Source organism: Thiomicrorhabdus chilensis DSM 12352, from assembly GCF_000483485.1.
GTDB lineage: Bacteria > Pseudomonadota > Gammaproteobacteria > Thiomicrospirales > Thiomicrospiraceae > Thiomicrorhabdus > Thiomicrorhabdus chilensis.
On sequence record NZ_KI519609.1, the window covers coordinates 57,672 to 115,342 of the forward strand.

Here is a 57,671-nt window from a genome sequence, read left to right on the forward strand (position 1 = left end):
GAAAAACAGGTATTGCACCCTCTGGATGACGGTACGGCCGTCATTCTGGCGATGTTACCGCTATTGGCACTGGCTTTCCGCCGTGGCTGGCTATTCAGTCTGGCCATGATCGGATTGCTGCCACTGGGCGGCCTCTATGCTCCGCCAAGTTATGCCGAAGCCAAATTCTCCGACTTTGCAGACGTCTTCCAGACCCCTGACCAGCAAGCCTATAAAGCCTGGGAAAAACAGGATTATAATGCCGCCGAAGCCCTGTTTGAATCGCCGCAATGGAAAGGCAGCGCGCTCTATCGAAACGGCAAATACAAAGAAGCCGCACAACAATTCAAACAGGATCAAACACCCCAGGGCTTCTATAACTTGGGCAATGCCCTGGCCAAACAAGGCCAGCTCGAAGAGGCCAAACAAGCCTATGAAGAAGCCCTGAAAAAACAACCCGACCTGGAGGATGCGCGCAACAACCTGCAACTGATCAACGACCTGCTGGATCGGCAACAGCAAAGTGCCGAAGAATCCATGCAATCGCAGTCAAAGAACCAAACGCCTTCAGAATCGGCTTCACAAGATCAGAAAAACGGACAAACCTCCGAATCGGAGTCGTCGGAAAAGTCTGAGCCATCAAATGCAGATTCAGAAACCCGCCAAGCTGATCAAACCGAAACCGATGATTCGGAAAGCGACAAAGCCAGCAATGAGAACGCTAAAACCGAATCAGAAGCGGAACAGCAAGCGAATGGTGAAGAAGAACCTAAAACACCTCAATCCGAAGATTCCGATGACACTTCTGAGGCCGATTCCAAACAAACAGACTCCCTCGACGACCAAGATTCCAACGGTCAAAGCACCTATAGCGAGTCGGACACGCCCCCATCGGAGCAGGAACAGGCCACCAAAAACTGGCTCAAACAGATTCCGGATCAACCGGGATTGTTTTTAAAACGTAAATTCGAGTATCAATTCCAGAACCAGTCTCCGAGTTTGCCCCGTGCGGACTCGGAGACAGAACAGGCGACGAAAAAAATATGGTAAAGCGCACCCTGACCCAAACACTTAATGCCTTCAAACTTCCCAGAAGAATCACAATGCTGGGAACCCTGTTTTTTGCCGTGCTGATGACCCTATCATGCAGCAGCTGGGCCAAGACCCTGAGTGTGGAAACCGAACGCCAAACCGTGGAGTTTGGGGACATCATCAACCTCTATGTGACGGCCGATTTCCAAAGCACGGCCTCCCAACTCAATCTGGACAAACTCAAAGATCAATTTGAAGTGCTGGGCTCGCAACGCAGTAATAACATCCAGATCGTCAACGGAGACTTTCAATCCAGTACACGCTGGTTGATCCAACTGCTGCCCAAGCAGGTCGGTGAGTTGATGATACCGCCTTTCAATCTCGGTAATGTCAGCAGTGAGTCCTATAAAATAACGGTTTTGCCTTTACAGAAATCCCTGCAAAGCGGTGACTTGAAACCCTATTTCCTGGAAGCCACCGTCACGGAACCCGAGCCTTATGTGCAAGCTCAGGTCATCTACACCTTACGCTTTCTCTATCAGGGGCGATACATCTCCGGCAACATCCGTCCCCCCGAATTCGGCGACGCCCAGGTGGAACTGCTGAAAGACGGCGCGGTCTTCAATAAACAGCTTCAAGGCAAATCCTACACCGTGCATGAATGGGTCTATGCGCTTTACCCGCAAAGCAGCGGACAACTCAGCATCAGCAGCCCGGCTTTCAATGGCCGCATCCAGCTGAGCGGTCGTCTCAAACAGGTCACTGAAAAGGCCGAGAGTGTGACCCTGAATGTGCTGCCCGAGGCGGAAAGTTTTAAACAGCAAGCGCATAACGCTTGGCTGCCGGCACAAAAAGTAACCCTTTCCCAAGAGTGGAACCTGCCGCAACAGACGGTGCATGTCGGTGACAGCTTGACGCAGACCGTGACGCTGAGCGTGGACGGCTTGATGGCCAATCAATTGCCCGATCTCGACCTGCCAGCGCAAGCGGATTTCAAGGTCTATGCCGATCAGCCGGTGAGCCAACAAAACAAACTGCAAAACGGCATCCAAAGTATCAAACAATTCAAACGCGCCATCATTCCCACCACAGCCGGCACGCTGACCATTCCACAACAGACACTTTACTGGTGGGACACGCAGAGCAACCGCCTGCAAAGTAGCGTGATTGAAGGCAAAACCTTAAAGGTGCTGCCAGCTACACAAAGCCCATCCAGTGAACAGGCCGATCAGGCTCCACTGCAAGCCCACGATTTAAAGGCCGTCACACCCTCCATAATGCCTAACACGGGTCAAGGCACGCCAAGCAGTCTTTGGATGTTTTTAAGTGGCTTCCTGGCGGTTTTATGGCTATTCACTTCGGTGTTGTGGTATCGAGCACAAAGGCAACTCAAGACACTGAAACTTCAAAACACCCGCCAAGTCGACACAACCCAACCGCAAAATGAACAGGCCTGGTCGGATTTGGAAAATCTTTGCGCCCTACCGGCCGGCCAACTCTATCCGGGAATCCTGGCCTGGTTGAAACAGGCTCACCAAATTGAACACCTCGCCGATCTGCCCGACGGCGATCTGAAAAACGGGATTCAACAGCTTGAAGCCAGCCTGTTCCACGAGGGCGAATTTACCGATACACAACGGCAAACCTTGTGTGCCCAGCTCAAATCCTTCTCACATACTGACAGGCCTGCTGAAAACGTTTCCAAGTTGCAAAACCTATACCCAGCATAAACAAAATAACGTGAGCAAGATTTCTATTCCCTTGACCTTGATGCGTAATTTTATGTATTATCCTAGATGGAAATTAAATAACACTATCTGAGGTTTTTATGCATCAATCTACATTCAAAATGACACTTGCTACCGTTTTAACCGTTAGCCTGAATGCTTGTGGAGGAGGGGGTGGGTCAGGCTCATCTGAAAGCGCCATCAGCTATGACGGAGTGACCTCCGCAGCCACACTCTCCTCTACCGACCAAGCGAATGATTACGTCAATACCTATGACGATTTCAGCGATACATTAACCGAAAGCAGTGTGAGCCAGACACGCAGTACCACAACCCGCAGCAGCCTTAAAACCGTGCACAGCCTTAACGAGAGTGAATCGGGACAATGCGGCGGTTCGATAAAGTTATCAGGTACCTATGATGACGTCCGCGAATACATCGACATCGATTACATTGCCGACCAGTATTGCAATTATGATAGCGTGATTGACGGAACCATGAGCATGGTGGGAACTGATAATGATTTTACGCTGGTGTTTAACCGACTTCACGTCGACTACCCTGATGCGAACCTTAACGCCTTAATTCACGGCGATATTGATTACCTTGAAGGTTCAGCTTCAACTACCGCCAGAACCAATATCATCTTGAAAGACTACACTCAAAATAAAAGTTTCAAACTGGAAAACTGGGTTGAAAACATCAATACCACTACTTACCCACAAGAGTTATCAATTTCAGGAAAGCTCTATAACCCAACTCATGGCTATGTAACGGTAAGTACTCTGCAACCGATTATTCAAGGGAGCAGCCACCCAGAATCCGGTGAGATAAAACTGATCGGAAACAACTCAACTGCCTATGTGACATTTTACAGTGCCAGTTATGAAGTAGAGTTAGACGCGGACAATAATGCATCAATTGACGATTCACAAGTTTACTACTACAACTGATTTCGTTTTATTCCACTCTCAAAAAAAACCGCAATTTAAAACACTGCGGTTTTTTTATGCAAAGCCATCGCCAGGCTTCAGGAGCTGAAATGACGCTCGGCGATTTTCTGCACTTCCGGATAGTTAGTTTTTCCGGTTCCCAACACCGGCACGGCTTCCACCAGAATCACGGTTTTGGGCACCATCAAATCCGAGACCTGCTGGGCTTTAGCGGCTTCGGTGACGGTACTTCGGCTTAAGTTCTGATCATCGGTCACCAGTACCAATTGCTCTCCTTTTCGAGGATCGGGCACCGCCACCACAACATGATGCCCTTCCGGACTGGCCTGGTTGATGTAGTTCTCAACCGCAGTCAAAGAGACCATCTCACCACCTATTTTGGCAAAACGTTTGGCGCGACCCTTGATCCACACGAAATCATCCTCATCCACTTCGACTATATCACCAGTGTCATGCCAACCATCTTGCGGGGGCAACAGTACGCCTGGGTTGTCCGGCATCAGATAACCCAACATGATATTAGGGCCCCTGACATGCAAACGTCCGCCTTGGTCGATTCCGGACACCGGCTCAATGCGGTATTCAACCGCCGGAACCAACTGCCCGACGGAACCGTTCTTGAACGAGGTGGGGATGTTGACTGATAACACCGGCGTGGTTTCGGTCACGCCATAGCCTTCGAAAATCGGAGTATGGAATTTTTCGGCGTACAACTGGCGGGTTTCCGGACGCAGTCGCTCCGCACCGGCCACCATCGCCTTGATGCTGTAAAAATCGTAAGGGTTGGCTTTGCGGGCGTAACCGCTGAAAAAAGTATCGGTTCCGAAAATCAGACGCGCATTGGTCTGGTAAACCATCTCCGGAACAATCGCATAGTGCAACGGCGAAGGGTACAGAAACACTCGGGCCCCTTTCAGAATCGGCCATAAAAGCCCGGCGGTCAGACCAAAGCTGTGAAAGGTCGGCAAGGCGTTGAATAGGCGCTCACCCGGCAAAAGCGTCAACATGGCGCTGATCTGTTCGATGTTGCTGACCACGTTCTGATGCGACAGAACCACCCCTTTAGGCACCCCTTCCGAACCGGAGGTGAATAACACCACCGCTTCACTGTGCGGATCCTGACGATAACCCGGCAAAGCGCTTTTGGATTTGAGCAGGCCTGCCAGTTTTTGCGGCAAGCCGATTCGGGTACGGATTTCCTCCAAAAAGAGGAAACGCAGCCCATGATCCTGCAGCTCCTCAATGACGTTGTGCAAGTCGAATGCGTCAACAAACTTCTGCGAGGTGATAATCGTCTTCAGTTCGGCGGTGCGACAAGCCGATTTCATTGCGTTCAAGCCAGCGGTGAAGTTGATCATCGCCGGCACATGACCATAAGCCTGCAAAGCAAAAAAGGTCGCAGACAAACCGGCCACATTAGGCAACATCAGCCCAACACGCTTTTCATCTTGTAAAAGTGCATGCAGCGGCTTTCCAAGGATGGCCGAAGCGGCCACCAGTTTTTTAAGCGACAAGCTCTGGTCATTGATGTCTTCCACGCACACTGCTTTGGGGTGGTAAGTCTGTTTTGCTTTGACCAAAGCCTGAAACAGGCTCTTTTCCTCAATAGAGCCGTGGTAAGCCATGTCGCGCATCAGGGTGAAAATCTGGTGTTTCAAGGAGTGGTGTTTGGCATGGCCTTTCAACCCGGGCGGCGGCGTCATGTTTTTGGCCGGCAGAATGGTCAGGGTAATTTTAGGAAACCAGAACTGCTTGATGTAGGCGAAAAACTGACCGTTCAGGTAAGACAGGGTACTGCGTTCTGCTCCCTTGATGAAAACGGGGAGAATCGCGGCATGGGTTTTGTCGGCGACCATCGCGGTGCCTTCGTACACTTTCATCAGGCCGCCGGTGGTGCTGATGCGCCCTTCCGGAAAAATCATGCACTGTTTACCTCGCTTGAGCTCGGAAATCATGTGCTTGGCGGCGTAAGGGCTATGAAGGTCGACCGTAAAGAATTTGCCAAAATAGAGCACAAACTTGCCATACCACTTCTTGGCGTGATTCATGCCGACCATAAAGGTGGTTTCACCGGGTACGAACAGGTCGATTAAGGGCCCGTCTAACAAAGAGACATGGTTGGCGACAATCAATAGCGGTTGTTTGGATTGGTCAACGGCATGGTAATGCTCCAACCCCTTGACTTCGACCCGATAGAAAACCCGAAACAACAACCTGACAAACGCTTTAACCAACCACTTCATTGCGACTCCTTATGGGCACCTCGAATAACCCCAGCTGTCTTCTGGCAACGCCAAATTATTCAGATCAAGGCGTGAAGTTGCAGGAATGTCTAGACCTTGCAAAACTTCACAACGCAGAGCTGGATAATTTGGCTAAGCCCCTTCGGGCGGGGCTTAAAGCAGCCTTCTTCGTTGTTGCGACTCTTGGCCTTAGAATGACTAAGACCGGCGAGCCGCGCCTAGAATAAGGCTGCTTTAAGTCCCGCAGAAGTCAACCTGGGGTTATTCGAGGTGCCCTTATTTTAACTCAACCCACTCTTTACGGGTGCACTGACTGCCTCTACCGGGAATTATAGCCTAATTCAATCGACTGGCTATTCATGCTCAGGCCTTTTCAGGTAAAACCAGATCGCCACAACAAGGTTAAACAGAGCTAAAATCAGCAACATAGTCGATAATTTCAGTTCAAACAGGTAACCCAGCATCACCAACAGCGAAGACAGCACCATCAAAAAGGCATTGAGTATGTTATTGACCGCCACCATTCTGGCGCGCTGGTTTTGAGGAGTGGTGATTTGCAGTTGTGTATACAAAGGCACGATATAGGCACCGCCCACAACCGCCAGCGAAAACAGGAAAAGCAGGGACAGGTTTTCAGGGAACTGTCCCAAAAACTCGGCCAAGCCCATCAATTCGGCAACGCTAAGGTCAACAATTCTTAAAGAAGAGCCTATTGAATCGGCTACCCAAACGCTCAATACCAGCAGTAACGACATCAGCAGCAGCAGAATCGGGTGATAAAGCAGTTTCACCCCTTGACCAAACAATCTACCCGCCAGGCCCGCTCCTAGTGCGATGCCGATCGAAAACAGCGTGAGAAAGGCCACCACCACGTCTTCGTTGGCTTGCAGCGTGTATTTGACAAAGGCGGGAATCTGGCTCAATAAAATCGCGCCGATAAACCAAAACCAAGAGATGGCCAAGACCGCAAAAAACGCCTGATGATGCCCGCGACTCGAACGGACCACCAGCCAAGTACTGCGCAGGATATTCCGGTCAATTTGCACCGCCGAGTCCTCAAAGACCGTGTAAGGAACCTTTAAACTCAAAAGATAACCTGCCAGCGCCACCAAAATGACCCCGGCGGAAACCCACTGCGGACCATTCTCCAGAGTCACCGTGAGCCCTCCCACCAGCGTGCCCAATAAAATGGCGATGAAAGTGGAACCGCTGAACCAGGCATTGCCCAACAACAGCTGTGAATCCGCCAGCACCTCTGGCAAAACGGAATACTTGATTGGGCCAAAAAAAGCGGATTGCACGCCCATCAGAAACAATGAGGCGTACAACCATTCCAACTGCATCGACAGCAAACCGATGGCGCCGGTGAACATGATCAGGATTTCGGCCAGTTTGATTTTGCGAATCAGTACCGATTTTGGATAATGATCGGCGATCTGTCCGGCTAGTGTGGAAAACAAAAAGAACGGTAAAATAAATATTCCGGCGGCAAGCGTAATGTACAACCCGGTCTGTTCATCGGTTTGACTGAGTTGAAACGCAATCAGCATCACCATTGCATTTTTGAAAAGGTTGTCGTTAAACGCCCCAAGAAACTGCACCGCAAACAGCGGAAAAAAAGATCTGGAAAAAAACAAAGCGCGTTTAGAAACGGGGCGATTATCAGGCATACCAACCATTGGATTTTGAGTTTAAATTGCCGGTTAGTATACCTTTATCCATTGAAATCCCTAAGCTTTTGCAAACTTGAAAGCCTCTCGGCGAATCCCTTCAGATCTTGATATATTTCCAACCCTTGTTCAGCCGCTCCGCCACGGCATCGATTGCAGGCTTGTCATGCTGAACCTGGGGAATCACCTCAAAGGCCTCGCCTCGATCGAACACTCTCTGCAGGGCACGTTTACAAGCATACAAAGTCAAATTGTCATAACGCTCCAGCAGCGCTTCAAGCTGGGGTCGGTTCGGGTTTTTGACATCAAACATCCTCACCCCTTCGGCATTGGAAATGAAATCCACTTGAAGCTGTGAGCCACCTTGTGCCAATAAACGCTCAATTTCCTGTAGCGCTCTGGCCTGTTTTTTAAAATCTTCGGAATCCAGGTGCACAATGTACTTGTTCTGCTGAGTAACGCCAGGTGCAAAATTTCCCGCCATCTGCATATTTGAATGAGAGTTGAAATTAGCATAGCCGCCCAACATCCCGGCACCCAACACAACCCCCAACAACAGGGAGGCGGCCGCCGTTTTAGGCACCGACCAGACCCGCTTGAGTGGTTTTTGAGAATCAACTCTCTCAGGAACCGGAATCGCCTGATAGGCTTCCTTAACTTGCGATTTCAAGGTACGCAGATGACAGACCTGATCCTGAAGGTCAGGATCCAGCATCATCTCCGCTTCGATTTCCAGACACTCTTCCCTGGAAAGCTGACCGTCCACATAAGCCTGTATTTGATAGGTTTCGATTGGTTTGCCCATTATTTTCTCCGCAATGGCACCACTTTATGCTGTTGCAGCTCATGGCTTTGCAGCAGCTGTTTCAATTTTTCTCGCCCTCTGGAAAGACGGCTCATCACCGTTCCGATTGGAGTGGAGGTGATGTCCGAAATTTCCTGATAACTGAACCCCTGCAAATCCGACAAGCTGATGGCTTGCCTTTGTTCCAGGGAAAGCTTGGCCATGGCCTGATAAAAAGCCTGATTGGTCTGGCTCTTAATCAACTGGGTTTCAGTGCATTCCACCGTGTAATGCAAATCGATTTCACTCTCTTCGGCAAACTCCCAACGGCGTTTATGGCGCATATTGTCTAAAAACAGGTTATGCATGATCTTGGTCAACCAAGCGTCCAAATGCTCCAAACTGTCGAGTTTTTTGCGCTTTTCTATAGCCTTAAGCATGGTTTCCTGAACCAAATCCTGTGCCAAAGCGGGTTGATGGCTCCAAGCATAAGCCAAGCGATACAATCGTTCGTATTTGCTTTCCAATTGGGCATTAAACAGCCTGCGCTCTTTGGATTCGCAAAACAGATCCGCAACTTTGCTTGTTAATTTCATTTTGATATCACTTGTTTAAGTATCCTCACAGACGTTCTTTTAAAAAGCTCTTTACCTGCTTTGGAAAAGCTTCATTGAGTCTGGAACGCCCTCTTTTTTCGATAGTAATGTAATTCACTTTCTATTTGCAACAAAAATAAATTTAAAAAACCACCTGTAAATTTCTAAATATATTAACAACTTATGAAATAAGAAATTCTATGCCTTTGATAAGAAAATCTGGTTGAAGAAAATGGAATAAAAGCCTAAGCCCATACGTTAACCCGATAAGCGCGCTAAAACTTGAATCGTAAAAATGACCATAAACAGGACAGCCATATGAAACAAAAACTCAATCAATCCATTCTGACACTTTTGCTCAGTTTGGTTTTTACCCTTCCGGTTATGGCGGCACAACAGGAAGCCCCGTTACCCGAGACCTTTGCAGAACATAAGGTGGTGCTGCAAATCAGCGACAGCGACCCCTTCAAGCAGACACTGGTTCTTAATGTTGCCGCCAACCTGCAACGTTATTACGGAGCCAGTAATGTCGATATTGAAATCGTGGCCTTTGGCCCGGGGGTTAGACTGATGTTGCAAGACAATGTCAACCAACCCCGTATACAGTCGATGATAGAAGGTGGCATTCGCTTCAGCGCCTGCTCCAATACACTGAAAAATTTTGCTAAAAAACTGGGCGAAGACCCTCTTGTGATGCCGGGCGTGAATCGAGTACCGGCTGGAGCTGGACGCATCCTGCAACTCAACGCAGCCGGATGGCAACTGCTCAAACCATAACGACTTAAAAACCATAATCAAGGGGTGAAATCATGAAAACAATACCAACCACATTAATAAGTCTTTTGCTAATTGGCCTGGGGGTTTTTACATCCGCCTTTGCCGATACCTCGGACCGTTACGGCAACCAAAAAGTGGTTTATCACATTAATTACGACGACGCCAAGAAGCAGTCTTCAACCCTGAGAAACATTCAGAACCACATCAATGCGGTGGGATCTGATAATCTCGACATCAAAGTGGTGATGCACGGCAACGGTTTGTCTCTGTTGATCAAACCCGAAGCCCTGAAAAATGTGCCGAAATTCAAAACGGCCAATGCCACCCAGGAGATGGTTCAAAAAATAGACCAACTTAAAATGCAGGGCGTCGATTTCAATGTCTGTGCCAATACAATCAAAGGCCGCGGAGTTGATGTCGCACGTGATTTATACGATTCCAAACCAGATGATGTGGTTCCGAGCGGTGTCGCCGAACTCGCCTACCTGCAATCACAAGGTTATCTCTATCTCAGACCTTAACGCTTCCTACTCTTAAATAAAATCAATTAAAAAAGGCTCTGAATAAAGAGCAGAGGATACTTATGCTTAACAAAACGTCACAACTCAAAAAAACGGCTTTACTGATTGCTTTGGCAGGCGCTATGACAAGCCAATCCGTTCACGCCGCCAACTGGCTGATGGTTCAAGGAACCGAGAAGGACCATCAAGCTCCACGTGCCAAGGTATGGGGGTTTGTGCAGGCAGAATACCAACAAACCGATGACACCAAGCTCAAAGCGGGCCCCTATGCCGGAAAAGCGGCCGCTTTCAACCAGATGGCCCCGCAATTGGATACCTCCCAAGGATTCAACGTACGTCGTGCTCGTATTGGGGTCAGGGGCAACAACTTCCCTCTGGACAATAAGATCAATTACTTCATATTGGCAGAATTCGGCAATAACGGCATCACCACCGGTGGTGATGCCTCACAAGGACAGTTGACCGATGCCAGCGTCACCCTCAACCACATTCCGGGCGCACGCATTCGAGCAGGCCTGTTCAAAACCCCGGGGGCCGAAGAAGGCTTGCAGGCCATACCGGTTTTCAATTATGTCAATTTCACCAATGTAACCGACCGGTTATTGCTGGAACGCCATTTTGACAACTCGACCAATAACACGGGAAGAAGCCAATCGGTTGGCGCTTTCCGCGATACCGGGGTGCAGGTATTCGATGCCTTCAGAGTCGGCGACTGGGAACACAGTTATGCGGTGATGCTCGGCAACGGCAATGGTCTGGCGATGACGGATAAGGATAAACATCAGGATCTCTATCTGTATGCCTCCACTGAGAAGATTCTGGACAATAGCAAGGGACCGAGACGAGCTGGTCTGAAGTTTTTTGCCTGGATGCAAGACGGCAAACGTACATTGGATGATGTTGGAACAGTGGATCGTAAGCGATCCGGCTTGGGTACCACTTATTGGGATGGAAAATACCGTTTGGCGGCCGAATACATCACTGCAGACGGCATGATTTACGGCGGAACAAAAGGCGCGGGCACTCCCGATGACGGAGCTACTTTCAGTGTTCTCACTGATGAAAAAGCCAGTGGTTACTACCTCGATTTGGGCTATCGCGTGCTGCCCAAACTAGAACTGAACGTGCGTTATGACATGCTCGATAGTGGAACCGAAGAAGATGCCAACCATCGTGAATTTCAAACCACAACACTGGGGGCGCAATACTTTTTCAATAAAAAAACATCGGTACGCTTGAACTATGAAATGCGTTCCATTGATGCGCCAGACCTTCCAGCCGCCTCACCGGTTCACGACATTCTGGACAGCATCGACGACCGCCTATCGGCTCAGGTCAGTCTGGTTTTCTAGAAAAACAGATAAAGGGCGAAACACCCGTTTTATAACCTGTTTGTACCACTCTTTTTGTTGTGAGTGAACGGTTGGGATTTCACATTCAACCACCTTGCCCGGCCAGTTGGTCCGGGCTTTTTTATAGGTGATGGTTTTAGGAAAGATACCTAAGCCGCAATGCCGCTATGGCGCAACAACGCATCGATTTTTGGTTCACGTCCCCTGAAGGATTTAAACAGCACCATCGGATCGATTGAACCGCCTGCCGCCAAAATCGTGTTCTTGAAGCGTACCCCGGTCTCTGAATTTAGAATGCCAGTCTCTTCGAACAGACTGAAGGCATCGGCCGACAAGACTTCCGCCCACTTGTAACTGAAATACCCTGCGGCATAGCCCCCAGCGAAAATATGGCTGAAACTGTGCAGCATGCGCGAATACTCTGGAGGTTGCACCACCGCCACTTCCTCACGGATACGTTGGGCAAGATCCAGAATATCCTCGGCTTCCTGAGGATCGTAGAAACTATGAAGCTCAAAATCCATCAAGGCAAATTCGATCTGGCGCACCATCATCATAGCCGACTGGAAACCGCGACTGGCTTTCAAGGAATCGAACAAAGCCTCTGGTAACACCTCCCCTGTTTCGATATGGCTGGAAATCAAATCCAGGCCTTCACGCTCCCAGCAGAAGTTCTCCATAAACTGCGACGGCAATTCCACCGCATCCCAAGGCACGCCACTGATTCCTGAAATGTCCAGGTGTTCCATCTGCGTCATCAGGTGATGAATACCATGTCCGAATTCGTGGAACAGCGTCGTGACCTCATCATGTGTCAGACAGGCCGGTTTGTCGCCAACCGGAGGAGTGAAGTTGCACACCAGATAAGCCACCGGCTTTTGCAGGTCGCCGCCACTGTGTTTCCAACGGCTCACAGCCGAGTCCATCCAGGCACCGCCACGCTTGTTTTCACGGGCATACAGATCCAAATAAAACTGTCCGACTACTTCATCGGCCGCATCCACCAGTTCAAAAAAGCGCACGGCCTTATGCCATACCGGCACGCCTTGTTTTTCACGAATGCGTACCCCAAACAAGGTTTCGGTGATATTGAACAGGCCTGTCAAAACCGTATTCACAGGGAAATAGGGACGCAAAGTCTCTTGGGAAAGAGACAAGGTCGCGCTTTTGAGTTTTTCGGAAACAAAAGAAACATCCCACGGCTCGAAATCTTCGATGCCCAATTCAGTTTTAGCAAAGGCCTTTAAGGTCTGTAGCTCTTTCTCGGCCTGGGGTTTGGAACGCGTCGCCAGATCGCGCAAAAAGCCCAACACCTGATCACGATTCTCGGCCATCTTGGTCGCCAACGAATAATCGGCATACTGTTCAAAACCAAGCAGGCCTGCTAGTTGGTGGCGCAACAGGCGTATTTTCTCGATAATTTTTGAATTGTCATACTCAACATTCACCGCCTGATCGGATGCCCGTGTACCAAACGCGCGATAAACCTCGGCGCGCAAATCGCGATTTTCGGCATGAGTCATGATGGCGATATAAGACGGGAAATCCAGCGTCACCAACCACCCTTGCTGATCTTTTTGCTCGGCAAGCTGTTGCAATAATCCCATGGCATTTTCCGGCAGGCCTGCCAATTCTTCAGGGTCTTTTATCAATTTGCTCCAAGCCTGGGTCGACTTCAAGACATTGTTTCCAAACTGGCTGCTCAACTGCGACAGTTGCTGCTTGATCTGCTGATACTCTTGTTGCTTCACCTCCGGTAAATCAATACCCGACAAGCGGAAATTTCGAAGGGCGTTTTCAATCACTTTTTTCTGCGCCAAAGAGTAATCGGAAAATTCAACACTTTCAGCCAGTGCGGTAAACTTGTCGAACAAACCCTTATTTTGCCCCATTTCACTGTGATAGGCGGTGACCTTCTCCAAACAGGCCGTATAGGCGGCGTGCCACTCATCACTGTTTTTCACGGAATCCAAATGTCCTATCGGCCCCCATACGCGTTCAAACCGATTGTCCAGAGACTCCAAAGGCTCAATAAAGTTGTCCCAGCTCGGCTTCTCAGACGACTGAACCAGTCGTTCAATCTGAACCCGATTTTCGGCTAATAATTGATCGATTGCCAGCTCTACATGTTCCACGTGAAACAGGTCAAATTTCGGCAAATCGGTAATATTAAGAAGAGGGTTAGGATATTCGGTATTTGTCATGAATTCGTTCTTTTGTGGCTTGAAAAGGCTTGCATTATAACTGATGGCGACTCGAGCTTACCAATCTGCAGGGATTTAAGTTGGGTTTTAATGTGCCTGCAAAACGGTATAATGCCAAAAATCCACCATAACAGGCCTGCTTAAAATGAAACCTTGGCTGCAAACACTGGTCACTGAATCCATCTCCAGAATCATCGAAATGGCATGGGAAGATCGCACCCCTTTCGAGGCGATTGAAATCAATTATGGCTTAAATGAAAGTCAGGTCATCACACTGATGAGACGTGAACTGAAAAGCGGTTCTTTTAAGGTGTGGCGTCAAAGGGTCAGCGGCAGAAAAACCAAACACCTGGCCCTGCGCTCAAACGCAGTCGGGCGTGGCTATTGTCCAACCCAGTACAAACACCGGGCTCGCAGCTGATTATCAAAATCAAACATAGGTGAAAGCTAAAATGAAAACCCATCAAACAGAATTGAATTTTAGCAGCCCGCATCGCGGCACTTATAATATCACCGACGCTATCCAGAAAGCATTGCTCGAGGCCGATATTCAAACCGGACTATGTCATATTTTCATCCAACATACTTCGGCTTCGTTGATTATCACCGAAAATGCAGACCCGAGCGTACGTGAAGACATCGAATACTGGATGGGGAAAACCGTTAAAGACGGTGATCCCCATTATCGACACAATTATGAAGGCGATGACGATATGAGCGCCCACATTCGCTGTATGATTACCGACACCAGCCAAACCATACCGATTACTGCTGGAAGACTCAACCTGGGAACCTGGCAGGGAATATTTTTATACGAACACAGAACAGGACGATTCGATAGAAAATTGGTTGTCACCTTTCAAGGAAGCTGAAAACCGTTTGACTAAACATTACTTTATTTCATAACCCAAGTTGCGCATGCATTCATCGTAAGGAATCAAACGTTCACCTTCAGGCCGCGATTCACTCTGTCCCGTCGCCAAACCCTGACAATAGGCTTTATCCTGAATGAACTGTTTATCACTTTGACCGGTTTTATTCACAAAATGGTGGGACGTGCACCCAGCCAAAACTCCAATCAAAACCGAACCCGTTAAAATCCATTTCATACCCTATTGCTCCAAAAGTGCTGATTAAACATTAAACATCAAAATTCAGCATAACACATCCCAAACCGAGTCTTATAAAGCAAACAAATTATAAAAATCCTTAAATAAAGCCTATTCACGGCCTGATTTTTGATTTTGTAAGCCTTTGCATTACCCTGTCTTAGAAATCGTCACCAAGAGGGCTTTACAAGGGCTTTTTTATAGCCGTTCTACAAAAAAATTTCAGTCGCGACTCAACTGACCACTTTGCCTGGCGCATTGTCATCCGATGTCTGTACCGTTGCGAGATGCAGTCTTGCGATACGTTTTGACAAAGTGTGCAACTGCTTCAAACCATCAACAAGTTGCATTTCATAACGGAAAATTCGCAGGCGTTCTTCATTGGGTTGAAATCGTTTTATTTGATGAGCCAGCGCTTCCTGAATCAGATGGTCAATGGTCGGCTTAATTGCAATCACCGCCAAAGCAGCCTCGGAATCACGTTTGTAAATACTCTGCATGGCATTCTCCATCGCCTTACCCACTTCCGAAGTAAGCTGACCCACCAGATTAAGCATGGTTTCACTTGGCTTGATGTTCTCCTGAACCATCTCATGCATCATATTCATCATGTTTGACTGTAAGGCCTCCAACATAGACTCCAGAATATTGAGCACATTCATAAGTTTCATGTACTCCTTTTGTTCATCAGCAGACATGGCAGATTGCCCCACACGACCCAGATAACTCAGGATTTGGCTTTGATAGGAACGTAACCGCCGAATGGTCAAGTCTTCACGAGACAGCTTGTCTATACTGGGGGAGGCAATCATGCCGATCACACGTTTATAAAAAAGACCTTGTTGACGCTGATAATGCTCTAATTCAAGATTGACGGCATTTAACGCCAAGGAAGGCGTCATGATAATGGCCTCGTCGAGAAATTCGGGTTTGAATTCCCCTAATGTCTTTTCCTCAGGAATCACCGGAACCAATTTATTGACAACCCATAGAAACACCGGAATCAACGGCAGGAAGATCAACAGGCTGATAAGATTGAACAGGGTATTGGCATTGGCAATCTCCCTTGGTGTATTCTCCGCCAACAGCATCATGGTCTCGTTATCCAAATAGTCGTGAGCGGAAATCATCACCGCCATATTGGCCAATTCGGGTATAAACGGCAACCAGATCAACACCCCCATGATATTGAACTGCACATGTATCAAAGCGGTACGCAACGCCTCACGGGACTTACCAAGCGTGGCCAACATCGCGGTAAAGGTGGTGCCGATATTGGCTCCCATCGCCAATGCAATGCCTGCCGGCAGGGTTAAAAACCCATTGCTGGCCATCACGATGACAATTGCAATGGTAGCCGAGGAGGATTGCACCAAGGCCGTGAACACCATTCCCACCAAAATCCCATAAAACGGGTTTTGCATTTCGCGCATCAGAGCCAAAAAAGGTTCGTAACTTCGCAAAGGCGCCATGCCATCGCCCATCAAGTTCATGCCAAAAAACAACAAACCCAAACCCATGATGAATTCACCAATTGCCACTTTTTTTCTTAATTGTGCTAAAAATTGGATCACAAACCCCACTGCCACCATTAAAAGTGCAAAATGGGTGATCTTAAACGCCACAATTTGAGCAGTAACCGTTGTCCCTAAATTTGCTCCCATAACCACACCGGCAGCCTGTGCAGCCGTCATCAGGCCGGCAGAAACGAAGCCGACCGTCAATACACTAGTCACGGATGAAGATTGGATAACGGCGGTGATTCCGGCACCGGTAAGCGCCCCCATAAATCGATTGACGGTGAGTTTGGCCAGCATATTTTTCATCTGCTCGCCCGCCAGAACCAACAATCCCTTTATCATCTTTTCCAGACCGTACAAAAAAATCGCCAAGCCCCCGAACAGGCTCATCAACATGCTAAACCAATCCAATTTTGACTCGGCCATACCCGTTTCAGCGAAAACACTCCATGGAGTCATTAAAATCACTAAAGAGAAAGCGAACAAAGACAACAGAACCGCATTTCGGGATTGGAAAAACATTAAAAAAGGGAATTTGGACATAACAAATCAACCAAAAATGAATGATGAGTTTCATCATACTCGCAATTAAACAAATGTCATACGCCGGACGCTATTGATTCCATTTAGCATTCAATAAAATTGATGTAAGCAATTAATAAATAGATAAATTTTTGATATAGAGATCCATCAAATAACTTTATTATGCTATTGGTTTTTTATATTATCATTAACTAATATATTCGTATAAATTACACTTGCTTATTTTTACTTATCGGAGAAAAAAATGAAAAAGCAGCTTATTGGCACATTAGTGGCCGTCACTTTTGCATTCACTTCATTCAACACTTGGGCATCACCTGAACCGAGTGATCCAAAAAAACGCACTCCGCAAGGGTTGTATGTGGATGCTAAAGAAACCTATGAGATGATGCAGAAAGACCCAGAAGTCATTTTGGTTGACGTCCGTACCCCGGCTGAGTGGCAGTTTGTCGGTTATACCGATATGGCTCAGATCATGATTCCATCGGTTTTCTTCAAATACGACGGTTTGGATGAGAAAAAACCGCGTTACCGTTCTGTTTTAAACGATCGATTCATTACTGAATTTGAAGAGAAACTATTTGATTTGGGAGCCGATAAAGAAACCAAATTTGTTTTGATGTGTCGTTCGGGTGCCACACGCGCTCAACCGGCAGCCAAAATGCTTGACCAGTATGGCTATAAAAACGTCTACATCATGACCGACGGTTTTGAGGGTGGAAAACTTAAAGAGGGCGAGCACAAAGGTTACCGTCTTAAAAATGGTTGGAAATACAACGGTTACCCTTGGACTTACAAAATCAACAAAGAGAAAGCGTATTTAGAAAAATAATCGATTTTCTTTAGATAAAAAAACCGCCGAAGCTCAGCAACGGCGGTTTTTTTTGTTTCACGTGAAACTTATTATGACTTGCCGTCCTTCAGGATTGGTCTTTCCAAAGAGAATAGCGATTCGGTTGAGCAATAGTCATTGCCTCCCATCTTACCAATCACATCCAATGCAGCTGAATCGATACGATTGTTTACAAAAACCGAATCCGAGACCTGAACGGCGATGACATCCAGAAGAATTAGAGTTCCGCCCACTGGTTGGTCTGAAACCTCAATAACCTCCCTTAAACGGCATTCATAGCGTACTTTTGAAGATTTAACCCCTTTGGCAGTGACCAAAAGGCTTTCGACTGATTCCACACCGACAGCCTCAAACTCGCTGATATCCGCCGAATAATCGGCACAACTGGCATTCATATTTTCTGCATGATCGGCGCTGACGATATTGACCACACACTCCCCAGTTTGTTGGATATTGGCCAAAGTATCTTTCGTACGGCCATCCCCCGGAGTGACATGGGTGATGCTCAAGACTGGTGGCTGACAACTGGCTACAGTGAAAAAAGAGTAAGGCGCCAAATTGTCGATTCCCTGTGCATCATAGGTGCTTACCCACGCGATTGGTCGCGGGAGCACCCCTCCAACCAATAGTTGATATAAACTTCCAGCATCTAACTCTTCAGTTTTGAACACCATTGCACGGTCCTTCTTTAGGAGGATCAGGTCTTTAAACCTTTCAATAAAGACAACAGCATCGCTGTCACCGAATCTTTTGCCGTCGCCACGCCTACGACTTTTCTCTCTTTGTGCTGCAAATAAACATAGGCGATCGCCTGGGCATTTTTTCCCTCCGAAACATGGTCAACCAAATGCAAGGCGTGCTCGGCATAGTCGATAACGTCCACAGGATGGCCGTTACGTTTCTGCCAAGCGTCACACAGAGCGCTGATGGTGCCGTTTCCGATTCCCTGCCACTGTTCACCCTCTATCTCAATGCTTAAACGCTCCTTGCCATCCACACGATCCAACTGGTAATGATCCAATCGAATAGGAGAGTTCGCCAATCCATAGTGATTCTCAAAAGCATGATATAGCTCCTTGTGACTGACCACTCCGCCCTGCTTTTCCGCCAAGGCTTGAGCCACTGGGGCAAAATCCAACTGAACCCATTTCGGAAGATTCAAACCATACTCCTGCGCCAAAACAAACGCCGATCCCGCTTTACCGGACTGGCTGTTAACACGAATGATCGCCTCATAATCGCGTCCCACATCCTTGGGATCGATTGGCAAGTAAGCCACATTCCAAGGCGCATCGGCCTGCTGTTTCAACAGACATTTACGGATTGCATCCTGGTGGCTTCCGGAATAGGCGGTATACACTACTTCGCCCACCCACGGGTGGCGTGGATGGGTTTTAATCTGCGTGACCTCTTCCACAACTGGTATCCACTCATTGGGCTGTGAAAATTCCAATTGTGGATCGATGCCTTCACTGAAAAGATTCATCGCCAAAGTAACAATGTCCATATTGCCGGTACGTTCACCATTGCCCAGCAAGGTGCCTTCAATACGATCCGCACCGGCCAATAAAGCCAGTTCGGCCGCCGCCACCGCACATCCCCTATCGTTGTGCGTATGAATCGAAATAATCGCCGATTCGCGGTTTTGTAGGTGGCTAATAAAATACTCGACTTGATCCGCAAAGCGGTTGGGTGATGTGCTCTCAACCGTAGCAGGCAGATTCAAAATACAGCGGTTTTCCGGCGTGGGTTGCCAAACCTCCATCACCGCTTGGCACACCTCCACCGCATAATCGGTTTCGGTTTGGGAAAAGCTTTCCGGAGAGTACTGGAATACAAACTTAGATTGCGGGCTATGTTGCTCGGCTTTGCAAGCATACTCCTGAACCCATTTGGCACCCTGCACCGCCATGGCCTTAATTTCGTCTTTGGATTTCTCAAAAACATTGTCACGTTGTACAATCGAAGTGGTGTTATATACATGCACCACCGCTTGCTTGACACCCTTAAGCGCCTCATAGGTGCGTTCAATCAAATGTTCTCGAGCCTGCACCAATACCTGGATACTCACATCGCCGGGAATCAAATCCTCTTCAATCAAACGGCGGGTAAAATCAAACTCCACCTGACTGGCCGAAGGAAAGCCCACCTCAATGGTTTTGAACCCCATCTTGACCAGTTGATCCCATAAAGCCAATTTTTGTTCAACCGTCATCGGATTGGCCAATGCCTGATTTCCGTCCCGCAGATCGACACTTGCCCACATTGGCGCTTTGCTCAGAAAATTGTTTGGCCATTGACGATTGGGCAACTCAGGGGTAGGCGTGCGGCGGTATTTTAGGGCGTTCATAATGATTTCTCTTGATTGCGTCATTGCATTGGATTAATTAAAGATTATTGTAAACGTGATACCCCCGAATTTTATTGCAACCTATTCTATTTATTACACACAAACAACAACTTTATGCTTAAATAATACAAAACATAACAATAATATTTTTATATAAAAGACTATGACAACAAATCATTCATCCCAACTAGATTCCTACGACAAAGCCATATTGAACGCCTTGCAAAACAACGGAAGGCTCAGCAACCAGGAGATGGCGGACCAGATCGGTCTCTCTCCTTCAGCCTGCTTGCGGCGTTTCAAGGCTTTGGAAGAGTCTGGAGTGATTATCGGGTATCGTGCCCTGCTCGATGCCAAAAAACTGGGATTGGACCTGATGGCCTTGATCCACATCTCCATGGACAAACACACCAAAGAGCGATTTCAGGAATTTGAATCCAAAGTTCAATCCCTGCCTAACGTGTTGGAGTGTTTGTTATTGACCGGGCAAACCGCTGATTATCAGCTCAAGGTTGTGGTCAAGGACTTGGAAGCCTATCAAGACCTATTATTGAACCACGTTACCCAAATTGAAGGCGTAAGCGGCGTTCACACCAGCTTTGTATTGCGCAAAGTGGTAGACAAAACCGCGATTCCAATCTGATTTTGGAAATCGGCAGGCCTGGTCATGAGACAGCGCCAACATTGCCAATGAGTGCAAATAAGAGTATAAAAAATAAACATCTTTTAATTTACTCAAACAGGCACATCAAGAGGGATTCAGCATGGTGAAGTCTAAAAATTGCGCCAAAGCAGTCATCATCCAAAATGACAAGGTGTTGCTGATAAAAAAACAATACGAAAATGGTGTGGTCGTTTACACACTACCCGGAGGCACTCAAGAGGCGGGTGAAAGTTTGCAAAATACCGTCAAGCGCGAGGCCCTGGAAGAGGTGGCCGCCACAGTAGAAGTAAAAGGCTTGTTAAGTCTCTATGAACATACCCGCCCTTCAAAAACACAACCAAATGAACTAAAACATAAAATCGAATTTGCCTTTTTGTGTGAAATTATGGGCGACTATTCCCCTCAAAACGGCTTTCATCCCGACCCTCATCAGCATTCAGTGGAATGGATCGCCTTAAATGCACTTGAACAACTGACGCTTGATCCGCCTGTTTTGTCTGGCATATTGCAAAGCCGCACCCTGCCAGACAGACCGGTCTATTTAGGTTTATTCGAATAACCAAGTCTTGTATGAGCCGAGACAGGCCTGTTCATTTTCAAAAATTAGAACGAATTCCGAAAATTTCATCTAGTTGCAATGCCGCAAGATTAGTCTGAAGTCATTCTTTTGAATATAGAGACGAATCCATGCCGTTAATAGAAATCACTCTGCCAAACAGTCAGTTTTCGAACGAAGAGGAACAAGAGTTGGCAAACAAGGCAACCGATATATTACTGGAACTGGAAGGCATGCAAGACAACCCAGGAGCCAGAAAACTTACTTGGGTCTACTTGAAACACGCTAATCAAAACGATTTTTTTATGGGGGGAAGCCCCACCACAAAAGCGCACTACCGATTTGATGTCACGGTTTTTGCCGACACCTTGCAGGATCATCATAAAGAGACCCTGACCCACCGATTCACCACGCTGATATTAGATCTGGAAAGCACCGCTTTCAACACTCTGAATGCGGCCAGAATCTGGGTAATGTTTCACGAGGTTGAAGATGGCAACTGGGGCGGAGCGGGTCAAATTTACCGTCGCAATGACCTTCTAAAGATGCTACAAAGCTAAACAAAAAAGCCGAACCCTATTTGGATTCGGCCTGACTGACGCCTTCTAACACAGCTAAAAGGCAAACTCATTACAACTTAAACATCCGTTTAGGATTCTTGGTAGGATTCATCGATCTCCACCAGATCGGTAAACGCATGCCAGCTGGCAAAGCCCAACAGTGGCATCACAACCACCATGGCGACTCCAAGGGTCAGCAAGCCCACAGTTACCAAAGCGGCGATGGTAAAAGCCCAAACCGCCATGACCAGTTTATTTTCCATGACCACTTTCCAACTGATGACCATACTGGAAATAAAGCCGATTTTATCGTCTTTGAGCAACAATGGAATGGTCACCACACTGATTGCAAAGGCAAAGGCCGCCACAATGGCTCCAATAACCATGAAAGCTACCAGAAACTGCAAACCAGCATCAGAGCTCAAAAAGCCCATCAACCCAAGGTCAGGGTTCACGATCAACAGGGATTGAGACTTGACGATCCCCGCAATCAGCGGAGTAATCCGTGACCAGATCGCAATAATCACCCCCAACGTCACCGCAAACAATGCAAATTCGGTGGCGTTGTGCCGCCAAGCATACAAGGATTTAATCAGATTAGGAGACTCGCCTTTTTCCAATTGATTGGCGATAAAATATAGACCCGTCGCCAAAAACGGTGCGATCATCACAAACGATGTCGCCACGGTAAACATCAGGATCGGCGTTTCTTTAAAAAACAGATAGACCGTCATCACAAATAAGGTCATGAGCAAACCATAAAACAGCGAGGCCAAAGGTGCATGGGCCATATCCAGCCAACCGCGTTTGAGCCAGCTTCCTATATCGCTGATTTTGGCCTCACTGGAGATGAGATGTTCACCTTTTTCGGTGTAATGATGATGTGTGTGAAGTGGATCTTGAATTGCATGTGCCATACCTTCCTCCCTGTCAAAAGACAAAGTTTAAAGTCGGTGAATGATTGGAAACATCAAATTCATCGGCTAGATAAAAAAATATTCATCAAAGCGAAATCTAAGGGTACTTTTGTAGATAATTTGTACAACCTTGATTCACATTATAATAACCTAGCCGTTTACTAGGAAATAAATTTTATCTATAAAAAGTTTTATATTCATAGAGTTAATATATATTAACGATATCTTATTTAATTAAATACGCTAAATTTCAATGCAACTGAACTTAAAAGCATTCACAAAAGTAACCCCGTTCTCATCGGCTGTACCGGTAGCTTCATGGATGTGACCGAAGACATGTAACTTTAACTGTCTTAACTGCTGAATGCGTACAGCCAGATGTTCACAACCTGCATGAAATCCTGAACGGGTCTGATCCAACATACCGGATGGCGGGGTATGTGTGAGCAAAACCTGTGTATCCGAAGGAATTTTTGACCAGGCCTGCTCTAACTCAAAACCGCTTCTCGGTAAATTAAAGGCCATGTCACAAAATTCGGGCTGCCAGGGAGAACCGTAAAACTTGATGCCGTCCAACACCACGGAATCATCCATAAGATAATGGATGCCCTCCAAATCAAAAGGCAGCTTCTTGTTTTCACCCGCCTGGGAAAACTGCCAGTTTTGATAAAATTCAATATCATGATTGCCGGCAATCAACACCTTATGCCGAATCGGCAAACTGCGGAACCAATCCAAAAAATCTTCAGTGTGCCAAACATTGCCAAGGTGGCTGAAATCGCCACTATGCACGACCACGTCGGCTTCTGGTAACGGTTCAAGTTTACGGTGATAACCGTGGGTGTCACTCAAACAAAGAATTTTCATAAACACCTTCTTTTATTCGACCTTAACCGGTGTGACAAATCCTTTGGGTTTAATCGCCAGCACGGAGCAGTTTACCTGCTGCAGAATTTCCTCTGCGGTGTTGCCTATAAACCAGCCTGCCACGCCGACTCGCGCTACGGTTCCCATCACCAGAAGATCGCATGGGTTGTCTTCCAACCAGTTCAGAATCGCCTTTTGCGGCACACCTTTTGGCAAGAAGGTCTGCATTTTGGGATCATTATGGCGAAAAGACTCCACTTCCAAATCCATGGCTTTTTGGTGCAATTCACGCTCTTTTTCATTAAATTTCAACATATCCAGTTCCGTCCAGTCGGTATTCCAGTGATACACCAATTCCTCCGCTTCAGACTGCCAAGCATGAATCACCTTAAGCCCCGGAACGGGATGGAGCCGTTTTGCCCAATTCAGTATGCGCCCGTTCAAACGATGTGAATCCAGTTCTATTTTGGATGTATCATCATTGCCGTCAATCAGATTATTCACATCCACATCAATGCTGGCCACCACATTTTGATAAGGCAAAATGGCGTTTCCTTTATGCAGCAGTATGGCACAAGGACACTTACGCAGCAGATGTAGGTCCTGACTACCAAACAAGGAGTGATGCGTGCTTTCGGCATCATCGGCCAACTTAACCACCAGATCGGCATCCAAATCCAATACCTGCTCAATCACCTTAAAAAAGAGTTTGCCGAATTGCACGTCAAACGACATCTTCACCTTGACCTGCTCGGCCTGCAGCAACCAAGGCTGAAACAAAGCAACCTGTTTTTCTTGTTGCTGCTGCTGCAATGTCATTGGCGTGCTATTCTGAAGCCAGGAAGCCAAACCGGGGGATACAGCTGGCAGAATCCGAATCACCTTCAAAAATGCCTGATGCTTGGCGGCCAATTCCAGTGCCCAGGAAAACAACGCCTGTTCCTCTTGCAAGGGTTTTTCAGACACAAAAATGATTGTCTTTATAGTGCCCATAACCTACTCCATTTTGGACAATTTTAAAATACGCGTCACCGCCTCAAGCGCCGCATCCTGATAAGGAATCAACGTGATGTCCGCGCCCTGTTTCAACAAATCATCGCTGTCCGACTGATGGTGTGCGGCCATCGCGCTCTTGCCTCGATAACCCGCTTCCTCCAAGGATTTAAGCAATGCCAGATTAATTGGACGTTCGCGCAAAGTGCTGACCACCCATTGCGCTTCAGACAGAGGCAGACTGAGAATGAACTCGGGATCTTCAGCATCACCGTAACGGGTAGGCACACCATGTTGTGCGGTGGTTTGCAGCAGTTCGGGATTAAAATCCACCGCTAGCACGTTTAACCCTTTGGTTTGCAGGCTTTGTGCGATCTGCATACCCAAACGGCCCAAACCGAACAGAATCACATCGGTAGATTGCGCCACAGGCTGTTGATCCAACTCCACTTCCCTAAAAGGTGTAACACGTTCGAAAACCCCCAAAAAAGGGGCCAGTTTTTCATACAGTTTTTGTGAGTAGAGAATCATATAGGTCGAAGCGGAAATGGTAATCAGGCCCACCAAGGTAATCAAACCGACCGTGGCCTGATCAATATGCCCCAAAGTGAAACCTAATGCGGCCAATATCAACGAGAACTCACTGATTTGCGCCACCGTCAAACCGGCTAAAAACCCAGTACGTTTGCGATATCCTATGTAGCCCATAATCACCATCACGATCAGAGGATTACCGATCAGTACAAACACAGACAGGATCATTGCCGGGACAATCTGCAAGCCCAGGGTGCTCATATCCAAATTAGCGCCAAGATTGATGAAAAAAAACAACAGCAAAAAATCACGCAAACTCACTAAACGGGCGCCGATCAATTCGCGATAATGAGTGGAAGCCAAGGAGATACCGGCCAGAAACGCCCCCACTTCCTGACTGAAACCAAGCGTATACCCGGCAGAGGCTCCCAGGACAGCCCATGCAATAGCAAACAGAATCAACAATTCAGGCGAACGTGCCAAACGGCTCAATAAAGGTGGAATCAAGTAACGCATCAGCAACGCCACCACAACCAGCATCAAAAGTCCTTTAATCAGCACCATCAAAACTTCGTAAGTGAGATTGCCACTTTGAGAGGATTGGCCCAAGGCGGTCAAAGCAATCATTGCCAAAACCACGACGATGTCCTGAACAATCAAAAAACCGATGGCGATACGACCATGCAAAGCATCCAGTTCACGTTTATCAGACAACAGTTTGACGATAATAATCGTACTGGAAAAAGTCAGTGCGACGGCGACATACAAAGCGCCAATGGGACTCAAACCCAATGCGAGTGCAATGAAAAACCCCACTACGGAAGTAAACACGACCTGTCCCAACCCGGTTAAGAGCGCGACCATGCCTAAAGTTCGGATAATGTGCAGATCCAACTTCAGACCCACCACAAACAGCAGTATGGCAATGCCCAAATGGGCGAGCAGTTCAAGTTTTTCACTGCTCTCAATCAAACCCAAAGCCGAGGGACCTACCAAAATTCCCACCGCAATAAAAGCCACTATCAGGGGTTGGCGCAACTGTACGGCCAATAACCCCATCACCGCAGAGATACCCAATAATACGCTGAACTCTAAAAAGGCACTTTCAAACATGTCACCTCTATTACGCCCTAATTTCGACGTTTGAAAACCTGGTTTCCATCATCTTATCAAAAGCCAACAGAGCGAATCGTAAAATTAGAAAACACTAAAATAGCCATTTAACTAGGCTTCATCGTTTTATACAGCATTCTAAAATTTTGACTAAACGCGGGTTTATGGTAGTCTTTTCAGGTTATAAAATACCCTTATAGTAGGCATAGAGAGCGATGAATTTTCTGGATTTCAATCTTCCTTTGGTTGTGCTGTTGCCATTTGTTGGCGCGATTTTCGCCGCCATGGCTTCCAAACTTAACCGTCTAGCGGCAGCATACACCAGTGCGGGTGTCACCATTTTAACCTTGGCGCTGCTTGCTCCGGCCATGTCACTGCCGTTTTCCAGCCAAACTCTGGTACAGAGTTGGTCATGGATTGATTCGATTGGTTTGCAGTTCGCATTCCGACTGGACGGTTTATCTCTGTTATTTGCTCTACTGATTCTGGTAATCGGCCTGCTGGTGATTGTTTATGCCCGTTATTACCTGGCCACTAAAGATTGCATGGGACGCTTTTTCGCCTATCTGTTGATGTTCATGGGGTCAATGCTGGGCATCGTACTGTCGGAAAACCTGTTGCAACTGGTGGTTTTCTGGGAACTGACTTCGATTACCTCTTTCCTGCTGATCAGCTATTGGCAACACCGTGAAGACGCTCGTCAAGGGGCGCGTATGGCTTTGGCGATTACCGGAGCCGGGGGATTGGCTTTATTGGGGGGAGTACTGCTGTTAGGCCATATTGTAGGCAGTTACCAACTTAGCGATGTATTGGCTGCAGGCGATTTAGTACGCGAACACCCTTTGTACCTAACCACCCTGGTACTCATTCTATTGGGTGTATTTACCAAATCGGCACAATTTCCATTCCATTTCTGGCTGCCGCACGCCATGGCCGCCCCTACTCCGGTTTCGGCTTATCTGCACTCGGCAACCATGGTCAAGGCGGGCATCTTCCTTCTGGCGCGTTTTTTCCCGGTTTTGTCCGGCACTCCGGAATGGATGTGGCTGGTCGGCGGGGCTGGTTTGATCACCCTGCTGATTGGTGCCTATACCGCTTTATTCAAACACGACCTCAAAGGGCTCTTGGCCTATTCCACCATCAGTCACTTGGGACTGATTACCCTACTCTTCGGTTTCAGCACCCAACTGGCGGCCGTCGCCGCGATTTTCCACATCATCAACCACGCCACCTTTAAAGCCTCTTTGTTTATGGTCGCCGGCATCATAGACCATGAAACCGGTAGCCGGGACATGCGCAAACTCAATGGCCTGTTGAAATACATGCCGCATACCGCCGCACTCGCCATTATCGCTTCTGCGGCCATGGCTGGCGTGCCCTTGCTCAACGGTTTCCTGAGTAAAGAGATGTTCTTTGACCAGGCGGTTACTGCCTCGCATGCCAACAGTATGGCCTGGTTGATTCCGGCTCTGGTTACTGTTGCCGGAATTTTTTCAGTCGCCTACTCAATCCGTTTCATCCACGATGTATTCTTTAATGGCGAACCGGTGGATTTGCCCAAAACACCGCATGAACCGCCACGGTTCATGAAAGTACCGGTGGACCTTCTGGTCATTGCCTGTCTGGCGGTCGGTATCTTGCCGATCTATACGGTTGCTCCATTGTTGGATGTGGCTGTGGTGGGCACCTTGCAAAATGAAGCCCCACAATACAGTTTAGCCATCTGGCATGGCATCACCATGCCATTGATCATGAGTATGATTGCGCTTGGTGTAGGTGCATTAGTGTATTTCAAACGCGATGTTTTGTTCCGATTCCACGAACGTTATGTGGAATCGATTGATGCCCGCCGTTATTTTGAAATCGGACTCAATAAAATCATTCAATTAAGCATCTCCGTCAGCCGTGGCTTCGACAAAGGGTCCCTGCAACATGCTTCCATGTGGGTGATTTTGACCTCAATAATCGCCGGTATCATCGGATTCATAAGCGTTTCATCACCGCTATTAGGGGATCGTGACTTTATCCCTCTTGATGGCATCACCCTAGTGACCGCCGCCATCTTGGTATTGGCGAGCCTGATGACAACCATCTGGCACCGCCAACGCCTGCTGAGTTTGGTGGTGATTGGGGTGATCGGACTGATTATCTCATTGGGATTCGTCAAATTTTCCGCGCCCGATCTGGCATTAACCCAACTTTCGGTTGAAGTCGTCACCATTGTTCTGTTGCTTTTGGCACTGTATTTCCTACCGCAAGTGACGCCAAAGGAAACCGATCGCACCCGCCTGTGGCGGGATGCTATCTTGGCAGTGGTCTCCGGCGTAGGCGTGACCTTGCTGACTTTAATGGTGTTAAGCCGGGATTTCGCTCCGATTTCCGATTACTTCCTGGCCAACAGCGTGCCCGGCGGTGGCGGAACCAATGTGGTCAATGTCATATTGGTGGATTTCCGTGGTTTTGATACCTTGGGAGAGATTGTGGTATTGGCTTTAGCTGGTTTAGGGGTGTTTGCCATGTTGCAAGGCATGACATTGCCGGCCCCCAATCAAGATGCCGACGGACGGATTTGGAATTCAGACAAACATCCCGCCATTATGCAAACCTTGACACGTCTACTTTTGCCATTGATGTTGTTGGTGGCGGTCTATATCTTCCTGCGCGGTCATAATCTTCCGGGTGGTGGTTTTATCGCCGGTCTGATCGCTTCGGTAGCCCTGATTGTGCAATATCTCGCCAATGGGATTGAATGGACTCAGAAACGCCTCAAAATCGACATGCATTGGGCCATCGGTTTTGGTTTATTGATTGCGGTTTCAACAGGCCTGGTCGCAATGGGATTGGGTTATCCTTTCCTAACCTCAGCTTTCAGCCATGTCCATTGGCCGGTGGTGGGCGAATTTGAAATTGCCAGTGCCATCGCTTTCGATCTCGGGGTGTTTTTAGTCGTTGTTGGCGCCACCGTCATGAGTCTGGTGCAACTAGGCAAACTCAGTACAGCCTCACACCATGATTCACCCTTGTCCAAACAGCTTGAGGAAACAAACTAATGGAACTCATCATTGCCTTGATAATCGGTGTCTTGACCACCAGTGGTGTATTTCTGACCCTGCGCGGCCATACCTTTCCGGTGGTGCTCGGTTTGACCCTGCTGGCTTATGCCGTCAACGTCTTTTTATTTGCAATGGGGCGTTTGACCATCGGTTTGCCTGCGGTCATCGATCCGACACAAGCCGAATATGCTGACCCTTTGCCACAAGCATTGGTGTTAACCGCAATTGTTATCGCTTTTGGGATGACGGCCTTTTTGATTGTACTGGCCCTCAAGTCACGTTCGGAACTCGGCAACGATCATGTGGATGGCCAATCCTGTCCTGAAGGTGAAATTCCCGTAGAAACAGACGTTCAGAAACAGATTCAAAGGAACGAACAACTATGATGTCACTGACATTTTTACCGGTTTTAGCACCCTTATTAGCCGGCATAATCATTCTTCTGGCACGTCTTGGCGGCCTCAACCTGCAACGTTTGCTCAGTATGCTCAGCGTTTTACTGCTGACATTTATTTCGCTGGAACTGATGCAGCAAGCGGTGCAAGGCCAAACCCAGGTCTATACCCTTGGCAATTGGGTTGCGCCTTTTGGGATTGTTTTGGTGCTCGATCAACTCTCGGCCTTAATGGTGCTGATTACCTCAATTCTGGCACTTGGAGCCCTTTGGTACGCCGTCACCAGTAAGATCGATGCCAAAGGTTCGCATTTTCACGTTTTGTTCCAAATCCAATTGTTTGGCCTCAACGGCGCTTTTATGACCGGTGACGTCTTCAACCTGTTTGTCTTTTTTGAAGTGCTGTTGCTGGCCTCTTACGGCTTGTTGTTGCATGGCGGCGGCGCGGCGCGCACCAAAGGCGGATTGCAGTATGTGGTCATCAATCTGATCGGTTCGACGTTATTCCTGTTTGCCGTCGGAACCCTTTATGGAATCTTAGGAACCCTGAATATCGCCGATATGGCGGTAAAAGTTTCACAAGCACAACCAGAAGATTTAGGTGTAATCGCCGCCGCCGGTTTACTTTTATTGGTGGTGTTCGGTCTTAAGGCCGCCATGTTTCCACTGTATTTATGGCTGCCGCAAGCCTATGCGAATACGTCCGCTCCTGTGGCCGCTCTGTTTGCAATCATGACCAAAGTGGGGCTATATGCAATCATCCGGGTTCATGGCACGGTATTTGGCGACAGTGCCGGGGAATTGGCGCATTATTATGCACCTTGGGTATTGGGACTGGGTCTTATCACCTTGCTATTGGCAGCACTTGGAGTCATGGCGGCACGTGGACTTCGTGAACAAGTGACTTATTTGGTTCTGGCTTCGGTCGCAACCTTGCTGATTGGATTGGGGCTGAATTCAGCAGAAGCGCTTGCGGCGAGTCTCTATTATCTGATCCATTCTACTTTGATTGCCGGCGGTTTCTTTTTACTGGCGGATATCATTGCCCGTGGCCGAGACCAAATCGGCGACCGATTCATCAGCGCCAATGCTATGCCTCAAGCGGTACTGATTGGTGGAACCTTCATTTTCGGAGCCATCGCCATGAGCGGTATGCCTCCTTTATCAGGCTTTTTCGGTAAGGTATTGATCTTATCATCGGCATTGGATCATGAGTGGTTTATGACCATACTGGGCATTGTATTGGTGTCGGGGTTACTGATGATTGTTGCCGTGGCGCGATCAGGTTCTTTGATGTTCTACCATACCCAGCCGGATGCCCCACAGGGAGAGAGTCTCAATAGCCTTGCCTACGGTGCAGTAGTGATGTTATTTGCAACCGGCATAATTTTAGTGATATTCGCCCACTCCATCACTTTATTGACAGAATCCACCGCTCAACAGTTATGGCAATCCAGTGATTACATCCAAGCGGTATTGAATACCCGCGCCGTAGGAGGAAATTAAAGATGGTGACTGATCGCGTTCCTTTATGGAAAAAATTGTTGCCGCATCCCTTTCTTACCCTTGCATTATGGGTGATCTGGTTGCTTCTCAACAACACTATGGCAGCCGGCCATATGGTTCTCGGTTTTATTCTGGCCGTCATCATTCCTTTGCTCACATCTGGCTTCTGGCCGGAAAAGGTCTGTTTGAAAAAACCTTGGGTATTGATGCGTTTCATCCTCATCGTTTTATGGGATATTCTGGTGGCCAACATCATTGTTGCCAAACTGATTTTAGGGCCTAAGGATAAATTGCAACCGGCGTTCATCACCGTAGAGTTGGATATTCGTCATCCGCTTGGAATCGGCATTCTCGCCAACACCATTTCCCTGACTCCGGGTACCGTCTCCTGCGACCTATCTGAAGATCATCGTTATTTGTATGTACACGGCTTGCATGTGGAAAACATGGATGAAACCATTAACGAAATAAAACAACGCTATGAGCAGCCCTTAATGGAGGTATTTCAATCATGTTAGAGAACGTATTGGAACTCAGTTTTGTATTGGTGGCCTTAGCAATGCTTCTGAGCCTCTATCGTCTGATCAAAGGTCCGGACATCCCTGACCGTATATTGGCACTGGATACACTGTATATAAATTCCATCGCACTGCTTATTCTGTTTGGACTTTATCAAGGCAGCCCACTTTATTTCGAGGCGGCATTGCTAATTGCGGTTATGGGCTTTGTCGGCACGGTCGCACTGAGCAAGTATCTGCTTCGCGGCGACATCATGGAATAATCTCTTATGACGTTTTTACACCCTACAGGAAACGATTATGTTTGAATGGATTTTGGCCGGTTTGATATTGATTGGCGCCCTTTTTACTTTGGTGGGTTCGATTGGCCTGTATAAATTACCGGATTTTTTTATGCGACTGCATGGTCCAACCAAAGCCACTACGCTTGGAGTTGGTGCCATACTCTTGGCTTCAGCCCTCTATTTCAGCTTTAAAACTGAATCGGCCAGTCTGCATGAGATTCTAATCAGTTTATTCTTGTTTATTACCGCGCCGGTCAGTGCGCATTTAATGGCCAAGGCCGCCATGCACATTAAACTCAAACAGGTAAAACGCACCCAAAACCCTCAATAAATCTGCTTTTCATCAGCTTTATGATCGATTGATTTTAGACAGGCCTGTCCAAAATGAACCCAATAAAAACCCGGTCTTAACCGGGTTTTTATTAAAATCTGTTCTTATTCAAAATTGAAGTCATCCAGTTTGGGTTGCGGTGGATTACCGTCGTAAATCAGATTGGTTCGATACTGCAAATAACTTTCACGCATGAAAATGTAAGGATCGGGTTGAGATTTTAATTCTTCAATCAAAGGCGCCGCTTTGGCATAGCTGATAAAGCCTTTGGTAATGACAAAAGAATTGCGATTGAAGTCTTCATGGATTAAATCGTAAGCCGGATCGTAACTGCTGTCGCCGATATCGCCAAACAAACTGCGTGTGGTATAAGGCCCTAAAATTGGCAGCATCACAAACGATGCCTCATCCCATAAACCCCAAACATACAGGGTTTGCCCCAAATCTTCTTTTTTGAGCTCCAAACCGGCCGGTGTGGCAATGTCCAATAATCCTAACAAACCCAAGGTGCTGTTTAGGCTAAAACGCATAAAACCTTCCAATCCCTGTTGAACTTTACCCTGCAGAAAACTGTTGACGATATTTAACGGCATGCCCAAATTGCTGAAGAAATTGCTTAAACCGGTTTGTGCCGGTGTAGGAACATAATTTAAATAAACATCCGCTGCCGGTTTTCCTATGGAGTCATGAAATGCCATGTTGAAAGCAAACATTTGGCGATTATAGGATTCAAAAGGATCTTTCGAATTCATGGTTTTAAAATCGGATTCAATGCTTTTATCGTGTTTGAAAACCAGATCCTCTTCCCAATTGGCGAAGGAGGGTGTCATCGATAAAAAGGTTAAAAACCCGATTAATAAACTAAAAAAATAATTAAATGCAGATCTCATTTTTTGTCTTTTATTTAAATTTTGGCAACGATGAAAAGAATTGTACTAAACCTTGGATGAATTGGTTTGAATTGTGCAGTTAAGTTTGATTTCTAGAAGAGATTGTTTGAACCGTTCCAATATTTCCTTTCTAGGAAAGCTTTTACGCCATGCTAGAGCAACTTTTCTGGTTGGGACGGGGGGATTTAACTCTTTTACCGTAAAAAGAGCTTCATCACGTTCTGAGAGCGAACTGCATGGAAAAATAGATATACCCGCACCGGATGCCACCATATATCGAATGGTTTCCAAAGAACTGCCTTCAAAGGTTTTTTGCAAACGATCGCTTTGATAATTGAGATGCATCAGATTAGGAAAGGCCTCAACCACCTGATCACGAAAACAGTGTCCTGCCCCTAAAAGCAAAATGGTTTCGTTTTCGATTTTTTTCAAAAATATTTCTTGAGTTGATTCGCTTAAAGGATGCTGTTTCGGAATGATGAGTTTGAAGGGTTCTTCATAAAGTTCAAAGGTTTCGATATTCGGTTCGTCAAAAGGAAGAGAGAGAATCACCATATCCAATTCACCGGTTTGCAGTTTTTCTGCTAAGACATGGGTGTAATTTTCTTCAATGATAAGAGGCACATTTGGAACTTTTTGATGGAAGGTGGGAATGAGCTTGGGCAACAGATAAGGGCCAATGGTATGAATCGCTCCGATTTTAAGTTCTGATGTCAGTTCACCCAATTCCGTTTTAGCAATTTGCTTGATGTCTTGACTGCGTTCGATGATCTCTTCAGCGATTTGAATGATTTTTTTTCCAACGGGAGTGACTAATACATCTTGTTTGCGTCTTTCAAATAAAATCACGCCTAATTCTTCTTCAAGTTTTTTAATGGCGACACTTAAAGTAGGTTGGCTTACGAAACAGGTTTCGGAGGCTTTTCTAAAATGTCTCTCTTTAGCGACGGCAATGATGTATTTCAATTCATTCAAGGTCATTTTGACGTTTCTCTGTGGAAGTTTGTTCACTTATTAAATATATATATTTTTCTTTATATATTCTTCTTTTTATTCTTCTTAGTGAGGCTAATTGTGTTGATAAATACGATTAATTTAACAGTATCATCATCTTAGCTTGTGTACAGGGTGTGGGTAGAGCACCAAATAAGTGGCGTGGATAAATGTGTGTGTTTTGTGGATAAAAAATAAGGTTAATGGAAAAAGGTGACTTATCCACAAAATGACACATTTTATTCACCGTGTTATTGGCTTGTGAATGCCTGGGCGATTTATCATAATGGGAGTCAAATTCCATTAAGACCATTTTAGATGATTAAGGTGAATTAAACCAATGCAATCGGAACTTTCCACATCAGATTTATTAATGCTTTTTCAGTCTAGACGTACTTGTTACCAGTTTACTGATCCTGCAGAGTCTCCGATTGATCGGCAGGCATTATTGAATTGTTTGGAAGCGGCTAGATGGGCGCCCAATCATAAATTAACCCAGCCTTGGCGTTATTGGTGGTTAGGCCCGGAATACAAACAGAAATTGGCGCATATCTATGCCGATAATCGAGCTAAAAAAAAGGCGCTACCGCAAGATTCTTGTGATTACGATTGTTTTTATCAGAAAGCGATACAAAAGTTTAATCGTATTCCGGAGATATTGTTAGTGGGTCAGGTGCTGGCACAGGATAGAGTTGTTGAAAAAGAAGATTATGCCGCTTGCGCCAGTGGCATTCAGAATTTCCAGTTAATGGCATGGAATCAGGGAATAGGGGTGCAGTGGAGCACCGGTCCTATTTTACAGGACTCCAGAACCCATGATTTATTGCAAACCGACCCTGCAAAAATCGAACTGATTGGTGCTTTATACGTGGGTAATCGTAAAACCGATTGCGGCAGTGTGACCAACGCAAAAAGAAAACCGTTAGAAGAGATTCTGACCTGTCTGGATTAACCGATAGGTCTGAAGCCCTGTTGGATTGTTTAGAAATTCAGGGTTTCTTCTTCAACTAATAAACTGTTTTCTTCATGCAGAGAGTTACGAATGCTTTTCTTAAAGAGCAATTTATTCTGAACCGCATTGGGCAGATCGGTGAAACGGATAATGTCTTTATTGATCAATACTTCAATCAAATCTTCAATGACTCGCACCATATCCAAGTCCAGTTTATCCAAAACGGTCTTGATCAGCTCTTCACTGTGGGGGGAGTTTTTTAAAAAATCTTTGAGTTTTGGATCAAACAGACTGATTTCTTCAAGGTTTGGACCAGGAGAAAAATCGATTTCGGAAATTTCGCCGTCCACGTCACGTCGGATGAAAATCATAACTCCTCCTTTGAGTTTGATTATAGGTAAAAAACAACCAGGCCTGCTTGTTTTAAAATCCGGGTTGTTAAAGGAACCTCTGATTCAACCAGAGATTCCTTAATCTTCTATTTCAGAAAGCACATTACCTAATAGAGCCGTTAAACGATCATTTTGAGAGTAGTCGACCGGACAATCGATGACGGTCACGGTATTGGCATTCAGCGCTTTTTTGAGTGCAGGCAAGAGTTGGTCTGCCGATTCAATGCGAACCCCCTCAGCACCGAAGGATTTGGCGTAGGCAACAAAATCCGGGTTTTTAAAGTCGATATAGGCCGAACGACCAAAACGTCTTTGCTGTTTCCATTCGATCAGGCCATATTGACTGTCGTTCCATATCAGGATCACCACTGGTGCGTTGCAGCGCAGTGCGGTTTCAATCTCTTGGGAGTTCATCATGAAGCCGGCATCACCCGTCACCGCGACCACCGCTTTGTCCGGATAGGCGAGTTTGGCGGCAATCGCCCCTGGCACCGCAATGCCCATCCCTGCAAAACCGTTAGAGATGATGCAAGTGTTGGGTAAATCACAGCGGAACATACGTGCCATCCACATTTTATGGGCCCCCACGTCACAAATGGCGATATCGGCTTTTTTCATAGCGGTACGCAGATCCCAGATGATTTTTTGCGGCAGCATTGGCCAGTCGGTGCTGGTTGAGCAGCGATTCATCTCTTTGATCATGGCGTCCCTCAGCGGAAAGTCGATCAAGCTGTTTCTTTGAGGTTTGGGGATTAATTCTCCCAGGGCCGAAAGGTTACGGCCGATGTTGCCGATGAGTTCGATTTGAGGGATATAGCTGTGATCGACTTCGGATTTTTTGGTGTCGATATGGATAATCTTATGGTTGCGTTTTGGGTTCCATAGATGTGGGTGATACTCAACCATATCAAAACCGACACAAATCACCACATCGGCTTTTTCAAAACCGCCGTTTTCGTAATCACCTTTTTGCAGTCCTGCTGAACCCATTGCCATGCCGTTTTTGAAGAAAGGAATAATTCCTTTGGCCATAAAGGTATTCACCACCGGAATAGAGTGCTTTTCCACAAACATCTGCAGATCATGGCCGGCTTCGGCACGAACAGCGCCGTTACCAACCAGTATCAAAGGGTATTCTGCATTTTGGATCAATTCAGCCGCCGCTTCCAATAACTCGTGATCCGCAAGTGTCAGACGGTTGGCACTGGTTGGCAACGGGGTTTCATCAGTATCCATTTCAGTGATATTTTCTGGAAGGTCGATGAAGGTCGCACCCGGTTTTTCCGCTTCCGCCAGTTTGAAAGCCTTACGCACAACTTCCGGTATGGTTTCCGGTTCCAGTACTTGGGTGGCATATTTGGTGATGGGTTTGAACATGCTTACCAGATCCACCACCTGGTGGGATTCTTTATGCATACGAGTGGTGGCTGCTTGACCCGCTATGGCGACCAGAGGGGCGTTGTCCATATTGGCGTCAGCCACGCCAGTGACCAGATTGGTGGCCCCGGGTCCGAGCGTGGAGAGACAAACTCCGGCACGTCCCGTCAAACGTCCGTAAACATCGGCCATAAAAGCGGCGCCTTGTTCGTGACGTGTGGTGATGAACTGGATTTTTGAATCCAGCAAAGCATCCATAATGTCTAGATTCTCTTCTCCGGGTATTCCGAAAATGAATTCAACCCCTTCATTTTCCAGACATTGAACAAATAATTTTGCCGCTTTCATGCACCACTCGCTTTACTGTTACATCATTGAATTTCAGACCTTGTTAAAAATAACAGGCCTGGATGGAATATGGAATCGTTTAGATTAAAATTTATCTTAAAAAGGGTTATTTCGAGCATAAAAAAAGGGGAAAATATTCCCCTTTTAAACTCCTTAAACGTTCGATGGGGTTACTTGTTGGTCAAGTAATCAACCACCTTCCACATTCTGTCTTTACTGTGCGCCATTGGCACATCCGTTAAGTATTGGCCGTTAACGATTACAGCAGGAACACCTTCAATACCGTAAGATTGGGTCACTTTCATGGCATTTCTAACCAGTTGATCGACTTTAAAACTTTTGAATGTTGCAATAAAATCGGCTTCCTTGATTCCAAACTGAGTGAAGAATTCAGCAATGGCTTCAACCGTGAAAAGCGGTTTTTTATCTTGATGCAAAGCCGTGAAAAAAGGCAGATGCGATTGTTCTATCACGCCGAGTTCTTTGGCGGTGTAGTAAACCTTAGCCATAAAAATCCAATTAGGATTGTTTAATACGGCGGGTACTTGTTCAAAATCGACATTGGCAGGTTTGGTTTTAAGCCATTCATGAATGCTGGGCTCCAAATGAAAGCAGTGTGGGCAGCCATAATAAAAGACTTCGGTCACCTGTTTTTGATGGGGTGCGATCGATTGTGGCTGTGGAATTTTTTTATATTCCACGCCTTCTGCAAAATCGAACTCATCCTGAGCGAACGAAACGCTGGAAAACAAAGCCATAAAGGTTGTGAAAACCAAGGTTTTTAACCAAGTTCTGCGTATCATGAAAACCTCTTCAGTTCATTTAACGTTAAGTGGATCTATTGAGCTTAAAGCTCACCGTAGGAGTGCAGTCCCGATAGGAACATGTTAACCCCTAAGAAGGCGAAAGTGGTGATCAACAAGCCAATCAATGCCCACCAGGCCATTGGCTTGCCGCGCCAGCCTTTAGACATACGGATATGCAACCAAGCGGCATAGTTTAACCAGACAATCAGAGCCCAGGTTTCTTTTGGATCCCAAGACCAGTATCCGCCCCAAGCTTCAGCCGCCCACATGGCGCCCAACACCGTCGCAATGGTGAAGAAGGCAAAACCAAGAGCGATGTTTTTATACATGACATCATCCATCAGCTCCAATGAAGGCATGCGTTTTACGAATGTGCTGTCCGGGTTTTTTTCAGCGACTTTGGCGGTGATTAAATAGGCGAGACCCACCATCGCGGCAATCGAGAAAGTACCATAACCGATGAAGTTTGCTGGAACGTGGATTTTCATCCACCAGCTTTTCAATGCCGGTACCAGTGGTTGGATAACATGGGCTTCACGGTCAAAGGTATACCACAGGATAAAACCGACAGCGGCGGCAATGACCAACATTACAAAACCACCCAAGGTGCGGGTTTTGTATTTTTGTTCGTAATACAGATAAATCAGTGCGGTCATGACCACAAACAGAATGAAGACTTCGTACAGGCTACTGACCGGAATATGGCCGTAATCCATATTGATTATATAGGATTCGCGCCAGCGAACCATCATGCCGATCAGACCGAATGCAGACGCACTCCACACCATTGAAGTGGCGACTTTTCCGGTAAATTCGGACTTTTGATAAAGTGCCAGAAAATAGGCCACCATAGCGAGAATGAAAAGGGCGTTCATCCACATGATCGCCGATTGGCTGGAGATCAGGTATTTGAGGAAAAAAGCCTGCTCGTTGGCAGTAATGACGTCTCCATGCGCTTGATAGGTATAGATCGCTAAAACACTCAATAAGGCTACGACAACCGTGAGTGGCTGAAAACTCGGCCACATGCGCCCAAGCCAGATCAGTCCGATGGCGGCACCCGCCAAAATTGCGTCTTCGTAGATATCCATTAAGGAGCCGTATTGGTTCCAGGCTAAATAACTACCCACAATGACGAAAAGCGCCCAGGCTACATCTCTGAAGCCAAAAGCCTTTTGTTTTGATGAATTAAACTCATGAGTAACGCTTTCTGTTTGCATGGTTTGCTACCTTTAAGCTGTTTTTGTTGGGTTATGGGTCGGTTGTTGAATCTGCTTAACAAGCTCGTTGAATTCGATTTCCGTTTCAGGCAAAGGTTTATTGTCCTTGCCGGCTACGGTAATCTCCACTGAATCATTATTTTCATTTTCATCGTTTGCTTGAATGTGTATCCAAATGCGTTTTTGACGCACATAGAATAGGAAGAACACCCCGATTATAAGCATTGCACTCCCAAAATAAACCACATCTTTACCGGGAGATTTGGTGATTTGCAATCCGGTTGCCTGAATTTGTTTGAAGGATTTCAATTCAAAATACATTGGCGGTCCGTATCGCGACAAGCCGTTGAAAGCATTAAGCGCATCTTCAAACCAGATTTTGTCAAAATCGGAGATGTCCTGATCGGCTGCGAGTTTCACACCTTCTTTTTGCAATATGGTCAGATAAAGGCTCTGTAAGGCAAAGCTTGATTGACTGAAATAGTATTCGGCCACTTGCTCGCGTTCTTTTTCAGGGACATTTTTATTCACGAATTCAGTAATACCTTCAAAGCCTTTGGCTCGGAACAGGTTCATCAATTGCTGCATCAGTTTGATTTGCAATTCATAGGTTTTGTCAGTGATCTGTTCGGTTTTTGGGAAAGCATCCCTTAAGATTTTACTGGTCTCGACCGGATTGTTTACGAGCGCCAAGAACTGGAAAAAACGGGTCTTTGTTTTGTTGGCATCGGCCGGGATGAACAGGTAGCGGAAAGGTTCGCTGTTGATGGTGCGTACTCCGGTCATAAAGAACCAACGATCTTCCTGAAGGCTCGGCATCATATAGTTTTCGTATTCCCAGGCCTTACCTTGTTCATTACGAACCTTGAATATTATAGAAGGGCCGTTGTTGTGGAATTTCTTACCGGTTTGAGCTTTCTCTTCCTCAGTGGTGGGTACCATGTTGAACAAACGGAAGTCGTTGATCTCTACTCTAAATTTGCCGATCGGCGTTTTCAAGGGCTCTACCTTGTTCACGGCCGTTTCCAACGGCATGACGTTCTCGATTGGAGACAACAGCGGATGGACATCCAAATTGAGAATCGAACCGCCATCGCCAAACGAAGACTGATAGATCGCATAATTCTTGTAATAGAGCGGATGATTGACCGCGATGGTTTTGACGATGGGTTCGTCCAGTTCGGGGTCGGTCAGAATCAGGTCGCTTTCGTAGGATTTAGGCATACCGGTATCGTAATATTCGATGCGGAAATCTTTCACATCAATGCTGAACGGCAGTTTCTGAACCAGGTAACCGTTTTCATAAGGCAGAAATAACACATCGGTTTTTTGCCCTTCCGGCACATTCACAGAACCGCGGAAAGAGAGGTTCTCCGGTCCCATCCAGGCGGTTTGTTCAACCTTGTCCAAAGACACGGTGCGGGTTTCTGGAATCAAATCCCCGGTCAGTTCGCGGTATTTCAGCAGCAGGTTACTGTCCAGCAAAGCGCCGACACAGATGACAATAATGGAAATGTGGGTGAAGAAATACCCCAATCGATTCCAACGGCCTTTCAAGCCGGCAACGGTGACACCGCCATCGTCTTTATGGTGAACTTTGGTTTTGTAACCATTGGTTTTGAGCAATGCCTGAGCACGTTCGATTTCGGTTTGTTGGCTGTTGGTACTCTCAAAAGTGGCGTGGTTCGGCTGGTGTTTCAGTGCGTTGACAGAGAGTTTTTCACTGAACTGTTTTATGTCTTTCAGAAAGGTCGGCGTATTGCGGGTGACACACACACTGGTTGAGAGCAGCAAAAACACCAATACTAATACAAACCAGGCTGCACCGTATACATGATAAAGGCCCAGACTGTTGAACACATCTGCCCAAAAAGGCCCGAACTTGATGATGTAATCCTGGAAAGTTTGGTTTTGTTGCAAAACCGTTCCAATCACCGAAGCAATCGACAGCATCACCAACAGGGTGACCGCCAGATTCATGGAGCCTAAAAAGTCGAGTAGAACTCTACTTTTTTTAGGGTGAGATGACGCTTTTTGAGAAAAGTTTTTTTGTGTCATAAGCCTATAAATACAGGGGTTTAAGGGGCTAGAAGATACCCGACCTCTGAATAATGTTATTTAAAAAGATTGTAGAGTATATACTTATGCAAACCATTGATAAAGTATTAAAGAATATTCTATGCAACACCCTCTGTATCAAAAAGCAACCTATTTGAAAAGTGTGCCGACCTTGGCATTGTGTCCCGAAGATGAAGGTTATGAAGTCGCATTTGCCGGTCGTTCCAATGCCGGTAAATCCAGCGCGTTGAATGTCATCACTTCGCAAAGAGGATTGGCCCGAACCAGTAAAACGCCGGGTCGCACCCAGCTGATCAACTTTTTCGAATGTGATCCTGAACGTCGGTTGGTGGATCTGCCGGGTTACGGCTTTGCCAAAGTGAACATCAAGATCAAACGTGCCTGGGAAGAAGGATTGTCGGAATACATTGAGAAAAGAAAGTGCCTTAAGGGGTTGATTTTATTGATGGATTGTCGCATGCCGCCCACCGAGATCGATTTGGTGATGCTGGATTGGACTCAGGATTTGAAGTTGCCGGTGCATGTGTTGTTGACCAAGTCCGATAAACTCAAAAAAGGGCCGGCAAAAGCAAATTTGCTGAAGTTACAAAAGTTATTGAAAGAAGAATATCCGCATGCTTCGGCTCAACTGTTCTCGTCCTTAAAGCGTGAAGGCCTCACACAAGTGTGGAACAAGTTGGACGAATGGATGGATTATGAACGTCCGGTCAAAGAGAATAAGTCCGATTGACGGTGTGGAAGTCCCCCCTCGTTCAACCATTAAAAAAGGCCTCAAATGAGGCCTTTTTTTAATGCATAAAATGTTTCGATGGTTTAGAAACGATACCCCGCTTTTAATGAATAGGTGGCATTTTCACCAATCTGGTTATAGCCGACCAGAACATCCATAAAGAGCAAATTGACATTCAATCCGGCTGAGAATTTCATCAAAGAGAGGTTTTCGGTTTTCAGGTCAACCGTCGTATTGGTGTTTTCAACTTCGGGATCGACATTGGCCAAAACCAGGCCGATTCCTGCGTAAGGGGTTAAATTGGCAAAGCCTTTGGAGATGCCCAAATCCACGCCGTAACTGCTGAAATTCAAGGCTTTGATGCCGGAACCTTTGGTGTAGTTTCCACTCAACGAAACAGCCGGTTTCGCCGTGCCACCTTCGATTAAGGCGTAGCGCACTTCGGCACTCCAGCTGGAAGCTTTGCTGTCTGCAAGCAGGTTGTAGTGCAGACCCACATCGAACCCGCCCGGCAAGCCTTTGATGGCGTGCAGGCTGTATATAGGCAGTATTTCCTGGTCACGTTTGCTTTGATTGGAGAGTTTGTAAGCGCTTTGTGCGAAACTCACGGACGCCCCGACATCAAACCCGGTCAAGCCAAGTTGTTCGGCAGGGAACAGGGTTTTATGGTTGAAAATATTGGTGACGCTTTCAGAAAAGTTTTCAAAATCATTTCTTGAATCGAATGTCAGGCTGTCGATATTGTTATCGGCTTGCACATTTAGGGCTGTGGCCACTAAACATGAGCCCAATAACAGGTTTTTTAGGTTTTTATGTGACAAAATCATGGGGTTTCTCCAGAGAATAGGTAATGAATAGGATCCAAATACATCATGTTTGAAAACAGGCAGGCCTGTCCAAATTGATTTTTCCGGATCTGAAATTTAATGGGCTTCATCCCAGTTTTTGCCTTGTCCGATATCGACAATCAACGGTACCTTGAGATCCAATGCAGATTCCATCAGCTCTTTAATATGAGGTATGACGGCTTCCCTGTCTTTTTCAGCCACTTCAAACACCAGTTCATCGTGTACCTGCATGATCATTTTGATGTCGAACGGGCAGTTGTCCAACCAAGATTCGATGCGGATCATGGCGGTTTTGATGATGTCGGCCGCAGTGCCTTGCATGGGGGCGTTGATGGCGGTGCGTTCCGCATATTGGCGCAATTGGCCGTTGCGGGCGTTGATGTCCGGCAGATAAAGGCGCCGCCCCATTAGGGTTTCCACATAACCGTTGGCTTTGGCGTTTTCTTTGGTGGTGTCCATATAGCTGAGCACACCGGGATAGCGTGCAAAGTAAAGGTTGATGTATTCCTGAGCCAGATTTCGCGAGACGTTGAGCTGTTTTGCCAAACCGAATGCCGACATGCCGTAGATTAGACCGAAGTTGACCGCCTTGGCGCTACGGCGTTGTTCGGAAGTGACCGCATCAAGCGGCACACCGAAAATTTCGGCAGCAGTAGCCTTATGGATGTCTTTTCCTTGAGCAAAAGCATTAAGCAAGCCTTCGTCACCGGAAAGATGCGCCATGATGCGCAACTCGATCTGAGAATAGTCGGCGGCGATCAACTGGTAACCGGGTTCGGCAATGAAAGCTTGGCGAATACGACGGCCTTCGGGTGAACGCACCGGTATGTTCTGCAGGTTGGGTTCAGTGGATGATAAACGGCCGGTGGAGGCCACCGCCTGCTGGTAGGAGGTATGCACCCGTCCTGTATTGGAATTGATCTGTTTAGGCAGAGAATCCGTATAGGTGGATTTGAGTTTCGCCAGGCTGCGGTATTCCAGAATCAGGTTGGGCATCTCGTGGCCTTGCTCGGCCAGCTCAGCCAATACCGGTTCTGCGGTCGATGGCTGGCCTTTTGGGGTTTTCTTGATGACCGGAAGCTCCAGGTTCTCAAACAGAATGACTTGCAACTGTTTGGAAGAGTTTAGATTGAAGACTTCACCAGCAATCAAGTGCGCTTGCTGTTCGAGTTTGCCGAGTTTTTCGGTGATTTCCAGACTTTGTTTGGCCAGCATGTCGGTGTCGATGAGCACGCCGTTGCGTTCCATGTGCGCCAATACCGGCATTAAAGGCATTTCAATGTCGGTAAAAACCGATTTCAGGCTGGGTTCTGCTTCCAATTGTTGCCAAAGTGTTTCGTGAAGCTGTAAAGTGACATCGGCATCTTCTGCGGCGTAAGGGGAGGCGGTCTCAATTTCAATTTGATTGAAAGTCAGCTGTTTTTTGCCTTTACCAGCAATCTCTTCGAAATGAATGGTGCGATGATTCAGGTATTTAAGTGCCAAATCGTCCATATTGTGACGGGTGGCGACACTGTTCAAGGTGTAGGATTCAAGCATGGTGTCGAATTTTATGCCTTTTAGTGTGATACCGTGATTTTGAAACACATGCCAATCATATTTAAGATTTTGCCCGCATTTAGCGACATCAGGGTTCTCCAGAATGGGTTTAACTTTTTCCAGAACCGTTTTCTTATCCAGTTGTTCAGGTGCGCCTTCGTAATCGTGAGCCAGTGGAATGTAGCAGGCCTGTCGGGTTTTATTTTCAACCACGGCAAAACACAAACCGACAATTTGCGCTTCCATGGTATTCAGCGAAGTGGTTTCGGTGTCTACGGTTATTAAATCGGCTTTGTGTAAACGTGTCATCCACTTTTCAAACTGTTCTTGAGTCAATACGGTCTCGTAAGGTTCGGAGTTTTTCATTTCAGAGCTGTGATTTGAATTCACGACAGCTTCGGATTGACCGGATGAGGCGGCACTGTTTTTCTTGGTAAGAGTTTGGCTGTGCGCCTTGGCGCCGTTGGATTTTGAAAAGGGCGGGTTTCCTTGCATGACCTGGTTGAGCCAGGTTTTGAATTCATATTCGGCAAACAATTCCTGCAGTTTGGCCAGATCGGCCGGTTGGCGGTTGATGTCTTCGAGGTGTACCGGCAGATCACAATCGATCTTAATGGTGGTGAGTTCGCGTGATAACGCCAGTTGATCGAGGTTGTTACGCAGGTTTTCACCGATTTTACCGCCAATCATATCGGCGTTTTCAATCAGTCGATCGATGTTTCCATGTGCATTGAGCCATTTAACCGCGGTTTTGGGTCCACATTTGGGAATGCCTGGGATATTGTCGGAGGTGTCGCCGACCAGTGCCAAGTAGTCGATGATCTGGTCGGGGCGTACGCCGAATTTCTCTACCACGGTTTCAGGGGTGGAGAGGGCATCGTTCATGGTGTTGATCAAGGTGATGTGTTCATTGACCAATTGCGCCATATCCTTGTCCCCGGTGGAAATCAGGGTATCGTGTTGGGCTTCAGTCGCTTGATGGGCAAGGGTGCCGATGACATCGTCCGCTTCCACACCTTCTATGACAAACAGCGGTAACCCCATGGCTTTGACGATTTCGTGCAAAGGGGCGATCTGGCTGCTCAACTCTTCGGGCATGGGCGGGCGGTGTGCTTTGTATTCGCTGTACATGTCGTGACGAAAGGTTTTGCCTTTGGCGTCAAAGATCACCGCCATCTTTTCAGGCTGGTATTGAGAGAGTAGTTTACCCAGCATATTGACCACCCCGAATATCGCGCCGGTGGCCTGACCTTTGGAATTGGTCAAGGGTGGCATGGCATGAAATGCCCGGAAGAGGTAGGAGGAGCCGTCCACTAAAATAAATGGGCTATCCGGGTTGGTGATCAGAGGTGCATTGGCTTGTACATCTGGTTGCACATTCGATTGGGTCATTTGTTTGCCTGTTATGGTAAAATTGTGGGATCATTTTACCCAATAACGAGACTTTACTCTATGTCTGTCTATACAGTCGTTGACGAACCCCAGCTAATCGAATTCTTAAAGGATTATGAAGTCGGGAGCTTGAAATCCTTTGAAGGCATCAGTGCCGGTATCGAAAACACCAATTATTTTGTGGATACCAACCTGAACGGGGAAACCAAACGATTTGTACTCACCATTTTCGAACACCACAGTTTTGAAGAGTTGCCCTATTTTCTGGATATTATGGCGTTTATGGCGGAACATCAAATTCCGACCGCACATCCGATTCAAACCTTGTCGAACGGTTATTTAAAAGAGCTGTACGGTAAGCCGGCCGCCTTGGTGGAACGTTTGACCGGCAGCGGGGTGGAAGACCCGTCCGAAATCCAGTGCGGTGTCATGGGGGAGCAGTTGGCACGTTTCCATCAAGCTGGAGCCGGTTTTGAATCTAAACGCACCAATGACCGTGATTTGCAATGGATGCAGGCCACCTTCAAGCAAATAGAAGCTTTTTTGCCGGACGATGAAAAACAGATGATCACTCAAGAGCTTGCTTTCCAGTCCACGATTGACTGGGCGCATTTGCCACAAGGTGTGATCCATGCGGATCTGTTCTGCGACAACGCCCTATTTGACGGCGATCAGCTTTCCGGCATCATCGATCTCTATTATGCGTGCAACAGCACATTTTTGTATGACTTGGCGGTGATGGTCAATGACTGGTGTCGGTTGCATAGCGAACAGCCTCTGGAGATCCATTTCGATCAAGCCAAGGTTGAAGCCATGGTGTCAACCTATCAGAAACAACGTCCTTTGACCGATGCCGAACAGAAAGCTTGGCCTGCGGCGTTGCGATTGGCGGCCTTGCGTTTCTTTCTGTCACGCCTTAAAGACCTGCATATACCACGGGAAGGGGAGATGACCCAGATTAAGGATCCAAAAGTGTTTAAACGCGTGTTGGCGATTCATCAGCAATCCGTGTAACCAACAGGCCTGCTCACTTTGAAAAACTCTTCCGTTACCCAAGCCGTTAAACTCCTTAAATCGGGAGGGGTGGTTGCTTATCCTACCGAAGCGGTTTATGGATTGGGGTGTGATCCGTTTAATCAGCAGGCGGTGGAATTGTTGTTTCACGTGAAACAACGCCCACCGGAAAAAGGCGTGATTTTAGTAGCGGCTTCTGTGGAGCAGGTTTTGCCCTATGTGCAATTGAGCGGCATGCCTTGGGAAGAGCAGGTTCTGGCAACCTGGCCAGGTCCGGTGACTTGGGTGCTGCCATTGAAACAATCGCTACCCGACTGGATTACCGGGGGTCGCGATAGCGTTGCCATCCGTGTCTCGGCGCATCTGTTGGTGCAACAACTTTGCCAAGAATTTGGCGGGCCTATCGTCTCCACCAGTGCTAACCTTTCCACTCAACCGCCAGCCAAATCCTGTGACCAGGTATCCGAAGTCTTTGGCGAGGAACTTTATTGTCTTCAAGGCGAGCTGGGGTCTCTTGCCCAGCCTACCCAGATTCGAGATGCTCAAAGCGGTGAAGTTCTAAGGTAGCCATAAACAGACAGGCCTGTCTGTTTATGAATTTAACCAAGCAGCTTTTAGCGCGGTTTGGCCGCAAAATACAGCGGTTCGACCCGTCTGGCGTATTTTTTCAAATCCTTGATACGGGTATCGTGTGCTGGATGGGTACTGAGGATTTCCGGTGCCCCGCCATTGCCCATTTTGCTCATTTTTTGCCAAATATTGACGGCTGCATAAGGGTTGAAACCGGCGCGAGCCGCCAGCTCCACGCCCATGCGATCAGCTTCGGTTTCGTGAGTACGGCTGTTTGGCAAAGTCAGGGTAACATTCAACGCCAAAGCGGTCGCATCCAGCGCGGGGCCTTGGATGCCGGTGAAAACCTGCAAAGCGGCCAAACCAACTTGTGTTAATTGAGCTTGGGAAGCGCGTTCGCGACCGTGTTCACGCAAAGCATGTGCCATCTCGTGGCCCATGATGGCGGCGATTTCATCATCGGTAAGTTTGAGTTTTTGAATGATGCCGGTATAGAAAGCGATTTTGCCTCCGGGCATGCACCAGGCATTCAATTGGTCTGACTTGATCAGATTGACTACCCAATCCCACCGAGGGGCGTCTTTACGAAACACGCCGGTTTGCGGAATCAAACGGTTGGCGATAATGCGAATGCGTTCCACCATTTTGGCGTCAGTGTTCAGGGTTTTTTTCTGACGTGCTTCTTTAAGGATGGCGTCATAGGCTCTTTCAGCTCCTTGGTTCATCTCCTGTTCGGAAAACATCATCAGTTGTTGGCGTTCGATGCCAACCGCCCCTTGTTTGGTGGTTTGAGTGCCCACACAGGCGCTGAGCGAAATCAGTGACAGGCTGATAAACAGGGTTTTAACGAGTTTCATAAATTTCATCATGGGAGTGCTTTATTCGCTTCCAAATACTTTTTTAAGCAGTTCGGTGGTTTGCTTGACTGGATCTTTGCGAATCTTTTCTTCTTCCTTGGCTAAATAATAAAACATACCGTCCATGCCTTTTTGGGTGACATGGTTGAGCAGATCGGCTTTGACATCCGGAACAAAGGGCAGGCTTTTGTATTCGTGCATGACTTTGTCGTAGGTGTTGACGGCTCCGACACTGTTAAGGGTCTGTTCTATAATGGGTCGCATTTTCTGTTTCAGGTCGTCGCTGGTTTTGGACTTCAGGTATTGGGTTCCCGAGTCTTTGGGGCCCTGATAGATGGTTTGCACATCCTCGAACGTCATCGATTTGATGGCGTTTAGGAAAAGCGCCTGAGCTTCCGGGGTGGCGGCTTCCGCAGCGCGGTTAAGTTTAAGTTCGAGATCTTCCATTAAATTGCCCATTCCGACATTGCCAAGCAGGCTCTTGACCCGTTTTAACTCATCCGGAAGCGGGATGTGAATGGCTTGATCGGCATTGAAACCGTCTTTAACACTGAGCTGGCTGACCACCGCCTTGGAACCCAAACTCAAGGCTTCTTTGAATGCTTTGTTGAGTTCTTCACTAGAAAGGTTGTTGCTGGGTTGAACGCTTGAATCAGAGGTTGGAGATTCGCTTTGAATGTCTTTAAGCAGGTCCATTCCACTTTCCCACCAGCTGCTGTGGGCTAAGGAGCCGTGACTGAGGCCAAAAACGGTGAATAAAGCAATGATTGAGCGTTTCAGGTACATGATGATTCCTTAATGACTGGAAGAGGATGAGGAGTGCTTATTCATATCAAAATTAAATAATAGTTTTTAGTGGTTGTGAATACAAGCGTATTAGAGGTGGCATGAATTTCCAAGAGGGTGAATTAGCTCTAAAAAGAGTGTTATTCGGGTTAAAATAATCGCTAAACGATAGAAATAAAGTGGATAAAGCGATGACAGACACCCAAGTAAACATAAAAGCGGTTAAAGAATACCTGTTGAGTCTGCAGGATGACATTTGTCAGCAGTTGGCTGAAGAAGATGGATCCGCGGAGTTTATTGTCGATGCCTGGGAACGTGAACCTGATAAAGGCGAAATGGGGCTGACCGGCGGAGGCCGTTCACGGGTGCTGGAAGGTGGTGAGGTCATTGAGAAAGGTGGGGTGAATTTCTCACACGTTCGAGGCCAAACCCTTCCGGCTTCTGCCACCGCCCACCGTCCGGAACTGGCCGGGCGCTCGTTCCAAGCCTTGGGGGTGTCCTTGGTGATTCACCCGAGAAACCCCTATGTACCCACTTCCCATGCCAATGTGCGCCTGTTCATTGCCGAAAAAGAAGGCGAAGCACCGGTGTGGTGGTTTGGCGGTGGTTTCGACCTGACCCCTTATTACCCGTTTGATCATGACGTGGTGCACTGGCACCTTCAGTCAAAAGCCGCATGTGAGCCGTTTGGCGAGGAAATCTATCCAAAATATAAAGCTTGGTGTGACGAGTACTTTTATTTGAAGCATCGTAACGAGACGCGTGGCGTTGGTGGACTCTTCTATGATGATTTGAATGCCGAAACATTTGGTTGGGATTTTGAGCAATGTTTTGCATTCATGCAGTCGGTCGGCAATCATTTCATCAAGGCTTATCGGCCGATTGTGGGGCGCCGCAAAGCAATTGAGTATGGCGAACGTCAGCGGGACTTCCAGCTTTATCGTCGAGGCCGTTATGCCGAATTCAATCTCGCCTTTGACCGCGGCACCATTTTTGGTTTGCAGACCGGTGGGCGCACCGAATCCATCCTGATGTCGATGCCGCCCATCGCAACCTGGAAATACGACTATCAGCCGGAACCGGGCACCGAAGAGGCGCAGTTGTATGACTATCTGATGCCAAGAGATTGGTTAATCGAACTGGTCTGATCCGATGGATAAGTTAAGAGTTGATAAATGGCTTTGGGCGGCACGTTTCTTTAAGACTCGAGGGGTGGCTTTGGAGGCGGTTAAGGGCGGTAAGGTCGAACTCAACGGCCACAAGCCCAAGCCAAGCAAAACCTTGTCGGTAGGCGATAAGCTCAAGATTACCCAGCCACATCGTCAGATTGAGGTGACGGTGTTGGTTGTCAGCGATAAACGCGGTTCCGCCGAGCAAGCTCAAACCCTTTATCAACTGGATAGTGAGGTGTTGAACCAGCGTAAACCCACTGCCGACATGGCATTGGTGGGTTACCGTGAAAAAGGCGCCGGTCGCCCCACGAAACGGGACCGACGCAGCATTGACAAGTTGGGTTTTTGAATCTAGTATTCTGTTGAATTATTAAACATGACTTAGGAGTAATGTGTGAAAAAATTAGTCACCGCAGCGGCCATGGGCTCTGCACTTGTTATGGCCAATACGGTTCAGGCGGCTTCGGTTGAAGGTTTGGGCATTGGCGCCGGTTATGGTTTGTTTTCAGGTCCGACATTGGAATTGAATTATCCGATCAATGATGTGCTTCAGGTTCGCGGTGCTTTGTCTGCAGGGATGGGAATCAATGAAACCACCAGTGATACTGAGATTGAATATGATGTGAAACTGGATGGTGGTATTAATCGTCTGGCCTTGGATTATCATCCGTTTGGCGGAGCTTTCTTCCTTTCGGCGGGTTATGCAGTGAATAATTTCAATGTTAAAGCCAATGCCCATGAACAATCCGAATTTGTAGTGGGTGATAACACCTATAACGGTAATGTTTATTTAGATGGTCAAATTGACTGGGACAGTGCACCGACATTAAGTTTGGGTTGGGGACATTCTCCAGCACAAGGCTGGGGGGCAATGGTTGAATTGGGAGCGATATTTACCGGTTCTGGACAGGTTGACTTGAATGCGACCGGTAATGTGAATGGTACCGATGTAACGCAAGACTCTGATTTTCAGGCAGACTTGATACGTGAAGAGAAAAAACTTCAGGATGACGTGGGAGATTACGATTTCTTGCCGATTCTGCAGGCCGGCGTGACTTACCGTTTTTAATCAGAATTGTAAGCCGATCTTTAAAAACCCTCTGTATTCAATCAGGGGGTTTTTTTATGCCAGGAGTTTTTGGCGATTGCTTAGAAACTGTGTAAACTGATTTTCATTAATTATTTTATAAGTCGCCTGTAAAGGAGCGCTCATGGCTTTATATACGGTTCTGTATGATTCCAAGCAAAAGGAGGTTTTCGATGAAGAGATCAAACCGCTTTTGTTGGAATATGAGTGTGATTTCATTGCTTACGATTCGTCCTCCATGCCCCAACTGGGTCAGCAGTCCCGGGTGTTGATCTGGTTGGGTGACGAGAACCTTTATCGGGTGTTACCCCATGCCTCTGAACAGGAGTGGTGGATCGGGTTTTTGCCGCACCCCGAGATGAACCGTTGCAGTCGTTTATTCAATGTTCCATCCAAGCCTGAAGAGGCAATCACCGATATCATGGCGATGGAAGAGCCGGTGAATGCCGATTTGATGTATTGCAACGAACGCTTGGTATTGGGGTCTGTGATGCTTGGAAATCCGGTGACCATGAAACCGGCCGTCCAGGTGGACGAAGGCATTTGGAGTAAATTGACCCAGTTGGCTGTACTGACTTTTAATTTGAGTAAAAGCTCTTTGCTTCCTTATCGATTGGAAACGGCGAAAGACAGTGTGGTCAATACCGCAGCCTTGGGCATCACCATCGTCTATCGTCCTGGTAACAGCGATTTCACCAAACGGGTGGTGGGGGAAACCAGTGAAGACGAAGCCTCATTGGATGCGGTGATTCTCGCTCCCAGAAGCATTTCCGAGGTGGTACATTTTCTATTGACAAAGGTGCTGCCCAAAACCGTTCGCAATGTTTCCTTGTCCGATTATCTCGGACATATCAAAACGACGGCTTTGAACATTAATAGTGGCAAATCTGTGGATTACAGTGTGGATGGTGAGTTGCTCAGTGCGGAACAGATTGAGGTTCGGGTACAAAATGATGCACTGAAGGTACTAAGCAGTTTCTTACCTAAAAAGTTGGAGTTAAAAGAGCATAAAGAGTCACTCAGGACTTCAGGCCTGCCAAAAGGTCAGGCGGTTCAGGAGGTCATCAATCGGCCGCTTCACTGGATACACCACGCCGATCAGGAAGAGGTCAAGGAAACCTTCATTACCCTTAGAGAAAACGCTCAAACAAGTGAATCTTATCTGGTTTTGATGGTATTGGCGACCTTGTTGGCCACGGTGGGATTGTTTGCCAATTCAGCTCCGGTGATTATTGGCGCGATGATACTCGCGCCTTTAATGGCGCCGATTATTTCATTGTCAATGGGAGTGTTGAGGCAGAATACCGATTTGGTGGCCGTCAGCAGCAGGACCCTTCTAACCGGTGTGTTGTTGGCACTGTTGTTTGGTACTTTATTGACATTGGTCACGCCTCTGCATACCGTCAATCATGAAATTGGCGCGCGGCTTAGCCCCACCATTTTGGATTTGGGGGTGGCGATCATCTCCGGTATTGCCGGAGCTTACGCCAATGCACGTTCCGAGGTGGCGAAAAGTTTGGCTGGAGTGGCCATCGCGGTGGCGCTGGTGCCACCGTTAGCGGTATCGGGCATTGGCATTGGCTGGATGGATTGGAGTGTGTTCTGGGGGGCTTTTTTGCTGTTCATGACTAACCTGGTGGGCATTGTCTTGGCAGCCTCCGCGACGTTTTTACTTATGGGTTTCAGTCCGTTCCATTTGGCTAAAAAGGGCATTTTACTGACTTTGGCGTTTGTGCTGGTGGTAAGTATTCCGCTGGTGTTGGCGTTTAATAAGATGGTCGATGAACAGCGTGTGGTTTATGCGCTTGAGGGCTGGGAATCAAAGGGAATTGAGGTACGCGACGTTAAAATCCGCAGTGGCGATCCCATGTTTGTCTCGGTCACCTTGTTGTCGGGCCAGCCTTTAAAGGGTCAGCAGATTGATGACATCAAAGATGAGATGGAAAAGTTGTTGTCGCAGAAAATTCGTCTGGAAGCGAAGACTGCGGTGATTCGGTAAATCAGGACGAGAATTGGCCAATAAAAAACCCGCTTTAAGCGGGTTTTTTATTGGATAGGACTGAAAAGGCCTAGAATAATATCTTATGCTTGTCCAAGAGCGGCCATAGCGGCACGCTTTTTAGCGATTAGATTTTGAATGATCGGAGTCATCATCAAATCCATCGCTTGAACCATGTGTTCACCGCCACAAACCAGGGTTTCTGGGTTCTGCAGGAAAGCACCGGGGATTTTAGCCTTGATCGCTTCCATATCCACATCCTGGTGACGGACATGACAGATGATCAATGAATCTTCTGGAGCTGGGCCCATTGGCGCATCCGGAGACATGGTCGAGAACGGATCGGAAGTGTCGATCAACGGTACACGGTGGAAGTTGATGTGTGTACGGTGGAACTGAGGCACGATGGTCTCAATGTAATCCGGCATACGCTCAAGGATGACGTCACGCACTTGCTGAACCGAGTAAGGGCGCTCAGAGGTGTCACGGTAAATTTTCTGCATCCATTCGATGTTGATGGATGGTGCCACACCGATACCCAGGTCAACATACTGGGCTACATTGTGCTTGCCTTCTTCAGGTCCGTGATCCATGCGCTTCACCATACCGTGAAGACCTTCGTAGAACAGAACGTCGGTTCCTTCAGGAATCGGTTCCCAAGGGGTGAATTCACCGGATGAGAAGTTAGTGCCCAAACGTGCGTTATGTTCGGCGGCTTCTTCATCACTGTGGATATAGTAGCGCTGTTTTCCGGTACCGTTTTCTTTGTATTCCTTGAAAAGGGCTTCAAGCTCAGCGAATTCGTTGGCATATTCAGAGAAGTGAGTCAGAACCGGGCCACCGTTTGCTTTGGATTCGGCGACTTTTTCTTTCATTTCCGCACGGTTGTATTTGTGGTAGCTATCGCCTTCAACGATCGCAACGTTCAAGTTTTCACGATCAAAGATTTTTTCTACGGCACGCTTTACGAATGAGGTACCAGCACCAGATGAACCGGTAACGGTTACAATTGGATGTTCTACTGACATAACACAGTCTCCTAATTTAACGAAATGGACAGGCCTGCCCATTTTTAAAGTTTAATATTTTGATAGCTTTAGACTAATAGCGGGGTATTAGAAACTAAATAATCGTTTTTTTCAAAATTAAATTTTTACTACAGTATTGAATTCTCAAGTTAAAATGCCGATTTTATTGCCGATTGAGTGTCGTTTGGACAGCTGTTTTTCGTTTTGCTTTTGGTTTTAAAGCGCTTAAACGAGCGTTCACTTTTTGATTCAAATCGGACTTAAACGTCCAAGTTTTCAACCTGCAAGGCATTGGATTCGATGAAGTTACGACGCGGCTCCACTTCGTCACCCATCAAGGTAGTGAATACCTGATCCGCCTGAATGGCATCTTTGATGGTGACTTGCAACAGTCGGCGCGCTTCGGCGTTCATGGTGGTTTCCCAAAGCTGTTCCGGATTCATCTCCCCCAGACCTTTGTAGCGCTGGATGTTTTGGCCGCGTTTGGCTTCGGCAAACAGCCAATCCACTGCTTGTTTGAAGCTTTGCACTTCTTCAGTTTTTTCACCGCGCTGGATGTAGGCCGATTCAGTCAATAGACCCTGCAAGGCTTTGCCCAGCTCGACAATCTGCAGATACTCTTTGGCGTTGAAGAATTCGGCATCGTAAACCTGTGAACTCAAAGTGCCGTGTTCGCGCTGTTGCAAGCGGATCTGGAATTTGGCATCGCTGTCTACATCACTGGCCGGTTCTATGCTGATTTGGTATTCGATTTTGTCTTTTTCTCCGACCGCTCTGAGTCTTGGAAGAATGTCACTGGCCCAGCTGGATGCCAGGTCAAAATCGTTTAAAAGCACCACATCGGCGGTCGGCGCTTCAATCATCAACTCCAGGAAGTTACGGTTGTAGCGACGCGACAGGCGGTTGATGGTGTGTACGGTTTTGAAATACAGTTTGGATAGGCTTTCCAAGGCCACACCGGAAATACTTGGCCCTTCTTTCGACACCCAAAGCGCTGCATTGTCGATAGCGGTTTGCAACAGGTAATTTTCCAGTTCGGCATCGTCTTTCAGATACGCTTCCTGCTTGCCTTTCTTGACTTTGTATAGCGGTGGCTGGGCGATGTAAATGTACCCTTTTTCAACCAACTCCGGGTACTGTCGGTAGAAGAATGTCAGCAACAAGGTGCGGATGTGCGAACCATCCACGTCGGCATCCGTCATGATGATGATGCGGTGGTAACGCAGTTTGTCGATATTGTATTCTTCAGCTCCAATCCCGCAACCTAGCGCAGTGATCAGTGTACCGACCTCGGCTGAAGCCAGCATCTTGTCGAAACGTGCTTTTTCGACGTTGAGGATCTTACCTTTCAAAGGCAGTATCGCCTGGGTGCGACGGTCACGCCCTTGTTTGGCGGAACCGCCGGCGGAGTCACCCTCCACCAGATAGAGTTCGGACAATGCCGGGTCTTTTTCCTGGCAATCCGCGAGTTTTCCCGGTAGGCCGGCAATATCCAAAGCGCCTTTACGACGCGTCATTTCGCGGGCTTTACGGGCCGCTTCACGAGCGCGCGCCGCATCGACAATCTTGGCGAAGACCGCTTGCGCGTCTTTCGGGTTTTCCAGCAGGAATTCGGCCAGTTTTTCGTTCATGGCGGTTTCCACCGCGCTTTTCACTTCCGAAGAGACCAGCTTGTCTTTGGTCTGCGACGAGAATTTAGGATCCGGAACCTTGACCGAGATGACCGCCGCCAAGCCTTCACGGGCATCGTCGCCGGAGATGCTCATTTTGTATTTTTTGTTCAACCCTTCCGATTCGGCGTAGCTGTTCAGGGTACGCGTCAAGGCCGCACGGAAACCGGATAGGTGCGTTCCACCGTCACGTTGGGGAATGTTGTTGGTGAAGCAGAAAATCGATTCCTGGTAGGCTTCCGACCACTGCATCGCGACTTCAACAGTGATGTCGTCTTTGACAGTGGTGAAATAGAAGGCTTTGTCGTGAATGACCGGTTTATTGGTGTTGATGTAATCCACAAATGCTTTGATACCGCCTTCGAATTCAAAGATTTCATGACGGCCGTCGCGCTTGTCGAGCAGTTCGATGTGCACACCCGAGTTCAGGAAGGAGAGCTCACGCAAACGCTTCAAGAGGTAATCGAAGTTGAATTCGGTGACGTTGGTGAAGGTTTCCTTGCTAGGCAGGAAACGGATTTCAGTTCCGGTTTCATCGGTCTCGCTGATCGCCTCAAGCGGCGCATCCGGGACGCCGTGGGTGTAACTCTGTTTCCAGACATGGCCTTCACGTTTGATCGTCAGAATCAATTTTTCCGACAGGGCGTTGACCACCGACACCCCTACCCCGTGCAATCCACCGGAGACTTTGTAGGAGTTATCGTCGAATTTACCACCGGCGTGAAGCACGGTCATAATGACTTCCGCCGCAGATACGCCTTCTTCTTCATGAAGGCCGACAGGAATCCCACGACCGTTGTCCGTGACTGAGACGGAGCCGTCGGTGTGGATGGTGACCACGACCTTGTCACAGTGACCGGCTAGAGCCTCATCGATTCCGTTATCGACCACCTCGAAAACCATGTGGTGTAAACCACTGCCATCGTCGGTGTCCCCGATATACATCCCTGGACGTTTACGAACGGCATCTAGCCCTTTTAGAACCTTGATGGAGGAGGAGTCGTATTGCGTTTCTTCAGTCATAGAATTCAGTGTCTTTTTAGTGTTATTTTAAATGCAAAAATATTCAGCAAATTATACCACTATTCAACGGGAAATGCATGGTCTGTTGTTTGGTGTTATTTGTTTATTAAATCAACAACTTATAGTTTACAGGGGGCAGCCTAATTATTTGCCTGACAGGCCTGTTAATTTTTAAAAAATATGTGATTCTATTTTACAGTGGGGTAAAGTGCGTAAAAATTTATTAAAAGTTGATTAAAAACAATTTGTTAAGACAGGTTTTGTATTATCATTTATGTTTCTTGGCAAAGGGTTGAATGTGTTTTGAATCATCCCTAGGTTAAGTGCGAGTGGATTTATTTTGTATGCAATCCGAAAGGGGGAATACCATGAATCGATTTTTAACTACATTTGATC

The 57,671-nt window shown here is 47.2% G+C and carries 53 protein-coding genes (2 of these 53 cut by a window edge); 27 read left to right on the top strand and 26 right to left on the bottom strand.

What is annotated here, in order from left to right:
- The 3 genes from B076_RS0100245 to B076_RS0100255 form a co-directional block, all read left to right on the top strand.
- Window positions 1-1,029: the 3' portion of a VWA domain-containing protein gene (locus B076_RS0100245; protein WP_028485540.1), read on the top strand. 915 nt of this gene lie to the left of the window's left edge; the window shows 1,029 of its 1,944 coding nt (coding positions 916-1,944); its start codon lies beyond the left edge, outside the window; it ends in the stop codon at window positions 1,027-1,029.
- Window positions 1,023-2,741 carry a BatD family protein gene (locus B076_RS0100250; RefSeq protein ID WP_028485541.1) on the top strand — a complete coding sequence of 573 codons (1,719 nt, stop codon included), beginning with the start codon at window positions 1,023-1,025 and terminating at the stop codon, window positions 2,739-2,741. Before B076_RS0100245 ends, B076_RS0100250 begins: the two co-directional genes overlap by 7 nt.
- 98 nt (window positions 2,742-2,839) lie before the next feature.
- Window positions 2,840-3,691, top strand: coding sequence for a hypothetical protein (locus tag B076_RS0100255; RefSeq protein WP_157753481.1), 852 nt, complete (start codon window positions 2,840-2,842; stop codon window positions 3,689-3,691).
- 77 nt (window positions 3,692-3,768) lie between these two features.
- Here the strand turns inward: B076_RS0100255 and B076_RS0100260 are convergent, their stop codons facing one another.
- The 4 genes from B076_RS0100260 to B076_RS0100280 form a co-directional block, all read right to left on the bottom strand.
- Window positions 3,769-5,934: an AMP-binding protein gene (locus tag B076_RS0100260; RefSeq protein ID WP_028485543.1), complete on the bottom strand. Its 2,166-nt coding sequence runs from the start codon at window positions 5,932-5,934 to the stop codon at window positions 3,769-3,771.
- A gap of 353 nt (window positions 5,935-6,287) precedes the next feature.
- Window positions 6,288-7,604 carry an MFS transporter gene (locus B076_RS11605; protein ID WP_157753482.1) on the bottom strand — a complete coding sequence of 439 codons (1,317 nt, stop codon included), beginning with the start codon at window positions 7,602-7,604 and terminating at the stop codon, window positions 6,288-6,290.
- Between the two features lie 100 nt (window positions 7,605-7,704).
- Entirely contained in the window at window positions 7,705-8,409 is a 705-nt protein-coding gene (locus B076_RS12855) for a hypothetical protein (protein WP_051347072.1), read from the bottom strand.
- Complete coding sequence (locus B076_RS0100280) at window positions 8,409-8,984, bottom strand: RNA polymerase sigma factor (RefSeq protein WP_051347073.1); 576 nt, start codon at window positions 8,982-8,984, stop codon at window positions 8,409-8,411. The genes B076_RS12855 and B076_RS0100280 overlap by 1 nt, the downstream gene beginning before the upstream one ends.
- Before the next feature lie 318 nt (window positions 8,985-9,302).
- On the opposite strand from B076_RS0100280, the gene B076_RS0100285 reads away from it, so the two are divergent.
- The 3 genes from B076_RS0100285 (at window position 9,303) to B076_RS0100295 (ending at window position 11,634) form a co-directional block, all read left to right on the top strand.
- Window positions 9,303-9,761, top strand: coding sequence for a DsrE family protein (locus B076_RS0100285; protein WP_028485545.1), 459 nt, complete (start codon window positions 9,303-9,305; stop codon window positions 9,759-9,761).
- A gap of 32 nt (window positions 9,762-9,793) precedes the next feature.
- Window positions 9,794-10,282: a DsrE family protein gene (locus B076_RS0100290; protein WP_038150249.1), complete on the top strand. Its 489-nt coding sequence runs from the start codon at window positions 9,794-9,796 to the stop codon at window positions 10,280-10,282.
- Window positions 10,283-10,344: 62 nt separating this feature from the next.
- Window positions 10,345-11,634, top strand: coding sequence for a porin family protein (locus B076_RS0100295; RefSeq protein ID WP_028485547.1), 1,290 nt, complete (start codon window positions 10,345-10,347; stop codon window positions 11,632-11,634).
- Window positions 11,635-11,783: 149 nt separating this feature from the next.
- Here B076_RS0100295 and B076_RS0100300 read toward each other — a convergent pair whose 3' ends face one another.
- On the bottom strand, window positions 11,784-13,838 hold the full coding sequence (locus tag B076_RS0100300; RefSeq protein WP_028485548.1) for a M3 family metallopeptidase: 2,055 nt from the start codon (window positions 13,836-13,838) through the stop codon (window positions 11,784-11,786).
- A 145-nt stretch (window positions 13,839-13,983) separates the two neighbouring features.
- On the opposite strand from B076_RS0100300, the gene B076_RS0100305 reads away from it, so the two are divergent.
- Window positions 13,984-14,259: a TIGR03643 family protein gene (locus B076_RS0100305; protein WP_038150251.1), complete on the top strand. Its 276-nt coding sequence runs from the start codon at window positions 13,984-13,986 to the stop codon at window positions 14,257-14,259.
- Window positions 14,260-14,290: 31 nt separating this feature from the next.
- Entirely contained in the window at window positions 14,291-14,710 is a 420-nt protein-coding gene (locus tag B076_RS0100310) for a secondary thiamine-phosphate synthase enzyme YjbQ (protein WP_028485550.1), read from the top strand.
- An 18-nt stretch (window positions 14,711-14,728) separates the two neighbouring features.
- Here the strand turns inward: B076_RS0100310 and B076_RS0100315 are convergent, their stop codons facing one another.
- A complete protein-coding gene (locus B076_RS0100315; protein ID WP_028485551.1) occupies window positions 14,729-14,947 on the bottom strand; it encodes a hypothetical protein in 219 nt (72 codons plus the stop codon).
- A gap of 233 nt (window positions 14,948-15,180) precedes the next feature.
- Window positions 15,181-17,010, bottom strand: a complete 1,830-nt coding sequence (locus tag B076_RS0100320) for a Na/Pi cotransporter family protein (protein ID WP_245566287.1) — start codon at window positions 17,008-17,010, stop codon at window positions 15,181-15,183.
- A gap of 244 nt (window positions 17,011-17,254) precedes the next feature.
- Here B076_RS0100320 and B076_RS0100325 point away from each other — a divergent pair, with 244 nt between their 5' ends.
- Window positions 17,255-17,842, top strand: coding sequence for a rhodanese-like domain-containing protein (locus tag B076_RS0100325; RefSeq protein ID WP_028485553.1), 588 nt, complete (start codon window positions 17,255-17,257; stop codon window positions 17,840-17,842).
- A gap of 71 nt (window positions 17,843-17,913) precedes the next feature.
- Here the strand turns inward: B076_RS0100325 and B076_RS0100330 are convergent, their stop codons facing one another.
- Window positions 17,914-18,537 carry a flavin reductase family protein gene (locus B076_RS0100330; RefSeq protein WP_028485554.1) on the bottom strand — a complete coding sequence of 208 codons (624 nt, stop codon included), beginning with the start codon at window positions 18,535-18,537 and terminating at the stop codon, window positions 17,914-17,916.
- 23 nt (window positions 18,538-18,560) lie between these two features.
- Window positions 18,561-20,213, bottom strand: coding sequence for a 2-isopropylmalate synthase (locus B076_RS0100335; RefSeq protein ID WP_028485555.1), 1,653 nt, complete (start codon window positions 20,211-20,213; stop codon window positions 18,561-18,563).
- 163 nt (window positions 20,214-20,376) lie between these two features.
- Here B076_RS0100335 and B076_RS0100340 point away from each other — a divergent pair, with 163 nt between their 5' ends.
- The 3 genes from B076_RS0100340 (at window position 20,377) to B076_RS0100350 (ending at window position 21,993) form a co-directional block, all read left to right on the top strand.
- Window positions 20,377-20,856 carry an Lrp/AsnC family transcriptional regulator gene (locus tag B076_RS0100340; protein ID WP_028485556.1) on the top strand — a complete coding sequence of 160 codons (480 nt, stop codon included), beginning with the start codon at window positions 20,377-20,379 and terminating at the stop codon, window positions 20,854-20,856.
- Window positions 20,857-20,977: 121 nt separating this feature from the next.
- Window positions 20,978-21,436: an NUDIX domain-containing protein gene (locus tag B076_RS0100345; RefSeq protein WP_028485557.1), complete on the top strand. Its 459-nt coding sequence runs from the start codon at window positions 20,978-20,980 to the stop codon at window positions 21,434-21,436.
- Window positions 21,437-21,564: 128 nt separating this feature from the next.
- A complete protein-coding gene (locus tag B076_RS0100350) occupies window positions 21,565-21,993 on the top strand; it encodes a tautomerase family protein (RefSeq protein WP_028485558.1) in 429 nt (142 codons plus the stop codon).
- An 89-nt stretch (window positions 21,994-22,082) separates the two neighbouring features.
- Here B076_RS0100350 and B076_RS0100355 read toward each other — a convergent pair whose 3' ends face one another.
- From B076_RS0100355 to B076_RS11620, 4 genes are all read right to left on the bottom strand, one after another.
- On the bottom strand, window positions 22,083-22,910 hold the full coding sequence (locus B076_RS0100355) for a DUF2189 domain-containing protein (RefSeq protein ID WP_028485559.1): 828 nt from the start codon (window positions 22,908-22,910) through the stop codon (window positions 22,083-22,085).
- A gap of 243 nt (window positions 22,911-23,153) precedes the next feature.
- Complete coding sequence (locus B076_RS11615) at window positions 23,154-23,777, bottom strand: metallophosphatase domain-containing protein (protein WP_038150254.1); 624 nt, start codon at window positions 23,775-23,777, stop codon at window positions 23,154-23,156.
- A 12-nt stretch (window positions 23,778-23,789) separates the two neighbouring features.
- On the bottom strand, window positions 23,790-24,743 hold the full coding sequence (locus tag B076_RS0100365; protein ID WP_169721400.1) for a universal stress protein: 954 nt from the start codon (window positions 24,741-24,743) through the stop codon (window positions 23,790-23,792).
- A gap of 30 nt (window positions 24,744-24,773) precedes the next feature.
- Window positions 24,774-26,417: a cation:proton antiporter gene (locus tag B076_RS11620; RefSeq protein ID WP_038150255.1), complete on the bottom strand. Its 1,644-nt coding sequence runs from the start codon at window positions 26,415-26,417 to the stop codon at window positions 24,774-24,776.
- 215 nt (window positions 26,418-26,632) lie between these two features.
- On the opposite strand from B076_RS11620, the gene B076_RS0100375 reads away from it, so the two are divergent.
- Genes B076_RS0100375 through B076_RS0100400 form a run of 6 tightly spaced genes read left to right on the top strand, consistent with a single transcriptional unit; the run spans window position 26,633 to window position 32,503 of the window.
- Window positions 26,633-29,467, top strand: a complete 2,835-nt coding sequence (locus B076_RS0100375) for a monovalent cation/H+ antiporter subunit A (RefSeq protein WP_028485561.1) — start codon at window positions 26,633-26,635, stop codon at window positions 29,465-29,467.
- Window positions 29,467-29,856 (top strand): Na+/H+ antiporter subunit C, encoded by a 390-nt coding sequence (locus B076_RS0100380; RefSeq protein WP_028485562.1) that lies wholly within the window; start codon window positions 29,467-29,469, stop codon window positions 29,854-29,856. The genes B076_RS0100375 and B076_RS0100380 overlap by 1 nt, the downstream gene beginning before the upstream one ends.
- Window positions 29,853-31,370, top strand: a complete 1,518-nt coding sequence (locus B076_RS0100385; protein WP_028485563.1) for a monovalent cation/H+ antiporter subunit D — start codon at window positions 29,853-29,855, stop codon at window positions 31,368-31,370. Before B076_RS0100380 ends, B076_RS0100385 begins: the two co-directional genes overlap by 4 nt.
- Before the next feature lie 2 nt (window positions 31,371-31,372).
- Window positions 31,373-31,888 (top strand): Na+/H+ antiporter subunit E, encoded by a 516-nt coding sequence (locus B076_RS0100390; protein WP_038150258.1) that lies wholly within the window; start codon window positions 31,373-31,375, stop codon window positions 31,886-31,888.
- On the top strand, window positions 31,882-32,151 hold the full coding sequence (locus B076_RS0100395) for a K+/H+ antiporter subunit F (RefSeq protein ID WP_028485565.1): 270 nt from the start codon (window positions 31,882-31,884) through the stop codon (window positions 32,149-32,151). Before B076_RS0100390 ends, B076_RS0100395 begins: the two co-directional genes overlap by 7 nt.
- Before the next feature lie 37 nt (window positions 32,152-32,188).
- A complete protein-coding gene (locus B076_RS0100400) occupies window positions 32,189-32,503 on the top strand; it encodes a Na+/H+ antiporter subunit G (protein ID WP_028485566.1) in 315 nt (104 codons plus the stop codon).
- A gap of 104 nt (window positions 32,504-32,607) precedes the next feature.
- Here the strand turns inward: B076_RS0100400 and B076_RS11625 are convergent, their stop codons facing one another.
- Together B076_RS11625 and B076_RS0100410 are read right to left on the bottom strand one after the other, a co-directional pair.
- The gene (locus tag B076_RS11625) at window positions 32,608-33,333 is read right to left on the bottom strand and encodes an MlaA family lipoprotein (RefSeq protein WP_084205775.1); all 726 of its coding nucleotides are present in this window, start codon (window positions 33,331-33,333) and stop codon (window positions 32,608-32,610) included.
- Window positions 33,334-33,438: 105 nt separating this feature from the next.
- Window positions 33,439-34,374 (bottom strand): hydrogen peroxide-inducible genes activator, encoded by a 936-nt coding sequence (locus B076_RS0100410; RefSeq protein ID WP_028485567.1) that lies wholly within the window; start codon window positions 34,372-34,374, stop codon window positions 33,439-33,441.
- Between the two features lie 352 nt (window positions 34,375-34,726).
- Between B076_RS0100410 and B076_RS0100415 the strand changes: the two genes are divergently transcribed.
- Complete coding sequence (locus tag B076_RS0100415) at window positions 34,727-35,338, top strand: nitroreductase family protein (RefSeq protein WP_028485568.1); 612 nt, start codon at window positions 34,727-34,729, stop codon at window positions 35,336-35,338.
- 29 nt (window positions 35,339-35,367) lie between these two features.
- Here the strand turns inward: B076_RS0100415 and B076_RS0100420 are convergent, their stop codons facing one another.
- The 5 genes from B076_RS0100420 to B076_RS0100445 form a co-directional block, all read right to left on the bottom strand.
- Window positions 35,368-35,709, bottom strand: a complete 342-nt coding sequence (locus B076_RS0100420) for a hypothetical protein (protein WP_028485569.1) — start codon at window positions 35,707-35,709, stop codon at window positions 35,368-35,370.
- A 99-nt stretch (window positions 35,710-35,808) separates the two neighbouring features.
- A complete protein-coding gene (locus B076_RS0100430; RefSeq protein ID WP_028485570.1) occupies window positions 35,809-37,455 on the bottom strand; it encodes an acetolactate synthase large subunit in 1,647 nt (548 codons plus the stop codon).
- Between the two features lie 170 nt (window positions 37,456-37,625).
- On the bottom strand, window positions 37,626-38,258 hold the full coding sequence (locus B076_RS0100435) for a thiol:disulfide interchange protein DsbA/DsbL (protein ID WP_028485571.1): 633 nt from the start codon (window positions 38,256-38,258) through the stop codon (window positions 37,626-37,628).
- Window positions 38,259-38,302: 44 nt separating this feature from the next.
- Window positions 38,303-39,481 carry a c-type cytochrome biogenesis protein CcsB gene (gene ccsB, locus B076_RS0100440; RefSeq protein ID WP_028485572.1) on the bottom strand — a complete coding sequence of 393 codons (1,179 nt, stop codon included), beginning with the start codon at window positions 39,479-39,481 and terminating at the stop codon, window positions 38,303-38,305.
- 12 nt (window positions 39,482-39,493) lie between these two features.
- Window positions 39,494-41,539 carry a cytochrome c biogenesis protein ResB gene (locus B076_RS0100445; protein WP_028485573.1) on the bottom strand — a complete coding sequence of 682 codons (2,046 nt, stop codon included), beginning with the start codon at window positions 41,537-41,539 and terminating at the stop codon, window positions 39,494-39,496.
- A 121-nt stretch (window positions 41,540-41,660) separates the two neighbouring features.
- Here B076_RS0100445 and yihA point away from each other — a divergent pair, with 121 nt between their 5' ends.
- A complete protein-coding gene (gene yihA, locus B076_RS0100450) occupies window positions 41,661-42,290 on the top strand; it encodes a ribosome biogenesis GTP-binding protein YihA/YsxC (RefSeq protein WP_028485574.1) in 630 nt (209 codons plus the stop codon).
- Window positions 42,291-42,373: 83 nt separating this feature from the next.
- On the opposite strand, the gene B076_RS12860 is transcribed toward yihA, so the two are convergent.
- A complete protein-coding gene (locus B076_RS12860; RefSeq protein ID WP_051347075.1) occupies window positions 42,374-43,117 on the bottom strand; it encodes a hypothetical protein in 744 nt (247 codons plus the stop codon).
- Between the two features lie 96 nt (window positions 43,118-43,213).
- Complete coding sequence (polA, locus tag B076_RS0100460) at window positions 43,214-46,069, bottom strand: DNA polymerase I (protein ID WP_028485575.1); 2,856 nt, start codon at window positions 46,067-46,069, stop codon at window positions 43,214-43,216.
- Window positions 46,070-46,129: 60 nt separating this feature from the next.
- Here polA and B076_RS0100465 point away from each other — a divergent pair, with 60 nt between their 5' ends.
- Both B076_RS0100465 and B076_RS0100470 read left to right on the top strand, forming a co-directional pair.
- Window positions 46,130-47,083, top strand: a complete 954-nt coding sequence (locus tag B076_RS0100465) for a homoserine kinase (RefSeq protein ID WP_028485576.1) — start codon at window positions 46,130-46,132, stop codon at window positions 47,081-47,083.
- An 18-nt stretch (window positions 47,084-47,101) separates the two neighbouring features.
- A complete protein-coding gene (locus B076_RS0100470; protein ID WP_028485577.1) occupies window positions 47,102-47,650 on the top strand; it encodes an L-threonylcarbamoyladenylate synthase in 549 nt (182 codons plus the stop codon).
- A 47-nt stretch (window positions 47,651-47,697) separates the two neighbouring features.
- Here the strand turns inward: B076_RS0100470 and B076_RS0100475 are convergent, their stop codons facing one another.
- Both B076_RS0100475 and B076_RS0100480 read right to left on the bottom strand, forming a co-directional pair.
- A complete protein-coding gene (locus B076_RS0100475) occupies window positions 47,698-48,522 on the bottom strand; it encodes a M48 family metallopeptidase (protein WP_245566288.1) in 825 nt (274 codons plus the stop codon).
- Between the two features lie 9 nt (window positions 48,523-48,531).
- A complete protein-coding gene (locus tag B076_RS0100480) occupies window positions 48,532-49,296 on the bottom strand; it encodes a DUF4197 domain-containing protein (RefSeq protein WP_051347077.1) in 765 nt (254 codons plus the stop codon).
- 191 nt (window positions 49,297-49,487) lie between these two features.
- On the opposite strand from B076_RS0100480, the gene hemF reads away from it, so the two are divergent.
- From hemF to B076_RS0100500, 4 genes are all read left to right on the top strand, one after another.
- Window positions 49,488-50,444, top strand: coding sequence for an oxygen-dependent coproporphyrinogen oxidase (hemF, locus tag B076_RS0100485; protein ID WP_028485580.1), 957 nt, complete (start codon window positions 49,488-49,490; stop codon window positions 50,442-50,444).
- Between the two features lie 4 nt (window positions 50,445-50,448).
- Entirely contained in the window at window positions 50,449-50,817 is a 369-nt protein-coding gene (locus B076_RS0100490; RefSeq protein ID WP_028485581.1) for an RNA-binding S4 domain-containing protein, read from the top strand.
- A 45-nt stretch (window positions 50,818-50,862) separates the two neighbouring features.
- On the top strand, window positions 50,863-51,537 hold the full coding sequence (locus B076_RS0100495; RefSeq protein ID WP_028485582.1) for a hypothetical protein: 675 nt from the start codon (window positions 50,863-50,865) through the stop codon (window positions 51,535-51,537).
- Between the two features lie 142 nt (window positions 51,538-51,679).
- On the top strand, window positions 51,680-53,554 hold the full coding sequence (locus B076_RS0100500; RefSeq protein ID WP_028485583.1) for a TIGR00341 family protein: 1,875 nt from the start codon (window positions 51,680-51,682) through the stop codon (window positions 53,552-53,554).
- An 83-nt stretch (window positions 53,555-53,637) separates the two neighbouring features.
- Here B076_RS0100500 and B076_RS0100505 read toward each other — a convergent pair whose 3' ends face one another.
- Window positions 53,638-54,582 carry a phosphoribulokinase gene (locus B076_RS0100505; protein WP_028485584.1) on the bottom strand — a complete coding sequence of 315 codons (945 nt, stop codon included), beginning with the start codon at window positions 54,580-54,582 and terminating at the stop codon, window positions 53,638-53,640.
- A 260-nt stretch (window positions 54,583-54,842) separates the two neighbouring features.
- Window positions 54,843-57,275, bottom strand: coding sequence for a DNA topoisomerase (ATP-hydrolyzing) subunit B (gene gyrB / locus B076_RS0100510; protein ID WP_028485585.1), 2,433 nt, complete (start codon window positions 57,273-57,275; stop codon window positions 54,843-54,845).
- Window positions 57,276-57,643: 368 nt separating this feature from the next.
- On the opposite strand from gyrB, the gene B076_RS0100515 reads away from it, so the two are divergent.
- Window positions 57,644-57,671 carry the 5' portion of an Hsp20/alpha crystallin family protein gene (locus B076_RS0100515; protein ID WP_028485586.1) on the top strand. The gene runs 407 nt beyond the window's last position, so the window shows 28 of its 435 coding nt (coding positions 1-28); the start codon lies at window positions 57,644-57,646; its stop codon lies beyond the right edge, outside the window.

Coding starts and splice junctions, on each gene's coding strand:
- B076_RS0100250 (WP_028485541.1), top strand. CDS start 1,023: ATGGTAAAGCGCACCCTGACCCAAACACTTAATGCCTTCAAACTTCCC.
- B076_RS0100255 (WP_157753481.1), top strand. CDS start 2,840: ATGCATCAATCTACATTCAAAATGACACTTGCTACCGTTTTAACCGTT.
- B076_RS0100260 (WP_028485543.1), bottom strand. CDS start 5,934: ATGAAGTGGTTGGTTAAAGCGTTTGTCAGGTTGTTGTTTCGGGTTTTC.
- B076_RS11605 (WP_157753482.1), bottom strand. CDS start 7,604: ATGCCTGATAATCGCCCCGTTTCTAAACGCGCTTTGTTTTTTTCCAGA.
- B076_RS12855 (WP_051347072.1), bottom strand. CDS start 8,409: ATGGGCAAACCAATCGAAACCTATCAAATACAGGCTTATGTGGACGGT.
- B076_RS0100280 (WP_051347073.1), bottom strand. CDS start 8,984: ATGAAATTAACAAGCAAAGTTGCGGATCTGTTTTGCGAATCCAAAGAG.
- B076_RS0100285 (WP_028485545.1), top strand. CDS start 9,303: ATGAAACAAAAACTCAATCAATCCATTCTGACACTTTTGCTCAGTTTG.
- B076_RS0100290 (WP_038150249.1), top strand. CDS start 9,794: ATGAAAACAATACCAACCACATTAATAAGTCTTTTGCTAATTGGCCTG.
- B076_RS0100295 (WP_028485547.1), top strand. CDS start 10,345: ATGCTTAACAAAACGTCACAACTCAAAAAAACGGCTTTACTGATTGCT.
- B076_RS0100300 (WP_028485548.1), bottom strand. CDS start 13,838: ATGACAAATACCGAATATCCTAACCCTCTTCTTAATATTACCGATTTG.
- B076_RS0100305 (WP_038150251.1), top strand. CDS start 13,984: ATGAAACCTTGGCTGCAAACACTGGTCACTGAATCCATCTCCAGAATC.
- B076_RS0100310 (WP_028485550.1), top strand. CDS start 14,291: ATGAAAACCCATCAAACAGAATTGAATTTTAGCAGCCCGCATCGCGGC.
- B076_RS0100315 (WP_028485551.1), bottom strand. CDS start 14,947: ATGAAATGGATTTTAACGGGTTCGGTTTTGATTGGAGTTTTGGCTGGG.
- B076_RS0100320 (WP_245566287.1), bottom strand. CDS start 17,010: ATGTCCAAATTCCCTTTTTTAATGTTTTTCCAATCCCGAAATGCGGTT.
- B076_RS0100325 (WP_028485553.1), top strand. CDS start 17,255: ATGAAAAAGCAGCTTATTGGCACATTAGTGGCCGTCACTTTTGCATTC.
- B076_RS0100330 (WP_028485554.1), bottom strand. CDS start 18,537: ATGGTGTTCAAAACTGAAGAGTTAGATGCTGGAAGTTTATATCAACTA.
- B076_RS0100335 (WP_028485555.1), bottom strand. CDS start 20,213: ATGAACGCCCTAAAATACCGCCGCACGCCTACCCCTGAGTTGCCCAAT.
- B076_RS0100340 (WP_028485556.1), top strand. CDS start 20,377: ATGACAACAAATCATTCATCCCAACTAGATTCCTACGACAAAGCCATA.
- B076_RS0100345 (WP_028485557.1), top strand. CDS start 20,978: ATGGTGAAGTCTAAAAATTGCGCCAAAGCAGTCATCATCCAAAATGAC.
- B076_RS0100350 (WP_028485558.1), top strand. CDS start 21,565: ATGCCGTTAATAGAAATCACTCTGCCAAACAGTCAGTTTTCGAACGAA.
- B076_RS0100355 (WP_028485559.1), bottom strand. CDS start 22,910: ATGGCACATGCAATTCAAGATCCACTTCACACACATCATCATTACACC.
- B076_RS11615 (WP_038150254.1), bottom strand. CDS start 23,777: ATGAAAATTCTTTGTTTGAGTGACACCCACGGTTATCACCGTAAACTT.
- B076_RS11620 (WP_038150255.1), bottom strand. CDS start 26,417: ATGTTTGAAAGTGCCTTTTTAGAGTTCAGCGTATTATTGGGTATCTCT.
- B076_RS0100375 (WP_028485561.1), top strand. CDS start 26,633: ATGAATTTTCTGGATTTCAATCTTCCTTTGGTTGTGCTGTTGCCATTT.
- B076_RS0100380 (WP_028485562.1), top strand. CDS start 29,467: ATGGAACTCATCATTGCCTTGATAATCGGTGTCTTGACCACCAGTGGT.
- B076_RS0100385 (WP_028485563.1), top strand. CDS start 29,853: ATGATGTCACTGACATTTTTACCGGTTTTAGCACCCTTATTAGCCGGC.
- B076_RS0100390 (WP_038150258.1), top strand. CDS start 31,373: ATGGTGACTGATCGCGTTCCTTTATGGAAAAAATTGTTGCCGCATCCC.
- B076_RS0100395 (WP_028485565.1), top strand. CDS start 31,882: ATGTTAGAGAACGTATTGGAACTCAGTTTTGTATTGGTGGCCTTAGCA.
- B076_RS0100400 (WP_028485566.1), top strand. CDS start 32,189: ATGTTTGAATGGATTTTGGCCGGTTTGATATTGATTGGCGCCCTTTTT.
- B076_RS11625 (WP_084205775.1), bottom strand. CDS start 33,333: ATGACACCCTCCTTCGCCAATTGGGAAGAGGATCTGGTTTTCAAACAC.
- B076_RS0100410 (WP_028485567.1), bottom strand. CDS start 34,374: ATGACCTTGAATGAATTGAAATACATCATTGCCGTCGCTAAAGAGAGA.
- B076_RS0100415 (WP_028485568.1), top strand. CDS start 34,727: ATGCAATCGGAACTTTCCACATCAGATTTATTAATGCTTTTTCAGTCT.
- B076_RS0100420 (WP_028485569.1), bottom strand. CDS start 35,709: ATGATTTTCATCCGACGTGACGTGGACGGCGAAATTTCCGAAATCGAT.
- B076_RS0100430 (WP_028485570.1), bottom strand. CDS start 37,455: ATGAAAGCGGCAAAATTATTTGTTCAATGTCTGGAAAATGAAGGGGTT.
- B076_RS0100435 (WP_028485571.1), bottom strand. CDS start 38,258: ATGATACGCAGAACTTGGTTAAAAACCTTGGTTTTCACAACCTTTATG.
- ccsB (WP_028485572.1), bottom strand. CDS start 39,481: ATGCAAACAGAAAGCGTTACTCATGAGTTTAATTCATCAAAACAAAAG.
- B076_RS0100445 (WP_028485573.1), bottom strand. CDS start 41,539: ATGACACAAAAAAACTTTTCTCAAAAAGCGTCATCTCACCCTAAAAAA.
- yihA (WP_028485574.1), top strand. CDS start 41,661: ATGCAACACCCTCTGTATCAAAAAGCAACCTATTTGAAAAGTGTGCCG.
- B076_RS12860 (WP_051347075.1), bottom strand. CDS start 43,117: ATGATTTTGTCACATAAAAACCTAAAAAACCTGTTATTGGGCTCATGT.
- polA (WP_028485575.1), bottom strand. CDS start 46,069: ATGACCCAATCGAATGTGCAACCAGATGTACAAGCCAATGCACCTCTG.
- B076_RS0100465 (WP_028485576.1), top strand. CDS start 46,130: ATGTCTGTCTATACAGTCGTTGACGAACCCCAGCTAATCGAATTCTTA.
- B076_RS0100475 (WP_245566288.1), bottom strand. CDS start 48,522: ATGATGAAATTTATGAAACTCGTTAAAACCCTGTTTATCAGCCTGTCA.
- B076_RS0100480 (WP_051347077.1), bottom strand. CDS start 49,296: ATGTACCTGAAACGCTCAATCATTGCTTTATTCACCGTTTTTGGCCTC.
- hemF (WP_028485580.1), top strand. CDS start 49,488: ATGACAGACACCCAAGTAAACATAAAAGCGGTTAAAGAATACCTGTTG.
- B076_RS0100490 (WP_028485581.1), top strand. CDS start 50,449: ATGGATAAGTTAAGAGTTGATAAATGGCTTTGGGCGGCACGTTTCTTT.
- B076_RS0100500 (WP_028485583.1), top strand. CDS start 51,680: ATGGCTTTATATACGGTTCTGTATGATTCCAAGCAAAAGGAGGTTTTC.
- B076_RS0100505 (WP_028485584.1), bottom strand. CDS start 54,582: ATGTCAGTAGAACATCCAATTGTAACCGTTACCGGTTCATCTGGTGCT.
- gyrB (WP_028485585.1), bottom strand. CDS start 57,275: ATGACTGAAGAAACGCAATACGACTCCTCCTCCATCAAGGTTCTAAAA.